57 protein-coding genes and 1 tRNA gene (1 of these 58 running past the window's edge) are annotated in these 54,032 nt (G+C 71.7%); 30 read left to right on the forward strand and 28 right to left on the reverse strand.

All coding sequences use genetic code 11. The features are described from left to right. Window positions 1-224: 224 nt before the first annotated feature. Genes rpoZ through QZV97_RS09965 form a run of 3 tightly spaced genes read right to left on the reverse strand, consistent with a single transcriptional unit; the run spans window position 225 to window position 2,033 of the window. Entirely contained in the window at window positions 225-428 is a 204-nt protein-coding gene (gene rpoZ / locus QZV97_RS09955) for a DNA-directed RNA polymerase subunit omega (RefSeq protein ID WP_295641625.1), read from the reverse strand. Window positions 429-460: 32 nt separating this feature from the next. Next, a complete protein-coding gene (gene gmk, locus QZV97_RS09960) occupies window positions 461-1,081 on the reverse strand; it encodes a guanylate kinase (RefSeq protein ID WP_295641626.1) in 621 nt (206 codons plus the stop codon). A 25-nt stretch (window positions 1,082-1,106) separates the two neighbouring features. After that, window positions 1,107-2,033 carry a YicC/YloC family endoribonuclease gene (locus QZV97_RS09965; RefSeq protein WP_295641695.1) on the reverse strand — a complete coding sequence of 309 codons (927 nt, stop codon included), beginning with the start codon at window positions 2,031-2,033 and terminating at the stop codon, window positions 1,107-1,109. 28 nt (window positions 2,034-2,061) lie between these two features. On the opposite strand from QZV97_RS09965, the gene QZV97_RS09970 reads away from it, so the two are divergent. The 5 genes from QZV97_RS09970 to hemW are packed head-to-tail and all read left to right on the forward strand — an operon-like array spanning window position 2,062 to window position 6,528. Further along, window positions 2,062-3,030, forward strand: coding sequence for a serine/threonine-protein kinase (locus QZV97_RS09970; RefSeq protein WP_295641627.1), 969 nt, complete (start codon window positions 2,062-2,064; stop codon window positions 3,028-3,030). Window positions 3,031-3,052: 22 nt separating this feature from the next. Beyond that, window positions 3,053-3,973: a PP2C family serine/threonine-protein phosphatase gene (locus QZV97_RS09975; protein WP_295641628.1), complete on the forward strand. Its 921-nt coding sequence runs from the start codon at window positions 3,053-3,055 to the stop codon at window positions 3,971-3,973. A 10-nt stretch (window positions 3,974-3,983) separates the two neighbouring features. Further along, window positions 3,984-4,712, forward strand: coding sequence for a ribonuclease PH (gene rph, locus QZV97_RS09980; RefSeq protein ID WP_295641629.1), 729 nt, complete (start codon window positions 3,984-3,986; stop codon window positions 4,710-4,712). Beyond that, a complete protein-coding gene (gene rdgB / locus QZV97_RS09985; RefSeq protein WP_295641630.1) occupies window positions 4,709-5,335 on the forward strand; it encodes an RdgB/HAM1 family non-canonical purine NTP pyrophosphatase in 627 nt (208 codons plus the stop codon). Before rph ends, rdgB begins: the two co-directional genes overlap by 4 nt. After that, the gene (hemW, locus tag QZV97_RS09990; RefSeq protein ID WP_295641631.1) at window positions 5,332-6,528 is read left to right on the forward strand and encodes a radical SAM family heme chaperone HemW; all 1,197 of its coding nucleotides are present in this window, start codon (window positions 5,332-5,334) and stop codon (window positions 6,526-6,528) included. The genes rdgB and hemW overlap by 4 nt, the downstream gene beginning before the upstream one ends. A gap of 12 nt (window positions 6,529-6,540) precedes the next feature. Here hemW and QZV97_RS09995 read toward each other — a convergent pair whose 3' ends face one another. From QZV97_RS09995 to QZV97_RS10005, 3 genes are read right to left on the reverse strand one after another with little or no spacing between them, the layout of a single operon-like run. Beyond that, window positions 6,541-7,626 (reverse strand): chemotaxis response regulator protein-glutamate methylesterase, encoded by a 1,086-nt coding sequence (locus tag QZV97_RS09995; RefSeq protein WP_295641632.1) that lies wholly within the window; start codon window positions 7,624-7,626, stop codon window positions 6,541-6,543. A gap of 29 nt (window positions 7,627-7,655) precedes the next feature. After that, window positions 7,656-8,345 (reverse strand): chemoreceptor glutamine deamidase CheD, encoded by a 690-nt coding sequence (cheD, locus tag QZV97_RS10000; RefSeq protein WP_295641633.1) that lies wholly within the window; start codon window positions 8,343-8,345, stop codon window positions 7,656-7,658. An 11-nt stretch (window positions 8,346-8,356) separates the two neighbouring features. Beyond that, the gene (locus tag QZV97_RS10005) at window positions 8,357-9,220 is read right to left on the reverse strand and encodes a CheR family methyltransferase (protein ID WP_295641634.1); all 864 of its coding nucleotides are present in this window, start codon (window positions 9,218-9,220) and stop codon (window positions 8,357-8,359) included. Between the two features lie 197 nt (window positions 9,221-9,417). On the opposite strand from QZV97_RS10005, the gene QZV97_RS10010 reads away from it, so the two are divergent. From QZV97_RS10010 to QZV97_RS10020, 3 genes are read left to right on the forward strand one after another with little or no spacing between them, the layout of a single operon-like run. Next, window positions 9,418-10,173 carry a diguanylate cyclase gene (locus QZV97_RS10010; protein WP_295641635.1) on the forward strand — a complete coding sequence of 252 codons (756 nt, stop codon included), beginning with the start codon at window positions 9,418-9,420 and terminating at the stop codon, window positions 10,171-10,173. Continuing rightward, window positions 10,170-10,976: a MinD/ParA family protein gene (locus QZV97_RS10015; RefSeq protein WP_295641636.1), complete on the forward strand. Its 807-nt coding sequence runs from the start codon at window positions 10,170-10,172 to the stop codon at window positions 10,974-10,976. Before QZV97_RS10010 ends, QZV97_RS10015 begins: the two co-directional genes overlap by 4 nt. A 46-nt stretch (window positions 10,977-11,022) precedes the next feature. Beyond that, on the forward strand, window positions 11,023-11,439 hold the full coding sequence (locus QZV97_RS10020) for a group II truncated hemoglobin (RefSeq protein ID WP_295641637.1): 417 nt from the start codon (window positions 11,023-11,025) through the stop codon (window positions 11,437-11,439). Between the two features lie 64 nt (window positions 11,440-11,503). Here QZV97_RS10020 and QZV97_RS10025 read toward each other — a convergent pair whose 3' ends face one another. From QZV97_RS10025 to QZV97_RS10035, 3 genes are read right to left on the reverse strand one after another with little or no spacing between them, the layout of a single operon-like run. Beyond that, a complete protein-coding gene (locus tag QZV97_RS10025) occupies window positions 11,504-12,124 on the reverse strand; it encodes a LysE family translocator (protein ID WP_295641638.1) in 621 nt (206 codons plus the stop codon). Beyond that, on the reverse strand, window positions 12,121-12,288 hold the full coding sequence (locus QZV97_RS10030) for a hypothetical protein (RefSeq protein WP_295641639.1): 168 nt from the start codon (window positions 12,286-12,288) through the stop codon (window positions 12,121-12,123). Before QZV97_RS10030 ends, QZV97_RS10025 begins: the two co-directional genes overlap by 4 nt. A 13-nt stretch (window positions 12,289-12,301) precedes the next feature. Further along, entirely contained in the window at window positions 12,302-13,138 is an 837-nt protein-coding gene (locus QZV97_RS10035; protein ID WP_295641640.1) for a class I SAM-dependent methyltransferase, read from the reverse strand. A gap of 147 nt (window positions 13,139-13,285) precedes the next feature. On the opposite strand from QZV97_RS10035, the gene QZV97_RS10040 reads away from it, so the two are divergent. The 3 genes from QZV97_RS10040 (at window position 13,286) to QZV97_RS10050 (ending at window position 16,088) form a co-directional block, all read left to right on the forward strand. After that, window positions 13,286-14,308, forward strand: a complete 1,023-nt coding sequence (locus QZV97_RS10040; protein WP_295641641.1) for an AraC family transcriptional regulator — start codon at window positions 13,286-13,288, stop codon at window positions 14,306-14,308. A 354-nt stretch (window positions 14,309-14,662) separates the two neighbouring features. After that, on the forward strand, window positions 14,663-15,532 hold the full coding sequence (locus tag QZV97_RS10045) for a serine protease (RefSeq protein WP_295641642.1): 870 nt from the start codon (window positions 14,663-14,665) through the stop codon (window positions 15,530-15,532). A 10-nt stretch (window positions 15,533-15,542) separates the two neighbouring features. Beyond that, window positions 15,543-16,088 carry a hypothetical protein gene (locus QZV97_RS10050; RefSeq protein ID WP_295641643.1) on the forward strand — a complete coding sequence of 182 codons (546 nt, stop codon included), beginning with the start codon at window positions 15,543-15,545 and terminating at the stop codon, window positions 16,086-16,088. A gap of 52 nt (window positions 16,089-16,140) precedes the next feature. On the opposite strand, the gene QZV97_RS10055 is transcribed toward QZV97_RS10050, so the two are convergent. Together QZV97_RS10055 and radC are read right to left on the reverse strand one after the other, a co-directional pair. Then, the gene (locus QZV97_RS10055) at window positions 16,141-16,806 is read right to left on the reverse strand and encodes a Smr/MutS family protein (RefSeq protein WP_295641644.1); all 666 of its coding nucleotides are present in this window, start codon (window positions 16,804-16,806) and stop codon (window positions 16,141-16,143) included. Next, the gene (gene radC / locus QZV97_RS10060; RefSeq protein ID WP_295641645.1) at window positions 16,803-17,471 is read right to left on the reverse strand and encodes a DNA repair protein RadC; all 669 of its coding nucleotides are present in this window, start codon (window positions 17,469-17,471) and stop codon (window positions 16,803-16,805) included. The genes QZV97_RS10055 and radC overlap by 4 nt, the downstream gene beginning before the upstream one ends. Before the next feature lie 50 nt (window positions 17,472-17,521). On the opposite strand from radC, the gene QZV97_RS10065 reads away from it, so the two are divergent. From QZV97_RS10065 to QZV97_RS10095, 7 genes are all read left to right on the forward strand, one after another. Further along, window positions 17,522-17,974, forward strand: a complete 453-nt coding sequence (locus tag QZV97_RS10065) for an FKBP-type peptidyl-prolyl cis-trans isomerase (protein ID WP_295641646.1) — start codon at window positions 17,522-17,524, stop codon at window positions 17,972-17,974. Beyond that, window positions 17,974-18,948, forward strand: a complete 975-nt coding sequence (ispH, locus tag QZV97_RS10070; protein ID WP_295641647.1) for a 4-hydroxy-3-methylbut-2-enyl diphosphate reductase — start codon at window positions 17,974-17,976, stop codon at window positions 18,946-18,948. Before QZV97_RS10065 ends, ispH begins: the two co-directional genes overlap by 1 nt. 1 nt (window position 18,949) lies before the next feature. Further along, complete coding sequence (serS, locus tag QZV97_RS10075; RefSeq protein WP_295641648.1) at window positions 18,950-20,245, forward strand: serine--tRNA ligase; 1,296 nt, start codon at window positions 18,950-18,952, stop codon at window positions 20,243-20,245. Between the two features lie 46 nt (window positions 20,246-20,291). Continuing rightward, window positions 20,292-20,382, forward strand: a tRNA-Ser gene (locus tag QZV97_RS10080). Between the two features lie 145 nt (window positions 20,383-20,527). Continuing rightward, window positions 20,528-20,902 carry a hypothetical protein gene (locus tag QZV97_RS10085; RefSeq protein ID WP_295641649.1) on the forward strand — a complete coding sequence of 125 codons (375 nt, stop codon included), beginning with the start codon at window positions 20,528-20,530 and terminating at the stop codon, window positions 20,900-20,902. Window positions 20,903-20,912: 10 nt separating this feature from the next. After that, entirely contained in the window at window positions 20,913-22,376 is a 1,464-nt protein-coding gene (locus QZV97_RS10090; RefSeq protein ID WP_295641650.1) for an amidohydrolase family protein, read from the forward strand. 106 nt (window positions 22,377-22,482) lie between these two features. Then, complete coding sequence (locus tag QZV97_RS10095) at window positions 22,483-22,800, forward strand: hypothetical protein (RefSeq protein WP_295641651.1); 318 nt, start codon at window positions 22,483-22,485, stop codon at window positions 22,798-22,800. Here the strand turns inward: QZV97_RS10095 and QZV97_RS10100 are convergent. Then, the gene (locus QZV97_RS10100; protein WP_295641652.1) at window positions 22,797-24,092 is read right to left on the reverse strand and encodes an MFS transporter; all 1,296 of its coding nucleotides are present in this window, start codon (window positions 24,090-24,092) and stop codon (window positions 22,797-22,799) included. The two genes, QZV97_RS10095 and QZV97_RS10100, sit on opposite strands and share 4 nt — an antisense overlap. 168 nt (window positions 24,093-24,260) lie before the next feature. On the opposite strand from QZV97_RS10100, the gene QZV97_RS10105 reads away from it, so the two are divergent. The 8 genes from QZV97_RS10105 to QZV97_RS10140 all read left to right on the forward strand — a co-directional run bounded on the left by QZV97_RS10105 (window position 24,261) and on the right by QZV97_RS10140 (window position 31,275). Continuing rightward, the gene (locus QZV97_RS10105; RefSeq protein WP_295641653.1) at window positions 24,261-24,782 is read left to right on the forward strand and encodes a Spy/CpxP family protein refolding chaperone; all 522 of its coding nucleotides are present in this window, start codon (window positions 24,261-24,263) and stop codon (window positions 24,780-24,782) included. A 112-nt stretch (window positions 24,783-24,894) separates the two neighbouring features. After that, on the forward strand, window positions 24,895-25,602 hold the full coding sequence (locus QZV97_RS10110; RefSeq protein ID WP_295641654.1) for a response regulator transcription factor: 708 nt from the start codon (window positions 24,895-24,897) through the stop codon (window positions 25,600-25,602). A gap of 53 nt (window positions 25,603-25,655) precedes the next feature. Beyond that, window positions 25,656-27,071: a HAMP domain-containing sensor histidine kinase gene (locus QZV97_RS10115; protein WP_295641655.1), complete on the forward strand. Its 1,416-nt coding sequence runs from the start codon at window positions 25,656-25,658 to the stop codon at window positions 27,069-27,071. A gap of 73 nt (window positions 27,072-27,144) precedes the next feature. Beyond that, complete coding sequence (locus QZV97_RS10120; RefSeq protein ID WP_295641656.1) at window positions 27,145-28,881, forward strand: AMP-binding protein; 1,737 nt, start codon at window positions 27,145-27,147, stop codon at window positions 28,879-28,881. After that, on the forward strand, window positions 28,878-29,369 hold the full coding sequence (locus tag QZV97_RS10125) for an aminoacyl-tRNA deacylase (RefSeq protein WP_295641657.1): 492 nt from the start codon (window positions 28,878-28,880) through the stop codon (window positions 29,367-29,369). Before QZV97_RS10120 ends, QZV97_RS10125 begins: the two co-directional genes overlap by 4 nt. A 310-nt stretch (window positions 29,370-29,679) precedes the next feature. Beyond that, window positions 29,680-30,246, forward strand: a complete 567-nt coding sequence (locus QZV97_RS10130; RefSeq protein ID WP_295641658.1) for a GAF domain-containing protein — start codon at window positions 29,680-29,682, stop codon at window positions 30,244-30,246. Between the two features lie 46 nt (window positions 30,247-30,292). Further along, window positions 30,293-30,931 (forward strand): glycerol-3-phosphate 1-O-acyltransferase PlsY, encoded by a 639-nt coding sequence (gene plsY / locus QZV97_RS10135; protein WP_295641659.1) that lies wholly within the window; start codon window positions 30,293-30,295, stop codon window positions 30,929-30,931. Further along, a complete protein-coding gene (locus QZV97_RS10140) occupies window positions 30,928-31,275 on the forward strand; it encodes a RidA family protein (protein WP_295641660.1) in 348 nt (115 codons plus the stop codon). Before plsY ends, QZV97_RS10140 begins: the two co-directional genes overlap by 4 nt. 10 nt (window positions 31,276-31,285) lie before the next feature. Here QZV97_RS10140 and QZV97_RS10145 read toward each other — a convergent pair whose 3' ends face one another. From QZV97_RS10145 to QZV97_RS10180, 8 genes are all read right to left on the reverse strand, one after another. Next, on the reverse strand, window positions 31,286-31,933 hold the full coding sequence (locus tag QZV97_RS10145) for an L-threonylcarbamoyladenylate synthase (RefSeq protein ID WP_295641661.1): 648 nt from the start codon (window positions 31,931-31,933) through the stop codon (window positions 31,286-31,288). A gap of 10 nt (window positions 31,934-31,943) precedes the next feature. Then, window positions 31,944-32,894: a DMT family transporter gene (locus tag QZV97_RS10150; protein WP_295641662.1), complete on the reverse strand. Its 951-nt coding sequence runs from the start codon at window positions 32,892-32,894 to the stop codon at window positions 31,944-31,946. Then, a complete protein-coding gene (locus QZV97_RS10155; RefSeq protein WP_295641663.1) occupies window positions 32,891-33,754 on the reverse strand; it encodes a 3',5'-nucleoside bisphosphate phosphatase in 864 nt (287 codons plus the stop codon). The genes QZV97_RS10150 and QZV97_RS10155 overlap by 4 nt, the downstream gene beginning before the upstream one ends. A gap of 25 nt (window positions 33,755-33,779) precedes the next feature. Further along, window positions 33,780-34,967 (reverse strand): PQQ-dependent sugar dehydrogenase, encoded by a 1,188-nt coding sequence (locus QZV97_RS10160; protein ID WP_295641664.1) that lies wholly within the window; start codon window positions 34,965-34,967, stop codon window positions 33,780-33,782. A 49-nt stretch (window positions 34,968-35,016) separates the two neighbouring features. Then, window positions 35,017-36,288 carry a PQQ-dependent sugar dehydrogenase gene (locus QZV97_RS10165; protein WP_295641665.1) on the reverse strand — a complete coding sequence of 424 codons (1,272 nt, stop codon included), beginning with the start codon at window positions 36,286-36,288 and terminating at the stop codon, window positions 35,017-35,019. Between the two features lie 100 nt (window positions 36,289-36,388). Next, complete coding sequence (gene recJ, locus QZV97_RS10170) at window positions 36,389-38,116, reverse strand: single-stranded-DNA-specific exonuclease RecJ (protein ID WP_295641666.1); 1,728 nt, start codon at window positions 38,114-38,116, stop codon at window positions 36,389-36,391. After that, window positions 38,113-39,042, reverse strand: a complete 930-nt coding sequence (locus QZV97_RS10175) for a hypothetical protein (RefSeq protein WP_295641667.1) — start codon at window positions 39,040-39,042, stop codon at window positions 38,113-38,115. Before QZV97_RS10175 ends, recJ begins: the two co-directional genes overlap by 4 nt. A 102-nt stretch (window positions 39,043-39,144) precedes the next feature. Continuing rightward, entirely contained in the window at window positions 39,145-40,128 is a 984-nt protein-coding gene (locus tag QZV97_RS10180; RefSeq protein ID WP_295641668.1) for a hypothetical protein, read from the reverse strand. A gap of 170 nt (window positions 40,129-40,298) precedes the next feature. On the opposite strand from QZV97_RS10180, the gene QZV97_RS10185 reads away from it, so the two are divergent. Both QZV97_RS10185 and QZV97_RS10190 read left to right on the forward strand, forming a co-directional pair. Beyond that, window positions 40,299-42,779 carry a PAS domain-containing protein gene (locus QZV97_RS10185; RefSeq protein ID WP_295641669.1) on the forward strand — a complete coding sequence of 827 codons (2,481 nt, stop codon included), beginning with the start codon at window positions 40,299-40,301 and terminating at the stop codon, window positions 42,777-42,779. A gap of 10 nt (window positions 42,780-42,789) precedes the next feature. Next, a complete protein-coding gene (locus QZV97_RS10190; RefSeq protein ID WP_295641670.1) occupies window positions 42,790-44,340 on the forward strand; it encodes a chemotaxis protein CheW in 1,551 nt (516 codons plus the stop codon). Between the two features lie 3 nt (window positions 44,341-44,343). On the opposite strand, the gene QZV97_RS10195 is transcribed toward QZV97_RS10190, so the two are convergent. Continuing rightward, window positions 44,344-45,897 carry a cryptochrome/photolyase family protein gene (locus QZV97_RS10195; protein ID WP_295641671.1) on the reverse strand — a complete coding sequence of 518 codons (1,554 nt, stop codon included), beginning with the start codon at window positions 45,895-45,897 and terminating at the stop codon, window positions 44,344-44,346. Beyond that, window positions 45,881-46,048, reverse strand: coding sequence for a DUF2256 domain-containing protein (locus QZV97_RS10200; RefSeq protein ID WP_295641672.1), 168 nt, complete (start codon window positions 46,046-46,048; stop codon window positions 45,881-45,883). Before QZV97_RS10200 ends, QZV97_RS10195 begins: the two co-directional genes overlap by 17 nt. A gap of 116 nt (window positions 46,049-46,164) precedes the next feature. Between QZV97_RS10200 and QZV97_RS10205 the strand changes: the two genes are divergently transcribed. Together QZV97_RS10205 and QZV97_RS10210 are read left to right on the forward strand one after the other, a co-directional pair. After that, entirely contained in the window at window positions 46,165-47,361 is a 1,197-nt protein-coding gene (locus QZV97_RS10205; RefSeq protein WP_295641673.1) for a GGDEF domain-containing protein, read from the forward strand. Next, entirely contained in the window at window positions 47,358-47,939 is a 582-nt protein-coding gene (locus QZV97_RS10210) for a YceI family protein (protein WP_295641674.1), read from the forward strand. Before QZV97_RS10205 ends, QZV97_RS10210 begins: the two co-directional genes overlap by 4 nt. Before the next feature lie 7 nt (window positions 47,940-47,946). Here QZV97_RS10210 and QZV97_RS10215 read toward each other — a convergent pair whose 3' ends face one another. The 6 genes in view from QZV97_RS10215 to QZV97_RS10240 are tightly spaced (at most 28 nt apart) and all read right to left on the reverse strand, a layout consistent with a single transcriptional unit that may run on beyond the window. Next, window positions 47,947-49,143 carry a lipid-transfer protein gene (locus QZV97_RS10215; RefSeq protein ID WP_295641675.1) on the reverse strand — a complete coding sequence of 399 codons (1,197 nt, stop codon included), beginning with the start codon at window positions 49,141-49,143 and terminating at the stop codon, window positions 47,947-47,949. A 16-nt stretch (window positions 49,144-49,159) separates the two neighbouring features. After that, window positions 49,160-49,948 carry an enoyl-CoA hydratase-related protein gene (locus QZV97_RS10220; protein ID WP_295641676.1) on the reverse strand — a complete coding sequence of 263 codons (789 nt, stop codon included), beginning with the start codon at window positions 49,946-49,948 and terminating at the stop codon, window positions 49,160-49,162. Window positions 49,949-49,968: 20 nt separating this feature from the next. After that, entirely contained in the window at window positions 49,969-50,673 is a 705-nt protein-coding gene (locus tag QZV97_RS10225; RefSeq protein ID WP_295641677.1) for a TetR/AcrR family transcriptional regulator, read from the reverse strand. Next, a complete protein-coding gene (locus QZV97_RS10230) occupies window positions 50,666-52,477 on the reverse strand; it encodes an AMP-binding protein (RefSeq protein WP_295641678.1) in 1,812 nt (603 codons plus the stop codon). Before QZV97_RS10230 ends, QZV97_RS10225 begins: the two co-directional genes overlap by 8 nt. Next, window positions 52,474-53,280 (reverse strand): ABC transporter ATP-binding protein, encoded by an 807-nt coding sequence (locus tag QZV97_RS10235; protein ID WP_295641679.1) that lies wholly within the window; start codon window positions 53,278-53,280, stop codon window positions 52,474-52,476. The genes QZV97_RS10230 and QZV97_RS10235 overlap by 4 nt, the downstream gene beginning before the upstream one ends. Before the next feature lie 28 nt (window positions 53,281-53,308). After that, window positions 53,309-54,032, reverse strand: the 3' portion of a protein-coding gene (locus QZV97_RS10240) for an ABC transporter substrate-binding protein (RefSeq protein WP_295641696.1). 452 nt of this gene lie beyond the right edge of the window; 724 of the gene's 1,176 nt are visible here — the last part of the coding sequence; the start codon falls outside the window, past its right edge; the stop codon is at window positions 53,309-53,311.

Below are 54,032 nucleotides of genomic sequence, written 5' to 3' on the forward strand. Positions count from 1 at the left end.
GCGGCTGCCTGCTCGGCCGTGGCCGAGCTGCCGAGCATGAAGGCCGGCAGGGCCTGGCTCAGCTTCTTGCGGACGGCAAGGACGGCGCGCGAGGGCATGGCTTCATGGTAGCGCGCCAGGGCAGACCGGAGCCTCCTAGGGGAAACGTCCCCTCGGGGCCTGGACCGTGGAGCCGGAAACGAAACGGCCCGCGCGAGGCGGGCCGTTCGTGGGGCGCGGGGTCCTCAGACGGGGACCTTGCGCAGCATCTCGATGCCGACATGGCCTTCGGCGATCTCGCGCAGCGCCGTGACACCGGGCTTGTTCTTGCTCTCGACCTTGGGCGCGTGGCCCTGGCTCAGCATGCGGGCCCGGTAGGTGGCGGCCAGCACCAGCTGGAAGCGGTTGGGGATCTGGGTCAGGCAGTCTTCGACGGTGATGCGGGCCATGGACGGGTCCTTCGGGGTGTTCGGGGGAGGATTCAGTCCAGGCCCAGAGCCTGGAAGACGGCCGCCTTGCTGCGGCGCTGACGCGAGTATTTTAGCCGCTGCGCGTGGACGATCGCCTTGAGGTCGAACACGGCGGTGTCGAACACGGCATTGATGACGACGAAATCGAAGTGCCGCGCCTGGGCGACCTCGAGCCGCGCGTTGGCCATGCGGGTGACGATCACGTCGGGGCCGTCCTCGCCGCGCCGCTCCAGGCGCTGGAGCAGTTCGTCCCAGCTGGGGGGCAGGATGAAGATCAGCACCGCGCCCGGGAACAGGCGCTTGATCTGCACGGCGCCCTGCCAGTCGATCTCGAGCACCACGTCCTCGCCGTCGGCCAGGCGCTTCTCGATCGCCAGCCGCGAGGTGCCGTAGAGGTTGCCGTGCACCTCGGCCCACTCGAAGAAGGCGCCGGCCATGACCATGTCGCGGAAGACCGGCTCGTCGACGAAGTGGTACTCCCGGCCGTCGACTTCCTGCCCGCGCGGCGGCCGGGTGGTGTGCGACACCGACACCGCCAGGTAGGCATCGACCTGCAGCAGGGCCCTCACGAGGCTGGACTTGCCCGCGCCGCTGGGCGCGGCGACGACGAAGAGGTTGCCCGGGGTGTCCATGAAGGCTCTCAGTGTCTCACCGGGCTCACTCGAGGTTCTGCACCTGCTCGCGCATCTGCTCGATCGCGACCTTCATCTCGACCGAGATCTGCGTCAGCTCGAGCGCGGCCGACTTCGAGCCCAGGGTATTGGCCTCGCGCTGCAGTTCCTGGATCAGGAAGTCGAGGCGCTTGCCGACCTCGCCGCCGGCCTTCAGCAGGCGTTCGATCTCGTCCAGATGGGCGCCGAGCCGGGCCAGCTCTTCGGCCACGTCGATGCGGATGGCGAAGGCCGCCGCCTCGTTCAAGGCCCGCTCCTGCAGCGCCTGCTGGGGCACCGACGACGCGGCGCCGGTGGCGTCCAGCGCTTCCTGCCAGCGCTCGAGGAAGCGCTGCTGCTGCCGGGCCACGACCTGCGGCAGCAGCGGCCGGGCCTCGTCGGCCAGGCGGCGCAGGTGGCTGACGCGCTGCAACAACACATCGACGAGCTTCTGACCTTCTCGGGCCCGTGCCTCGACGAGGCCGGCGACGGCCCGCCGGGCAACCTCCAGCGTGGCTTCGTCGTCCGGGCGTGCCGCCGTCGCGGAGCCTCGGCACCACTGCAGTACCTCGTGGACGGTCAGCGCGCCCGCCTTGGGCAGCCAGGTCTGGACGATGCCTTCGAGACGCGAAAGCGTGTGCAATTGCTCGGTTTGCGGCTGGGGCCAGCCGCTCGCGGCCTCTTCACGCGTCGTGAGCCTCAGTTCGACCTTGCCGCGACGCAGCCGGCCGGTGATCAGCTCGCGCAGCGCGGGTTCCAGTCCGCGCATCTCGTCCGGCATCCGGAAGGCCAGGTCGAGGAAGCGGCTGTTGACCGAACGCAGCTCGATGCTGACGGAAGCAAGCCCTGAAGGTGTGGAATCGGCGGCGTTTTCCCCTGCGGAGAGGGCTCCGGTCGATGCATTTGCATAACCGGTCATGCTGTAAACTGCCATCGAATTTATCGCATTGCAAAATCCGATTATGTCAAAGCCCAAACCCGCACCGCTGCCAGCAGGCACCGTGGTGGGTGGCTACCAGGTCATCAAGAAACTGGCGGCAGGCGGCTTCGGCGTCGTGTATCTCTGCGAAGACAGCGAACGCCGTCTGATCGCCCTGAAAGAGTACCTGCCGGCCTCGCTGGCCGAGCGCTCGCCGGGCGAACTGACCCCCCGGGTCAAGCCCGAGAAGCAGCCGCTGTACCGCCTGGGCCTGAAGAGCTTCTTCGAGGAAGGCCGCAGCCTCGCGCAGATCAGCCACCCGAGCGTGGTCTCGGTGCTGAACTTCTTCCGCGAGAACGAGACCGTCTACATGGTGATGAACTACCTGCAGGGCGACACCCTGCAGGACTTCATCGTCACCGCGCGCGACCTGAAGCGCGACAAGGTGTTCCGCGAGTCGACCATCCGCAGCCTCTTCGACGAGATCCTGCGCGGGCTGCGCATCGTGCACCAGCACAAGATGCTGCACCTGGACATCAAGCCGGCCAACATCTTCGTCACCAACGACAACAAGGCGGTGATGCTGGACTTCGGCGCGGCGCGCGAAGTGCTGTCCAAGGAAGGCAACTTCATCCGCCCGATGTACACGCCGGGCTTCGCGGCGCCCGAGATGTACCGCCGCGACGGCACGCTGGGCCCCTGGACCGACATCTATGCGATCGGCGCCTGCATCTACGCCTGCATGCAGGGCTACCCGCCCAACGACGCGCCGCAGCGGCTGGACAAGGACCGCCTCGGGCTGTCGCTGTCGCGGCTGCGCAATGTCTACTCGGACAACCTCATCGAGGTCACCGAGTGGTGCATGTCGCTCGATCCTCTGAGCCGGCCGCAGAGCGTGTTCGCACTGCAGAAGGAGCTGGCGCGCGAGACCGAGCGCCGCTACACCAAGCTCAGCTTCAGCGAACGGCTCAAGCTGCAGCTGGAAAACATCAAGACCGGAGCAAAGGCCTAGGGCCTTCGAAGGCGGCGGCAGTATGCGTTTCTCCGTCTACCAGGTCAGCCGCAAGGGCGGCCGCGAGAAGAACGAAGACCGCATGGGCTATTGCTACACGCGGGACTCGGGGCTGTTCGCGCTGGCCGACGGCATGGGCGGGCATCCCGAGGGCGAGGTCGCCTCGCAGCTGGCGCTGCAGACCCTGGCGGCGATGTTCCAGCGCGACGCCAAGCCGGTCCTCAAGGACCCGATGCGCTTCCTGCACGACTCCATCATCGCCGGCCACCACCAGCTGATCCGCTACGCCACCGAGAAGGCGCTGATCGACACGCCGCGCACCACCATCGTCGCCTGCGTGCTGCAGGGCAACACCGCCTACTGGGCGCATTGCGGCGACTCGCGGCTGTACCTGGTGCGCGGCGACAAGCTGGTGGCGCGCACGCGCGACCACAGCTACTCCGAGCTGCAGGAGACGATGTCGCAGGTCGTGCCGATGAACGAGCGCTTCAACCGCAACGTGCTCTTCACCTGCCTGGGCAGCCCGGGCAAGCCGGTGGTCGATACCGTCGGCCCGCTGATCCTGCAGGAGCGCGACCGCCTGCTGCTGTGTTCCGACGGCCTGTGGGGCAGCGTCGCCGACGACATCATCACCGAGCAGCTCGCCACGCGCCCCATCTCCGATGCCGTGCCCGAGCTGGTCGAGCAGGCGCTGCGCAAGGGCGGCCCCAAGAGCGACAACGTCACCGTGCTGTCGGTCGAGTGGGAAGCGGCCGAGAACACCGACGCCATCCAGGCGATTTCCACCCAGTCCCTGGGCGAGGAGGTCTTCGCCTCCACGATCCAGGCCAGTGTCGGCGCCGGCTCCGGCGAACCCGACGAACTGGACGAAGCCGAGATCGATCGCTCGATCCGCGAGATCAACGAGGCCATCCGGCGCTCGTCCGAATCCAAGAAGTCCTGAAAGGACACCGATGAGTTTCGACCGCACGCAAGGCCGTGCCGCGGACGCCTTGCGCCCGCTCACGATCACCCGTCGCTATACCAAGCACGCCGAAGGCTCGGTGCTGATCGCCTTCGGCGACACGAAGGTGCTGTGCACCGCCTCGGTCGAGGAGAAGGTGCCGCCGCACAAGCGCGGCTCCGGCGAGGGCTGGGTCACGGCCGAGTACGGCATGCTGCCGCGGTCCACCCACACGCGCAGCGACCGCGAGGCGGCGCGCGGCAAGCAGAGCGGCCGCACCCAGGAGATCCAGCGCCTGATCGGCCGCTCGCTGCGGGCGGTGTTCGACCTTCGGCTTCTCGGCGAGCGCACGATCGCGCTCGACTGCGACGTGATCCAGGCCGACGGCGGCACACGCACCGCGGCCATCACCGGCGCCTACGTGGCGGCGCAGGACGCGGTGAACTGGCTGATGGCGCAGGGCAAGCTGACCGCCTCGCCGATCCGCGAGGCCGTCGCTGCGGTCAGCGTCGGCATCGTGCAGGGCACGCCGCTGCTGGACCTGGAGTACGTCGAGGACTCGGCCTGCGACACCGACATGAACGTCGTGATGACCGGGTCCGGCCACTTCGTCGAGGTCCAGGGCACGGCCGAGGGCGCCGCGTTCAGCCGCGCCGAGATGGACCGCCTGCTGCAGCTGGCCGAGCAGGGCATCCGCACCCTGGTCGCCGCCCAGGCACGAGCTCTCCAGGAACAGTGAGGCTCGTCCTCGCGTCCAACAACGCGAAGAAGCTGGCCGAACTGCGCACGCTGTTCGGCGCGCTGCCGGTCGAGCTGGTCCCGCAGGGCTCGCTCGGCATCGCCGAGGCCGAGGAGCCGCACGCCAGCTTCGTGGAGAACGCGCTCGCCAAGGCGCGCCACGCGGCACGCGCGGCCGGCGGGGCCGCGATCGCCGACGACTCGGGCCTGTGCGTCGACGCGCTCGGCGGCGCGCCGGGCGTGGTCTCGGCGCACTACGCGGTCGTCGAGCTGCCGGCCGGCGACCGCGAGCAGCAACGCGCCGCGCAGGACGCCGCCAACAACCGCCGCCTGCTCGCCGACCTCCACGGTGTGGCCGACCGCCGCGCCGCCTTCGTCAGCACCCTGGTCGCGCTGCGCCATGCCGACGATCCGCAACCGCTGATCGCCTTCGGTCGCTGGCAGGGCACGATCCTCGAGGCGCCGCGTGGCGAGGGCGGCTTCGGCTACGACCCGCTGATGTTTATCCCCGTACTGGGCCGCAGCGTGGCCGAGCTCGGTGTCGACGAGAAGAACGCGCTCAGCCATCGCGCCATCGCCTCGCGCGAGGTGCTCGCGCTGATGCGCGCACACTGGCTGGCGTGAACACCGCCCGCATCGACGTCAGCGCGTTGCACAAGCGCGGCGGCGCGCTGAACCTCGCCGCGCTGCCGCCGCTGGCGCTCTACGTGCACCTGCCGTGGTGCCTGCAGAAGTGCCCGTACTGCGACTTCAACAGTCATGAGCTTGCGGCGCCGCCCGAAGCGCGCTACCTCGATGCCCTGCGTGCCGACCTCGAAGCCGCGCTGCCGCTGGTATGGGGCCGTCGTGTCGTCAGCGTCTTCATCGGCGGCGGCACGCCCAGCCTGTTCTCGCCGGACGGCATCGGCCGCCTGCTGGAGGACGTGCGCGCGCGCCTGCCGCTCGAGCCCGGCTGCGAGATCACGCTCGAGGCCAACCCCGGCACCTTCGAGCGCGAGCGCTTCCGCGCCTTCCGGGCCGCCGGCGTCACGCGGCTGTCGATCGGCGTGCAGAGCTTCGACGACGAGAAGCTGAAGCTGCTGGGGCGCGTGCACGACCGCACGCAGGCCGTCGCCGCGATCGAGGAGGCGCAGCGCGCCTTCGACACCTTCAACCTCGACCTGATGTACGCGCTGCCCGGCCAGGATCTCGCCGCCTGCGAGCGCGACCTGCACCAGGCGCTGGCCTTCGAGCCGCCGCACCTGAGCGTCTACCACCTGACGCTGGAGCCGAACACGCGCTTCGCGGTGCAGCCGCCAGCCGGTCTGCCCGACGACGACCTCGCCTTCGGCATGCTGGACCGCATCACCGAGCTGACGGGCGCGTCGGGCCTGCAGCGCTATGAGGTGTCGGCCTACGCGCGGCCCGGCCACCGCTGCGTGCACAACCTGAACTACTGGAACTTCGGCGACTACCTCGGCATCGGCGCCGGCGCGCACGGCAAGCTGAGCTTCGCGCACCGCATCCTGCGTCAGACCCGCTGGCGCGAGCCGCAGGCCTACATGGAGAAGGCGCTCGCGGGCGCGGCGGTGTCCAACGAGCACGAGGTCGCGGCCACGGAGCTGCCCTTCGAGTACATGCTCAACGCGCTGCGCCTGCGCGACGGCTTCGAGCTCGCGCGCTACACCGAGCGCACCGGCCTGCCGCTGACCACGATCGCGCGCGGTCTGGAAGCGGCCGAAGCCGGGGGCCTGCTGGCGCGCGACCTGCAGCGCGCCTGGCCCACCGAGCGCGGCTTCGACTTCCTCAGCGACCTGCAGTCGCTCTTTCTCGCGTAGCGCGCCGGGCGCTCAAACGCGGTTCAGCGACATCCCCGCCGTGCTGCGCAGCCGGTCCAGCAGCGCCGGCGCGATGCGCGTCAGCGGCAGCACCTCGTGCGCCGCGCCGGCCGCGATGGCCTCGCGCGGCATGCCGAAGACCACGCAGCTCGCCTCGTCCTGGCAGAAGTTGTAGCTGCCGGCGTCGCGCATCTCGCGCATCGCCCGGGCGCCGTCGGCACCCATGCCGGTCAGCATGATGCCCAGCGCGTTGGGGCCGACCACGCGCGCGGCGCTCTTGAACAGCACCTCGACGCTGGGCTTGTGCCGGTTGACCGGCTCGCCGTCCTGCACGCGGGCGATGTAGTTGGCGCCGCTGCGCTCCACGCTCAGGTGCAGGCCGCCCGGCGCGAGGTAGGCGTGGCCGGGCAGCACGCGCTCGCCGTCGCGCGCCTCGGCGACGCGGATGCGGCACAGGCCGTCGAGCCGCGCCGCATAGCTGGTCGTGAAGCCGGCCGGCATGTGCTGCGTGATCATCACCGCCGGGCAGTCCGGCGGCAGCGCCATCAGCACTTCCTTGGTGGCCTCGGTGCCGCCGGTGGACGCGCCGATGAAGACCAGCTTCTCGGTCGACAGCCGTCCCAGGCTCGCGACCGGCGCGGCGGGTCGCGCCGCGTCGGCGGCGGTCGGGGCCGGCGCGGTGACGAGCTTCCTGACCTGGGCCCTGGCTGCCGTGCGGATCTTCTCGGTGATGTCGGCGCCCAGCTGGCGCAGGCCGTCGGCCACGCCGATCTTGGGCTTGGCGACGAAGTCGATCGCGCCCAGCTCCAGCGCCTTCAGCGTGACCTCGGCGCCGCGCTCGGTCAGCGTCGAGACCATCACCACCGGCATCGGCCGCAGTCGCATCAGCTTGGAGAGGAAGTCGATGCCGTCCATGCGCGGCATCTCGACGTCCAGCGTGATCACGTCGGGGTTCAGGCTGCGGATCATCTCGCGCGCGACGATGGGATCGCTGGCCGCGCCGATGCACTGCATGTCCGGCTGGCGGTTGATGATCTCGGTCAGCAGGCTGCGCACCAGCGCCGAGTCGTCCACCACCACCACCCTGGTCTTCGCCATGTCCTGCTCCCTTCGCTTGTTCTTCGCTCTCAGAACAGGTCGATCGACCCGCCGCCGGTCGTCGCCGGCACCGCCGTCTTCGCCGCGGCGCGGTCCTGCGCCACCAGCGCCTCGGCGTTGGCCGGTGCGAGGCGCTTGACCATGGCCTTGCCGCTGGCCGGGAAGAAGCAGACCTTGCGCGGATAGACGTCGAGCACGTCCTTGCTGACGACCGGGATGCGCTCGGTCTTCAGGTAGTCCAGCACGAAGGCGGTGTTGCGCTCGCCGACGTTGATCGTGTTCATGCCGCTGATCACCGCGCCGCCGCCGAACACCTTGGCCTCCAGCGTCAGGCGGCTGGCGCCGCGCTTCATCATCTCGTTGATCAGCAGTTCCATCGCGTAGGAACCGTAGCGTCCCGAGTCGGCCGCGCCGCCGCCCTCGGGCAGCATGAAGTGGTTGAGGCCGCCGATGCGGCGCTCGCGGTCCCACAGGCAGGCGGCGATGCACGAGCCCAGCGTCGTCATGATCGCCAGGTCCTCGTCGTGCACGAAGTACTCGCCGGGCAGTACCTTGACGGCGTCGGCCTTGAAGTGCGCGTCGTAGAAGAAGAACGAGGCCTCGCCCGGCTTGCGCGGCGCGGCCTTCAGCTGGTCGATGCGCGAGCCGGCGCGTGCGCCGCCGACCGGGAAGCCGGGCGCCTGCGACAGCGGGACGGGGGTGGCGGACAGCAGGGCCATGTCGGTGGGCCTCAGGCGCGCTCGTAGACGGTCTTGCCGCGCAGGCGGAACAGCTCGCGCGCGTCGCTGAAGTTCTCGGAGTGCCCGACGAACAGCAGGCTGCCCGGCTTCATCGCCCGGTGCATGCCCTCCAGCACGCGACGCTGCGTCTTCGCGTCGAAGTAGATCATCACGTTGCGGCAGAACACGATGTCGAAGGGCTCGCCCAGCGACCACGAACCCGCCATCAGGTTGAAGCTGCGGAACTCGATCAGCTTCGCCAGCTCGGGCCGCACGCGGATCATGCCGGCGTTGGTGCCGGTGCCGCGCAGGAAGTGCGTCTTCAGCCGCTGCGGCGAGAGGCCGCGCGACTCGGCGTCGTAGACGCCGCGGCTGGCGGTCGCCAGCACCTTGGTGTCGATGTCGCTGGCCAGGATCGTGGCCTGCGGCTGCGGCCCCAGCGTCTCCAGCACCGTCATCGCCAGCGAATACGGCTCCTCGCCGGTCGACGCGGCGTTGCACCAGATGCGCGTCGCCTGGCCGCGGCGCTGCTGCAGCGCCTGCGCGAGCAGCGGGAAGTGGTGCTCTTCGCGGAAGAAGCTGGTCAGGTTGGTCGTCAGGCAGTTCACGAACTCCTGCCACTCGGCCTCGCCGGCCGGGCCGCTGCTGGACTCCAGCCACTGCAGGTAGCTGGCGAAGGAGCGGTGGGTCGTCTCGCGCAGCCGCCGCGACAGGCGGCTGTACACCATCGCCTGCTTGCCGGCCTGCAGGCTGATGCCGGCGCGCTGGTAGATCAGCGTGCGCACGCGCTCGAAGTCGCCGCTGTCGAAGCTGAACTCGCGGTCGGCGCCCGGGGACGCCGCGATGGCGTGGGCAGGGGAAAGCACGGCACTCATGGGCGGCAGGCGGGGGCGGCAGGACGGGACAGGAACGCAGCGCGTGATCGCAGGGGCCGGTCACGCTCGGTGGGTCGACGGTTGTTTATCGGCCACAGTCTGGCGCGCTTGAGCGGGCCGGCCCCGCCGAGAAGCCGCCCCTAAGCGGCGCAGTTCGTCGCTTCGGGAGGGCGGGGCGCCGCTAGACTGATTCGATCGTGAGTGCCTCCCGTCCCGACACCCAGCCTGCCGCGTCGTCGATCGACGGCCTGCGCCTGGATGCCGCGCTGCAACTGCTGCAGCGCGCCGGCCACGAATTCCCCGACGGCCCGCGCGACGCCGTCTGGCTGCAGAAGGTGCTGGACGCGCTGTGCGACCTGTCCAGCCGCGACGCCCTGACCGGCCTGGCCAACCGTCGCCAGTTCGAGCTGGCGCTCGACCGCGAGGCCGACCGCGTGGCCCGTTCCGGCGAGCCGGCCCTGGTGCTGCTGCTCGACATCGACCACTTCAAGCGCGTCAACGACACCTACGGCCACGCCGCCGGCGACCTGGTGCTGCAGGCCGTGGCCCGCACGCTGCAGGACTGCGTGCGGCCGATGGACACCGTGGCGCGCTACGGCGGCGAGGAGTTCGCCATCGTGCTGCCCAACTGCCCGCCCGCCTTCGCCCAGGCCGCGGCCGAGCGCGTGCGTCGCGCCGTCGAGGCCCAGGCGGTCAGCGTCGCCAGCGGCATCACGCTCAGCGTCACGCTCAGCGCCGGCGGGGCCTTCGCGCCGCCCTGGGTGCGCTCGTCGGCCCGCCTGTGGACCGAGCGCGCCGACAACCAGCTCTACCGCGCCAAGGCCGAAGGCCGCAACCGCACCTGCCTCGAACCGACCGCGGTGTCGCATGTCAGCGCCGAGGAGCGCGGCATGCTCTTCGGCGTCACCCAATCGGCACCGATCGACGAACCCTCCAGCACGAGTTCCGCATGAACGCGCCCGCCACCCTCGAAACGCCCGCCGCCGCTCCGCCCGGGGCGCCGCGCGCCCGCATCCTGGCCGTCACCAGCGGCAAGGGCGGCGTCGGCAAGACCTTCCTGTCGGCCAACCTGGCGGCGGCCCTGGCACTGCGCGGTCTGCGCGTGCTGGTGCTCGACGCCGACCTGGGCCTCGCCAACCTGGACGTGGTGCTGAACCTGCATCCCAAGAAGACGCTGCACGATGTCTTCACCGGCCAGGCCTCGCTGGAGCAGGCGGTGCTGCCCGCCCCGGGCGGCTTCTCGGTGCTGCTGGCCGGGTCGGGCCTGGTCGAGTACTCGCGGCTCACGCCCGACGTGCGCGACAAGCTGCTGGCGGTGATCGGCGAGGTCACGCCGCGCTTCGACATCGTGCTGCTCGACACCGGCGCCGGCATCTCCGACGTGGTGCTCTACACCGTGTCGCTGGCCGACGAGGTGCTGATCGTCGCGACGCCCGAGCCGACCTCGATGACCGACGCCTACGCCACCATCAAGGTGCTGGCCACGCAGCAGGGCCGGCGCGACGTGAAGCTGATCGTCAACCAGGTGCCGCGCAGCGGCGACGGCCGCGCGGTGGCTGGGCAGTTGAAGCAGGTCATCGACCGCTTCGTGGCGCCGCCGCTCGGCAACCCGGTGGAACTGACGCTGATCGGCGATGTCCCCATCGACGCGGGGGTGCGCGACGCGGTCAAGAAGCGCCAGCTCGTGGTGCAATCGATGCCGGGCACGCCGGCCGCACAGGCCATCGTCGCGCTGGCGGCGCGCCTGAGCCCCTGACCTCCTCGATTCCCGCGCCGGCGTCTCGCTGCCGCGCCTTGCCTGCATGTCCGACCTGACTCCCCTGGCCGAGCCGGCACCGGCCGCCACCCCCTACGACTGGATCGGCGGCGAGCCCGCGGTGCGCGGCCTCGTCGACCGCTTCTACGACCTGATGGACCTGGAGCCGCGCTATGCGGATCTGCGCGTGCTGCATCCCAGCACGCTGGACGGATCGCGCGACAAGCTGTTCTGGTTCCTCAGCGGCTGGCTCGGCGGACCCGACCTCTACCAGCAGCGCTTCGGCCACCCGCGGCTGCGCGCGCGCCACCTGCCCTATGCCATCGGCGTGCGCGAGCGCGACCAGTGGATGGCCTGCATGGAGCAGGCGATGAACGAGTGCGCGCTCGACCCGCTGCTGGTGACGCGGCTGAAGGCGTCGTTCGCCAACACCGCTGACTGGATGCGCAACCGCGGCGTGTAGGGCCGACGGGTCCTGGCCCGGGCGCCGTACCCTCGATGCCGATCCGCACCAAGGTCGGCGCTGATCAGACGCTGAGATCCCCCACCGCGCCGCCCAGACCCCACAGGGCCGTGACGGCCAGCATGCCGGCCATGCCGCGGTTCATCACCAGCTGACTGGTGGGGCTGTGCAGCCAGCGCTGCAGCGCCGCGCCGGCCACCGCCCAGGTGGCCAGGCCCGTGACCCCGGCGCCGCCGGCGAACAGCAGGAAGGCGGCCTGCTGCGTGGCCGGCGACGCAGCCGGCAGAAAGAGCCCGGCGCTCGCGACTGCCGTCATCCACGACTTGGGGTTGGAGACCTGCAGCACGAAGGCCTGCTGCCAGCTGATCGGCGCGGGCGGCGCGGCCTTGGCGCCCAGGCCGCCGCGCGAGCCCAGCATGCGCCAGCCCAGCCACAGCAGGTAGACGGTGCTGAGGACCTGCATGACGGTCTGCAGCAGCGGGTTGCCGAACACGGCCGCGCCGGTGCCCAGGGCGCCGGCCAGCAGCTGCAGCTCGTAGCCCAGCAGCGAGCCGGCCAGGTGCGGCGTGCAGCGCGCCACACCGAAGCGCGCGCCCGACGCCGCGATCAGCAGCGACGACGGGCCGGGGTTCAGCGTCAGCGCCAGCGTGTAGACGACGAGCGGGGCGTGCTCGGTGGGGCTCATGTCGTGCTCCTGACGATCGGCGGGTTGGCGGGGAGGGCGTGGGCGCTCAGCCATGCCAGGTCGGCCGGGCTGTCGAGGTTGGGGCCGGCCCAGCTGACGACGGCCGCGCCGACCAGCGCGGTGGCCAGGGCCACGGCCACGAGGCGGTGCGGGTGGTGGTTCATGGGCCGCCTCGCTTCAAGCCACGGTGATGACGATCTCGGCGTACTCGCTGGGCACGACGAGGCCCTGGCCGCCGCCGATGTCCAGCTCGTTCAACAGCGCGGTGATGTCGCGCGCCAGCGCCTCCTGGCCGGCCGCGTCGAGCGCGCCGAACGCCTTGTGCGTGGGGCCGTAGAACTCGCGGAAGACCTGCAGGAAGTGCGCGGCCGAGTGGTAGCGGAAGGCGAAGTGCTTGCGCTCCACACGCAGCTCGCGGGCACGCGGGCCGAACAGCGAGGTCAGGTGCGCCTCGCTGCCCCACAGCGCGGGCGACTTCACGCCGGCCGGCGGCGCCACGTGCGCGCCGATGATCTTGAACAGCCGGCCGATGAAGCCCTCCGGCGTCCAGTTGGCCAGGCCGATGCGGCCGCCCGGGCGCACCACGCGCAGCATCTCGCGCGCGGCAGTGGCGTGGTCGGGCGCGAACATCACGCCGAAGGTCGACAGCACGGCGTCGAAGCGGCCGGCCTCGTAGGGCAGCATCTCGGCGTCGGCGACCTCGAAGCGCACGTTCTGGCTCAGGCCTTCGGCCTCGGCGCGGCGACGGCCTTTTTCCAGCAGGGCGGCGACGTAGTCGGTGGACGTCACGTCGGCGAAGCGGCGCGCCGCGGCCAGTGTGGCGTTGCCGTTGCCGGCGGCGACGTCGAGCACGCGCTCGCCGGCGCGCAGGTCGACGGCCTCGGCGAGCGCCTCGCCGACAATCTGCAGCGTCGTGCCGACCACGGCATAGTCGCCGCTGCCCCAGGTGGCCTGCTGGCGTTGCTTGATCGCGGCATAGTCCGGCGCAGCGGCCGGAGCGGAGGAGGAAGACATGGTGGATTCCTTGGGAGTCGATGAGCGCCGACGGGTTTGTCTGCGGTGTGCTCATGATTCCGGCGAGCGCCTTCTGGCGCTTCACCTCGCGTCGCGCGGACTTGCTCGATCGTCCGGCGCGGGCGTTTCCAAACCAGGGGGCGCTCGATGACGGCTGCCGATCCGCTGTCGGACGTGCTGCGCAGCGTGCGGCTGCGCGGCTCGGTCTTCTTCCACGTGAGCTGCCGCGACGAGTGGTCGGCCTTCGCGCCGCCGTCGCAGGTGATGGGGCCGGCAGTGATGCCGGGCGCCGAGCACGTGATCGAGTACCACATGCTCATCAAGGGCGAGGGCTGGGTCGCCGTCGACGGCGAGCCGCCGCTGCGCCTGCGCGAAGGCGACATCGTGATGCTGCCGCACGGCGACGAGCACGTGGTGTCCAGCGCGCCGGGCGTGACGCCGGCCGACGAGGGCGACGGCAGCTGGCTGGTGCGCATGCGCGACGACCCCAAGCCCATCCCCATCACCTACAGCGGCGGCATGTTCGAGGCCGGCCAGGGCCTGCCGCCCGGCGATGCCACCGCGGTGATCCTGTGCGGCTTCATCGCCTGCGACCTGAAGCCCTTCAACCCGCTGATCGACGCGCTGCCGCGGCTGCTGCACCTGCCGGCCGAAGGCGTGGGCGCCTGGGTCGCACCGATGCTGGAGCACGCCGCCACCGAGACCGGCGCGCGCCGCGCCGGCAGCGCCGCGCTGCTGCAGCGGGTGAGCAAGATGGTGTTCGTCGACGGCGCGCGGCGCTATCTGGACTCGCCGCCCGAGGAGTCGCAGGGCTGGCTGGGCGCGCTGCGCGACCGCCAGGTGGGCCGCACCATCGCGCTGATGCACGGCGACCCCGCCGAACCCTGGACGCTGGAGGAGCTGGGCCGCCGCGTCGGGTTGTCGCGCTCGGCGCTGCACGAGCGCTTCGTCGCGCTGACCGGCATGCCGCCGATGCAGTACCTGACCAACTGGCGCATGCAGTGCGGCGCGCGCCTGCTGCGCGAAGGCCACGCCAACGTCGCCGCGGTGGCGCTGGAAGTCGGCTACGACTCCGAAGCCGCCTTCGCCCGCGCCTTCAAGCGCGCCACGGGTCAGCCGCCGGCGGCGTGGCGCAAGGCGCAGGGGCAGGCGGCGGCGAGCGCGGGCTGATCCCGCATCAGTCTGGTTGACGGGCTGCGGGACTCTTCGACCTGGGCACTGGCAGTCCCGTACTGGGGTCAATGGCGCTACTTGCTGTCGAGCGGACGAAGCCAGAGCGCAATGCGCGTCGCACCATGTCACGCGCCTGGATGATCTGGCGCCGGCCACCTCTTTTGCGGCGTACCTGCTCGAGCTGCCGACCTACACCGCGGTGTACGGCAGCTTCTCGGCCTTCCTGTTGTGCGTCTACTCCTCGTGGCTGGCGACGCTGGGCGTGGCATCGGACTTCTCCTCCGTTTGGAGGACGTGCGCCGGCCCCAGGCCCACCAAGATCGAGTCTCGATGATCGACAGGGAGGGCGACATGAAGACGTTCCATGGGTGGGTGCTTGCACTGCTGGCCATCCTGATCGCTACCGATGCCAGGGCGCAGCCGGCAGCGGCCGTGATGCGGGACGCCGACCCGAAGATCGTGGGGGGCTGGCCGAGCAAGCCGGGCTCTCGGCCGTTCCAGGTCGCGCTGGTTCATGCCGGCAAGCCGAACAACTTCGATGCGCAGTTCTGCGGCGGGTCGGTCATTGGCCGGAATGCGGTTCTGACGGCCGCCCACTGCGTGCAAGGCAAGACGGCGGCCGACATCGAGATCCTCTCGGGGACCGACCACCTGAAGATCGGCGGGAAACGGACAGGGGTCGTCAAGATTGCGGTCCCCGAGCGCTACGACAAGGCGACGCAGGACGGGGACATCGCGGTGATCACCACCAAGGACCCCTTGCTAGGCCGCGCGCTCGCGCTCGCTACCGAGGCCGACGAACTGGAGCACGCACCGCCTGGGGCTGCCGCGACCGTCACCGGCTGGGGCAACACGGCGCCGGCGGGTCAGAACTTCCCGGAGATGCTGCTGGAGGTGATCGTCCCGATCGTCTCGCTGGACACCTGCCACCAGCGCTACGCCGGGCTGAAGCCTCCGGCGACCGTGACCCCGCTGATGATCTGCGCGGGCTACAAGCGCGGCGGCAAGGACTCCTGCCAGGGCGACAGCGGCGGCCCGCTGTTCGTGTCGACCGGCAAGTCCTTCTTCCAGGTCGGTGTCGTCAGCTGGGGCATTGGCTGCGCCGCGCCGGAGAACTATGGGGTGTATGCCAGGGTCTCCCGATTCCGCGACTGGATCTATGCGCAGGTCGGCGAGCGGTGTACGAAGGAAGAGATCGATACGGGCAGTTGCCTGCAATGAGGAGGAAGCCATGAAGACACTGTTGTTCTGGACGTTGACGGCCGCCGGCCTGCTGTCGGGGTGCGCGTCCTCGCTCGTCGTCACGGATGCCGAGCAGAAGGCGGTTGCCGGCATCCCGGTACGGACGCCGGCGCTCGTGAAGGTCACCAAGACCACCGACTACAAGCCGCTGCCGGGCGCGGAGCACCAGAAGTTCAAGGAGTACTGCACCCCGGAAGTGAGCGAGGAGTTCCAGACGCTGCCGCTGGGGAACCTGTACTTCATCAGCTTCAAGCCCGCGGCCCTGGCCGATGCGGAATTCAAGGTGGAGTTCGCGGACTCCGGGGCTCTGAAGCACGTGTCGCTGAACTCCAAGGCCTCGAGCGGCGTCGAGCAGGTCTCCGGCTTGCTGTCGACCGTGCTGCCCTTCGTGAAGGCGCCCAAGGCAGAGGTCGAGGCACTGGGCACGAAGGCGGCGGGCGACAAGACCTCGGCCTCGCTGCGGGCCGAACACTGCGTGGCCGGCAAGACGACGGCGGAGATCTCGCCGGTCGAGCTGCCGGGCCTGAAGAAGTAGCCGGAGGATGCGCTGGGGAAACTCGCGATCACCGTCGGTGACCGCGTCCTCCTCAGCCCGCCGCCCCCGCGCTGTCCAGCAGCACCACCAGCGCGCCGGCGCCGCCCTCGGCGGCGCGCGCCTGCGCGAAGGCCATGACCTCGACCTTCTGCACCAGCCAGGCCCGGACCTTGCCCTTGAGCACCGGTTGCCGGCCGGGCGAGCTGTTGCCCTTGCCGTGGACCACGCGCACGCAGCGCAGGCCGTGGCGCGCTGCGTCGCGCAGGAAGGCGGCCAGGCGCTCGCGCGCGGCGTCGCGTTGCAGGCCGTGCAGGTCCACCTGCGCCTGGATGGCCCAGACGCCGCGCCGCAGCTTGCGGACCACGTCGGGGCCGACACCGGGCCGGCGCCAGGACAGGGCCTCGTCGGTGTCGAGCAGCGACTCGACGTCGAAGTCGTCGGACAGCGCCTCCTGCAGCGCTGCCTGCTCGTCGCGCTGGCGTTGCAGCGGCAGCGGCTCGGGCTTGGGGCGCGGCGGCGGCGTGTGCGTGCGCGCCTTGAGCGGCAGCACCGGGCCGACGCTGGTGGCGAAGAGCTCGCGCTCGCGGCGCGAGGCGGCGTCGCGGGCGCGCTGCTCGGCCTCGCGCGCGGCGGCCTCGCGGGCTGCAGCTTCGAGATCGCGCTTGATCTGCTTCAGGTCCTGGAGGCTGCCGGCACGTCTGCGAGGCGGCGCACTCACAACAGACCCCTTTCGGCGAACGACACCACCTGCCCGCGCCCGACCACGAAGTGATCCAGCACCTTCACGTCGATCAGCGCCAGCGCGGCCTTCAGCGTCTGCGTCAGCGCCTCGTCGGCACGCGAGGGCTCGGCCACGCCGGAGGGGTGGTTGTGGGCCAGGATGGCCGCCGCCGCATTGAGTGCCAGCGCGCGCTTGACCACCTCGCGCGGGTAGACGCTGGCCTGGCCCAGCGTGCCGCGGAACAGCTCCTCGAAGGCCAGCAGCCGGTGCTGGGTGTCGAGGAAGAGCACCGCGAAGACCTCGTGCGGCTTGCCGGCCAGCTGCAGCTGCAGGTAGTCCTTGACGGTCTGCGGCGCGTCGAACACCGGCGCCTCGGACAGCCGCGCCGTCAGCGTGCGGCGCGCGATCTCCAGCACCGCGGCCAGCTCGGCGCGCTTGGCCGGCCCCAGGCCCTTGACGCGCTCCAGCGCCGCCGGCTCGGCCGCCAGCAGGCCGGTGAGGCCGCCGAACTCGTCCAGCAGATGCTGCGCCAGCTGCAGCACGCCGCGGCCCTGCACGCCGGTGCGCAGCAGCAGGGCCAGCAGTTCGGCATCGGCCAGCGCCTGCGGACCGCGCGCGAGCAGCTTCTCGCGGGGTCTCAGGTCGGCGGGGAGGTCCTTCACGGTGCGGGGTGCCAAAATCCGGTCCAGTCTATCGAAGCGACGTTCACCTCGTGTCACAAGTCCAGCCCGGCTCCTTCCTGACCCTGCACTACCGCCTGACCGGCCCCGACGGCGCGGCGCTGGTCGACACCTTCGCCGAGCAGCCGGCGACGCTGTCGCTCGGCACCGGTGAACTGGCGCCCGCGATGGAGCAGCGCCTGATCGGCCTGGAGGAGGGCACGCGCACGCGCTTCGACCTGGCGCCCGGCGAGGCCTTCGGTCCGCGCAATCCCGAGCTGCTGCAACGCGTCTCGCTGGCCGTGCTGCGCCAGCACGGCGACCCCGACGAGCGCTACGCCGTCGGCGACGTGGTGCAGTTCCCCACGCCCGACGGCCGCGGCAGCTTCGCCGGCGTGCTGCGCCAGCTGGGTCCGGTGGACGAGGACTGGGCGCTGTTCGACTTCAACCACCCCCTGGCCGGCCAGGCGCTGGCCTTCGAGGTGCAACTGATCGGAGTGCTGTGATGGCGACACCGGCGAGCGACGCGTCCGACGTGCGCGATGTGGTGCTGGCCGAGCCGCGCGGCTTCTGCGCCGGCGTCGACCGCGCGATCGAGATCGTCGAGCGCGCGCTGCGCAAGTTCGGCGCGCCGATCTACGTGCGCCACGAGATCGTGCACAACACCTACGTCGTCAACGATCTCAAGTCCAAGGGCGCGATCTTCATCGAGGACCTGGCCGAGGTGCCGGCCGGCGCGACGCTGGTCTTCAGCGCCCACGGCGTGAGCCGCGCGGTGCGCGACGAGGCCGAGGCGCGCGGCTTCTCGATCTTCGACGCGACCTGCCCGCTGGTCACCAAGGTCCACGTCGAGGTGGCCAAGCTGGCGAAGGAAGGCTACGAGTTCATCATGATCGGCCACAAGGGCCACCCCGAGGTCGAGGGCACGATGGGCCAGCTGAGCGAGGGCATCCACCTGGTCGAGGACGTCGACGACGTGCAGCACGTGAAGGTCGGCCGCGACAAGCTGGCGGTGGTGACGCAGACCACGCTGTCGGTCGACGATGCCGCCGAGATCCTGGCGGCGGTCAAGCGCCGCTTCCCGCAGGTGCGCGAGCCCAAGCAGCAGGACATCTGCTACGCCACGCAGAACCGGCAGGACGCGGTCAAGCTGATGGCGCCGACCGTCGACGTGCTGATCGTCGTCGGCAGCCAGACCAGCTCCAACAGCAACCGCCTGCGCGAGCTCGCGCAGCGGCTGGGCACGCCGTCCTACATGATCGACGGCGCCGACCAGTTGCAGCCTGAATGGTTCGACGGCCGCTCGCGCGTCGGCCTCACGGCCGGCGCGTCCGCACCCGAGCTGCTGGTGCAGCAGGTCATCGAGCGCCTGCGCGCGCTGGGGGCGGTGTCGGTGCGCAAGATGGCCGGCGTCGAGGAGACCGTGCGCTTCCCGCTGCCGCTGGGCCTGGGCGACAAATCGATGAAGGACGTGGCCTGACATGCTGGACATCAACCTGCTGCGCAAGGACCTCGACGGCGTCGTCGCGCGGCTCGCGACGCGCAAGTCGCCGCAGCCCTTTCTCGACGTCGAGGGCTTTCGCAAGCTCGAGGCCGAGCGCAAGACCATCCAGACCCGCACCGAAGAACTGCAGGCGCGGCGCAACAGCCTGAGCAAGCAGATCGGGCAACTCAAGGCCAAGGGCGAGGACACCGCGGCGGTGATGGCCGAGGTGGGCGGCATCGGCGACGGGCTGAAGAGCGGCGCCGAACGGCTGGACGCGATCCAGGCCGAACTGAACGCGATGCTGATGGCCCTGCCCAACCTGCCGCAGCCCGGCGTGCCGGTCGGCGCGGACGAGCAGGGCAACGTCGAGGTGCGGCGCTGGGGCACGCCGCGCAGCCTTGGCTTCGCGCCCCGGGATCACGTCGATCTCGGCGCGCCGCTCGGGCTGGACCCCGACACCGGCGCCAGGCTGTCGGGCGCGCGCTTCACCTTCATGCGCGGCCCGGTCGCGCGGCTGCACCGGGCGCTCGCGCAGTTCATGCTGGACGTGCAGACGCAGGAGCATGGCTACACCGAGTGCTACACGCCCTACATCGTCAACCGCGAGGTGCTCGAGGGCACCGGCCAGCTGCCCAAGCTCAAGGAAGACATGTTCTGGGTCACGCGCGGCGGTGACGAGGAGCGCAGCGAGCAGTACCTGATCCCGACGTCCGAGGTGTCGCTGACCAACACCGTGCGCGAGCAGGTGCTGGTCGCCGACCAGCTGCCGATCAAGCTCACCGCCCACAGCCCCTGTTTTCGCTCCGAAGCCGGCAGCGCCGGGCGCGACACGCGCGGCATGATCCGCCAGCACCAGTTCGACAAGGTCGAGATGGTGCAGATCACCACGCCCGAGCACAGCGACGCCGCGCTCGAGCAGATGGTCGGCCACGCCGAGGCGATCTTGCAGAAGCTCGAGCTGCCCTACCGCGTCATCACGCTGTGCACCGGCGACATGGGCTTCGGGGCCGCGAAGACCTACGACCTCGAGGTCTGGCTGCCGGCGCAGGACACCTACCGCGAGATCAGCTCCTGCTCCAACTGCGAGGCCTTCCAGGCGCGCCGCATGCACGCGCGCTACAAGACCGCGCAAGGGAAGAACGAACTCGTGCACACGCTCAACGGATCGGGCCTGGCCGTGGGCCGCGCGCTGGTGGCGGTGCTCGAGAACCACCAGCAGGCCGACGGCAGCATCGCGATCCCCGCGGCATTGCGGCCTTACCTGGGCGGGCTCGAACGGCTGGCGCCGTGAGCTAGAATTCGCGCCTTCGCTCTTGCAGCGAGACCACAGCGAACCAGGAGAGGTGGCAGAGTGGTCGAATGTACCTGACTCGAAATCAGGCGTGCGGTATCCCCGCACCGTGGGTTCGAATCCCACCCTCTCCGCCAGTCCTGCAAAGCCCGCCTCGGCGGGCTTTTGCTTTTGGCGGTTCTCGCGTCACGGCGCTTCTGCTCCAATCGAATCGAGAGCCGGTCCCTCGCTTCGGCGATCCGGCGTTCGATGCTTTGCTGTTCCGCACCCGGGAGTGATCGCATGAAGTCCCCGCTCGCGTTCGTCGCCCTGGCGATGTGGCTCGGTCTCGCCCACGGCGCCGGCGAGGTCGCCGCGCTCAAGGACACCGTGGCCTCGCGGTTCAGGGCCGGCGATGTCGCGCTGATGAAGGCGAGCGTCGACCAGGCGCTGAAGTCCGACCAAGACGGCGACACGCTGGCGTGGAAGAGCGACCGGTCGCCCGCGTCGGGCACCGTGACGCCGCTGGACCGCCACACCTGGAAGGGCCTGGACTGTCGCCGGCTGCGCATCGTCAACACCCACGGTCGCCTCACCGAGCAGGGGGTCTACCGCTTCTGCGAGAAGCCGGCGGGCCGCTGGAAGCTGGTGGGCCCGGACCGTTCGGCCTTGCAGTAGGGGACGCGCCATGTGCACCGTGTGCATCGACCTCCAGGGCCTGATCGCGGCGGACATCGACCCGTGCCACTGCGGCTCGCCGATGACGGTGAAGGCCTGCCGGCGGCTCGAGGCCGACCTGAAGCGCCGCGAGTTCCTCGGCGGCGCGGCGGCGGTCGTCGGCCTGTTCGCCGGCTTCGGCCTGGCGCCCGGCGAGACGCGCGCGCAGGCGCCGTCCCGTCCGACGCTGCTGACCAACCTGCGCTACTTCGACGGCACGACGCTGCGTCTGCAGGAGGGGCGCGACATCCTGGTCGAAGGCGGTCGCATCGCGGGCCTGCCGGCGCGCGGCCAGGGGCCGAAGGACGCACAGCTCATCGACTGCGGCGGGCGCGCCGTGATCCCGGGGCTGATCGACTGCCACTGGCACTCGACGCTGATCGCCGTCAGCCAGGTGGCGGCGCTGACCCAGGATCCGGCCTTCATCCACCTGATGGCGGGGCGCGAGGCGGGCGCCACCTTGCGGCGCGGCTTCACCACGGTGCGCGATGTCGGTGGGCCGGCCTTCGGCCTGAAGCAGGCGATCGACGCCGGCGCGGTCGAAGGGCCGCGCATCTTCCCGTCGGGCGCGATGATTTCGCAGACCTCGGGCCACGGCGACTTCCGACTGCGCAGCGAGTTGCCGCGCATGCCCGGCACGCCGCCCTCGAACATCGAGCAGCAGGGCGTCGCGCTGATCGCCGACGGCGCCGACCAGGTGCTGCGCGCCGCGCGCGAACAGCTGATGAAGGGTGCGAGCCAGCTCAAGATCATGGCCGGCGGCGGCGTGGCCTCGCCCTACGACCCGATCGACACGACCCAGTACACCGAGCGCGAGATGCGCGCCGCCGTCGAGGCCGCCGCCGACTGGGGCACCTACGTCTGCGCGCATGTCTACACCAGCGGCGGCATCCGCCGGGCGGTGGCGGCGGGGGTCAGGTCGATCGAGCATGGCCAGCTTGCCGACGAAGCGACAGTCAAGCTGATGGCCGACGAGGGTGTTTGGTGGTCGATCCAGCCCTTCCTGGCCGACGAGGACGCCAACAAGTACAGCGACCCGCGCCAGCAGGCCAAACAGCGTGAGGTGTCCGAAGGCACGGTGCGTGCCTTCGAGCTGCTGCGCAAGTACAAGCTCAAGCTCGCCTTCGGCACCGACATCCTGTTCAACCCCGCCGGCGCGGCCAGCCAGGGGCGGCAGCTCGCCAAGTTCGCGCGCTACATGTCGCCGCTGGAAGCGCTGCACAAGGCGACGGGCGCGGCCGGCGAGCTGCTCGCGATGTCCGGTCCGCGCGCGCCCTACGACGGCCGGCTGGGCGTGATCGCGCCGGGCGCGCTGGCCGACCTGCTGGTCATCGACGGCGACCCGGCCAAGGACCTCGCCTGGCTGGACAGCCCGGACACCTCGCTTCGGCTCATCATGAAGGGTGGGCGCCTGGCCAAGCAGACCCTGGCCTGAGCGGGTGATCGCCCGATAAGCCGCGGCGCGACACGGCAGTTCCGGCCCAAGTCGACCGGTGCGCAGCCGATATCGAGGGATCGTTCCCACTCGCCCGGACCGCGCCATGATCCACACCGCCCTCGCGCTCTCGATGCCGCTCAAGATGCTGTCCGGCATGGAGCGGGGTCGCCTGCGCATGTTCGCCGGCGACTACCACCGCATCGCGGTCGGCATCCTCGGGCACCTCGACTCGCTCAGCACCGGCGAGTTGATCTCGGTCGCGCGCGGTGCCGAAGGGCCGCTGGCCGAGATGGCCGAGGCCGTGGTCTTCGACCGCGCCTGCTGCCTGGTCGTCGGCGAGCGCGCTGGCCGGGCCGAGACCGAGCGCCAGTTCGAGGCGCTGATGACGCGCCTGCTGGACCTGCGCCGCAAGCGCGGCTAGGGCGCCTTTGCGCGGCGCTGCCCGCGCTCGACGTCGACGCGCGCCAGCAGCAGCAGGCCTGCGACGAAGAAGACGGCGGTGCTGACGATGGCGATGCGGTGGTTGCCGCTCGACAGCCAGGTGATCAGGCCGTAGGTCAGCGGCCCGACGATGGCGGCCAGCCGCACCGCGAAGGTCCACAGCCCGAAGAACTCCGCGCGCCGGTCGGCCGGCGCGAACAGCGCCACCAGCGCGCGCCCGGCCGACTGGCTGGAACCCATGCACAGGCCGGCCACCACCGCCGCGGCCCAGAACAGCGCCGGCCCGCGCGCCAGCCCGGCCATCAGCGTCATCACGATCCAGCCCGCCAGCGTGATCGCGAGCGCGCGCTGGTGGCCGATGCGGTCCTGCCAGTAGCCGAAGCCGAAGGCACCCGCGGCCGCGGCGATGTTGACCAGGAACACCAGCATCATCGTGTCGGCCTGCTTGAAGCCCATCGCCTGCTCGGCATAGACCGCGGCCAGCGTGATCACGACCGCGATGCCGGCCTGGTAGCAGGCGCCGCACACCAGGAACCAGGCCAGGTCGCGGTAGTCGGCGACCTGCTTCAGCGTCGTCGCGAGCCGTCGCCACGACGCGCCGAAGCCGTCGCCCGCCGCCGCCGGCTGCGCGACGGCGCGCTCCTTCAGCAGCGAGAAGGTCGCGAGGCAGGCCACGGCATAGATCGCGGCCGTGATCAGCATCGTCACCGGCACGAAGGACTCGGCCGTCTGCCCCAGCGACTGCGCGTGCAGCACCCAGGCCAGGCTCGCGCCCAGGGCCAGCATGCCGCCCAGGTAGCCGAACGACCAGCCCCAGCCCGAGACGCGGCCCAGCGCGTCGTCGCGCGCCAGCTCCGGCAGGAAGGCCGCGATCAGCGCCTCGCCGCAGGCGTAGGCGATGCTCGACACGCCGACCGCGACGACCGCGAGCGCGAGGTCGCCGCGCCCGACGCCGGCCAGCGCCGCGGTGCCCAGCACGCAGGCCGCGGTCATCACGGCCAGCACGCGCTTCTTCGCGGCGCGCAGGTCGGCATACGCACCGACGGCCGGCAGCGTGAGCATCACCACCAGGCTCGATGCGGCGATGACCAGCGTCCAGGCCAGCGTGCCCCACGCGGCGCCGTCGGCGACGACGCCGACGAAGTAGGCGTTGAACACCGCCGTCAGCACCACCGTCGTGTAGCCCGAGTTGGCGAAGTCGTACATCGCCCAGCCGAAGACCTCGCGCTTGCGCACGCCGGCGTTCAGAGCGGTCTGCGGGAAGAGGGGCATCGCGTCCTCGCGCCCTCGGCGGGGCGGTGCCGCGCAGTGTGACTCAGACCGCCGGCCGGCGTGGCCGCCGAGGACACAGTTCTTTACCCCTCGCGCAAGCCCGCTTCACGACCGGCCTCGACGATGCCCTCACGCTCCAGACCGGAGCTCGTCACGAAAGGACCTCCCATGACCTCGATCGCTCTCCCCCGGCGCAGCCTCCAAGGGCTGGCGCTCGGTCTCGTCGTCGCGCTGGCCGGCACGGCCAGCCTCACCGCCTGGGCCCAGCCGCATCACGGGCCGGGGCGGCACGAAGCCGGCTTCGCGATGGGCGGTTCGCCGCGCCACCTGGAGCGCATGCTCGACGGCGTCGGCGCCACCGACGCCCAGCGCACGCAGATCCGCCAGATCGCCGAAGCCGCGGCCACCGACCTCAAGGCCCAGCGCGAGTCCGGCAAGGCGCTGCGCGAGCGCCAGATGGCGCTCTTCACCCAGCCCAACGTCGACGCCAACGCCGTCGAGGCCCTGCGCCAGCAGATGCTGGCGCAGCACGACCAGGCCAGCCGGCGCATGACGCAGGCGATGCTGGACGCGAGCCGCGTGCTGACGCCCGAACAGCGCGTCAAGCTGGCCGAGCGCATGAAGTCGCGTCGCGACCTGATGCAGCGTCAGCACCAGGAGCGCCAGCAGCTCGACAACAAGGCCGGCTGACGGCTTGTTGCTTCCGACCTTCCTCCCTGCTGGCATCATCAAGCCAGCCTTCCGCCGCAGCCTGCCCCCCGGGGCGAGCTGCGGCTCTTTTGCCGCTTCGGCGCCAGGGACGATGAGTGCACGACTCCTGCTGATCGACGACGACGCCCGCCTCACGGCGATGCTGGGCGACTACCTGCGCCAGGCCGGCTACGAGGTCGACACCGCCGGCTCGCTGGCCGAAGGCCGCGACCGCATCGAGCGCAGCCTCTACGACGCGCTGGTGCTGGACCTGATGCTGCCCGACGGCGACGGCCTGGACCTCACGCGCGACCTGCGCGCGTCGCCGCGCACGCGCAGCCTGCCGCTGCTGATGTTGACGGCGCGCGGCGAGCCGATGGACCGCATCGTCGGCCTCGAACTCGGCGCCGACGACTACCTGCCCAAACCCTTCGAGCCGCGCGAGCTGCTGGCGCGCGTCAAGGCGCTGCTGCGGCGCGCGCTGCCGCACACGACCGAAGACGACGTGCTGCGCTTCGGCCGCCTCGAGGTCGATCCCGGCGGCCGCCAGGCGCGGCTCGACAGCCGGCCCTGCGACCTGACCAGCTACCAGTTCGACCTGCTGCTGGTGCTGGCGCGCGCGCCGGGCCGCGTGCTGTCGCGCGACCAGATCATGGACGCGCTGAAGGGCCACGCGCTCGAGGCCTTCGACCGCTCGATCGACGTGCACGTCTCGCGCATCCGCGCGGCGATCGAGGACGACCCGAAGACGCCGCGGCGCATCCTGACCGTGCGCGGCGCCGGCTACGTCTTTGCCAAGAAACAAGACATGGATGGTTGACCACGTCCGTTCGGGCTGCTGGCTGGTGCCGCAGCAATGCGGGCCTTGAGATCTTGAAGACTCTGTACCTTCGCATCTACCTCACGGTCGTGGCCGTGCTGCTGCTGTTCGCGCTGGCCTCGGGCTGGCTGGTGCAGCGCAACTTCGAGGCCGAGCGCGCGCGCTTCGAGGCCGGTGCGAACGAGCGCCTGCTGGCCTGGGCCGAGCTGCTGCAGAACGCGCTGCCGTCCGCCGAGGCGGCGCCCGACGACCAGGCCGCGGCGGTGCTGGACTGGTCGTCGCGGCTGCGCATGCCGCTGGCGCTGGACGACGGCAGCGGGCAGCGCATCGTCACCTCGCCGGCCTTCGCGCGCTTCACGGGCATGGCACCGGTCGACGGCCCCGGCGGCGACCGGCCCCCGCCGCCCGATGGCGACGGACCGCCGCGTCCGCCGCCGGTGATGGAGCCGGTGGCGCCGCAGCGTGTGGCGCTGAGCGACGGTCGCACGCTGTGGATCGTGCGACCCAGCCTGATCCGCGCCGCCGAACGCGGCGGGCCGCCGCGGCACCTGGGGCCGGAGCCGCCGTTCTTCGCGCGCGGCGTCGGTCTCGTCATCACGCTCGGTGTGCTGTTCCTCGCCGTCGCCGGCGGCGCCTACCCGGTGGTGCGGCGCCTGACGCGCCGGCTCGAGTCGCTGAAGCAGGGCGTCGAGACCTTCGGCGCCGGCGCGCTGGACCACCGCGTCGACGCGAGCGGGCGCGACGAGGTCGCGGCGGTGGCGAGCAGCTTCAACGCCGCCGCCGCGCGCATCGAGTCGCTGGTGCATGCCAACCAGTCGCTGCTGGCCAACGCGAGCCACGAGTTCCGCTCGCCGCTGGCGCGGCTGAAGATGGCGCTCGCGATGCTGGACGCGACGCCGCCCGCGAAGCGCGCCGCGCTGCAGGCCGAGATCGAGACCAACATCCGCGAGCTCGACGCGCTGGTCGAGGAGGTGCTGCTGGCGAGCCGGCTCGACGCCCGCCAGGGCCGCGCCGACCGGCAGCGCGTGCGCGATCCGGTCGACATCATCGCGCTGGCGGCCGAGGAGGCCGCGCGCGTCGAGGCTGTCCTCGACCTGCCCGAACCGGGCGACGAGGCGCCGCCGGCCACGCTGCCGGGTGACGAGCGCCTGCTGCGCCGCGCGGTCCGCAACCTGCTCGAGAACGCGCGCCGCTACGGTGGCAGCGCGGCGCCCGAGCTGCAGCTGCGACGCATCGGCCGCGAGCTGCAGGTGCGCGTCTGCGATCGCGGCCCCGGCGTGCCCGAGTCGCAGCGCGAGCGCATCTTCGAGCCCTTCTACCGCATGCCCGGCCACGCCGAGCAGGCCGGCGGCGTGGGCCTCGGCCTGAGCCTCGTGCGGCAGATCGCGCGCCATCACGGCGGCGAGGTGCGCTGCGAGTCGCGCGAGGGCGGCGGCACGGTCTTCGTGCTGAGCATTTCGCTCGATTAGCGCGCGACTGGAGTCCGTCACGCGACGGGGCTAGCATCGCGGCCGGGCGCTCCCTGCCGCCCCTGCCTGCCTCGTGAACGCCACCCCCGCCTCCGCTCCCGACATCGACCGCCACGCCGAGCTGCACCAGGGCTTTCGCTGGTGCGTGCCGCCGCACTTCAACCTCGCCGAGGTCTGCTGCACCCGCTGGGCCGCCGACCCGGCGACCCGCGACCGCATCGCGCTGATCCATGCGCGCGAGGACGGCAGCGTCGCGCGCCTGAGCTACGCCGAGCTGCAGGCCGAGGCCAACCGCCTGTCGCATGCGCTCGAGCGCCTGGGCGCCGTGCGCGGCGACCGCATCGCCATCGTGCTGCCGCAGCGGCCCGAGACGGCGATCGCGCACATCGCGATCCAGCAGATCGGTGCGGTCGCGATGCCGCTGTCGACGCTGTTCGGCCCCGAGGCGCTGCAGTACCGGCTGGCCGACAGCGGCGCGCGACTGGCCATCGTCGATGCCGCCGCGGCGCCCGCCGTGCAGGCCCTGCGCGCCGAGTGCCCGGCGCTCGAACACCTGATCGCGGTCGATGCAGTGCCCGCGGACGACCAGCCGCCCGGCTGGCGCGAGGCGCTGCAGCGCGAGTCCGACGTCTACGTGCCGGCCCGCACCCACGCCGACGACGCGGCGATCCTCGTCTACACCAGCGGCACCACCGGCCCGCCGAAGGGCGCGCTGATCCCGCAGCGCGCGCTGATCGGCAACCTGCCCGGCTTCGTCTGCAGCCAGGACTGGTTCGGCTTCGACGACGGGCTCGGCGGGTCGCCCGCCGCGCCCAGCGTGTTCTGGTCCCCGGCGGACTGGTCGTGGACCGGCGGCCTGATGGACGCGCTGCTGCCGACGCTCTACTTCGGCCAGACCATCGTCGGCGCGCAGGGTCGTTTCGATCCGCTGCGCGCCTTCGAGCTGATGCAGGCGCACGCCGTCACGCACAGCTTCCTGTTCCCGACCGCGCTCAAGGCGATGATGAAGGCCTGCCCGCGGCCGCGCGAGCGCTACGCGCTGCAGCTGCGCGCCGTGATGAGCGCCGGCGAGGCGGTCGGCGACGCGGTCTTCGCCTGGTGCCGCGACGCGCTGGGCCTCACGGTCAACGAGATGTTCGGCCAGACCGAGATCAACTACATCGTCGGCAACAGCCACGGCCGCTGGCCGGCGCGGCCCGGCTCGATGGGCCGCGCCTACCCGGGTCACCGCATCGCGGTGATCGACGAGGCCAGCCGCGAAGTGCCGCGCGGCACGCCCGGCGACGTCGCGCTGCACCGGCGCGACGTGCACGGCGACCTCGACCCGATCTTCTTCCTCGGCTACTGGAAGCAGCCCGAGGCGACGCGCGCCAAGTTCACCGGCGACCCCGACGACGCCTGGTGCCGCACCGGCGACACCGCGGTGATGGATGCCGACGGCTACCTCTGGTACCAGGGCCGCAGCGACGACGTCTTCAAGGTCGCCGGCTACCGCATCGGGCCGAGCGAGATCGAGAACTGCCTCGTCAAGCACGCGGCGGTCGCCAACGCCGCGGTCGTGCCCAAGCCTGACGCCGAGCGCGGCGCGCTGGTCAAGGCCTTCGTCGTGCTGGCGCCGGGGCACACCGCCTCGCCGGCGCTGGTGGCCGAGCTGCAGCAGCACGTGAAGGGCCGCCTCGCGCCCTACGAGTACCCGAAGGAGATCGAGTTCGTCGAGGCGCTGCCGATGACCACCACCGGCAAGGTCCAGCGCCGCGTGCTGCGGCTGCTGGAGGAGGAGCGCGCGCGCCGCGCGGCACCGGCCCCATGAGCCGAAGAGAGCACGCCAGCGAGACCCCCGCGACCGCCTTCCTCAAGCGCGCGAAGCTCGCCTACACCGAGCACCTGTACGACTACGTCGACCGCGGCGGCACGGCGGAGTCGGCGCGCCAGCTCGGCGTCGACGAGCACCACGTGGTCAAGACCCTGGTGATGCAGGACGATGCGGCGCGGCCGCTGATCGTGCTGATGCACGGCGACCGCCAGGTCAGCCTCAAGGCGCTGGCGCGCGAGATCGGCGCCAGGAAGGTCGAGCCCTGCGCGCCCGAGGTGGCGCAACGCCACAGCGGCTACCGGGTCGGCGGCACCTCGCCCTTCGGCACGAAGAAGGCGATGCCGGTCTACGTCGAAGCGGGCGTGCTGGACCTGCCGCTGATCTACATCAACGGCGGCCGGCGCGGCTACCTGGTCGGCGTCGACCCGCGCGTGGCGATGCCGCTGCTGCAGGCGCGCGCGGTGAACTGCGCACTGGCCGGCTGAGCCATCGCGGTGCGACGTGTCGCGCCGGCGACGCACCGCACGCGCAGAGCGATCGACTGGGTGCCGAAGCGCATGCTTATCGGCGGCTGGCCCGGTCGAGATCTCCCTACAGTGACCCGGTCAGCTGTGGATGCGATCTCGCGTCGCTGGCGCGGCAGGGGGCCGTCGTGGCTCCCACTGGCACGGTTGCGGGGGCAACCGGTGTCGGGCCGCGGATCCAAACGGGGGGTCGGTCCGTGAAACTCAGTCTCGAACCGCCGCTGGCGACCGCCAGCGCGGCGCTCGCCAGGCTCGATGAGCCGAGGCCGCCATGCCGCTCACCGGCCTGACGCCGGAAGGCCAGCGCGCGCTGGCCTGCATGCAGCAGCTCGCCGATTGCCGCGCGCAGGGCACGCTCGACGGCCCGGACTTCGTGGCCAGGGCCTTGCGTGCGGTGGCCGAGGGCCTGGGTTGCGACCGCATGAGCCTGTGGCTGCACGGCGACCACGCGGGCGGGCGTGCACTGGTGTGCCGTGGCCTGCACGACGGCAGCGGCCGCGTCGCGCCGAGCGAGCTGCCGCCGCTCGTCGAGGCCGAACACGCGGCCTACTTCGAGGCGCTCGACCGCCACGGCATCCTGAGCGCGGCCGATGCGCAGCAGCATCCGGCGCTGGTCTCGATGCGCGAGGTCTATCTGCTACCGCAGGACATCCGCTCGCTGCTCGACGTGCCCTTCGCGGCCAACGGCCGGCGCATCGGCCTGCTGTGCGGCGAACAGGCCGGCCGGCGCATCGACTGGCAACCGGCGCAGGTGGCGCTGATGCGGCGCGCCGGCATCGTCGGCAGCCTGCTGTTCGAGCGGCAGCGCCTCCACGACGCGCGACTCGGCCCGGTCTGAGCGACGCGGGTGGAGCGGGTCACGGAGGCGGCGGCAGAATAGCCGCATGCTCCCGTTCGCTCCCCTGCTGGCCACACTGGCCGCCTACCTCGTCGGTTCGCTGTCCTTCGCGGTCATCGTCAGCCGCGCCTTCGGCCTGGCCGACCCGCGCAGCTACGGCTCCGGCAACCCCGGCGCGACCAACGTGCTGCGTTCCGGCAAGAAGGCCGCGGCGATCCTGACCCTGGTCCTCGACGCCGCCAAGGGCGCGGTGCCGGTGTGGCTGGTCGACCGCTACGGCGCGGCCTACGGCCTGGGCGAGGGCACGCAGGCGCTGGTCGGGCTGGCCGCCTTCGTCGGTCACCTGTGGCCGGTGTTCTTCGGCTTCAAGGGCGGCAAGGGCGTGGCCACTGCGGCCGGCGTGCTGCTGGCGCTGAACCCCTGGCTGGCGCTGGCGACGCTGGCCAGCTTCGCGATCATCCTGGCCTTCTTTCGCTACGTGTCGCTGGCCTCGATCGTCGCGGCCGTGTTCGCACCCTTCTACCAGCTGCTGATCTGGGGCATGGGCGAGACGGCGATGGCGATCCTCGTCATGAGCCTGTTGCTCGTCTGGCGCCACAGCGCCAACATCCAGAAGCTGCTGGCCGGCACCGAGAGCAAGTTCGGCCAGAAGGCGCAGGCGGTTCACCACAAGGGGCAGTCATGACCATTCAACGTTTCGATGTCGGCACGCGCTTGTCCGAGATGGCCGTTCACCACGGCACCGCCTACCTCGCCGGCCAGGTGGCCGCCGACGCGACGCAGGACATCCGTGGCCAGACGCAGCAGGTGCTGGCGCAGATCGACGCGCTGCTGGCGCGCGCCGGCACCGACAAGCGCAAGCTCCTGATGGTGCAGATCTTCATCGTCGACCTGGCCGACTTCCCGGCGATGAACGAGGTCTGGGAAGCCTGGGTGCCGGCCGGCCACGCACCGCCTCGCGCCACCGTTCAGGCCCGCCTCGCGAAGGCGGAGTGGAAGATTGAAATGGTTGTGACAGCAGCGCTGTAGGCGCGGTCGCTCAACTCGCGACCCGGTCTGCCAGCCCCAGCGCCGCCGGGTCGCCGCGGCCGACGCGCACCAGCACCGGCTCGTCGCCGCTCAGGTCGATCACCGTGGTCGGCTGCATCGGGCAGGCGCCGGCATCGACGACGGCCTGCAGCTGCTTCTCGTAGCGCGCGCGGATGTCGTGCGGGTCGTTCAGCGGCTCGCGTTCGCCGGGCGGGATCAGCGTCGTGGCCAGCAGCGGCTGGCCGAAGACCTCGAGCAGCGCCTGCGTCGCCGCATGCGCCGGCACGCGCAGCCCGATGGTGCGGCGCGACGGGTGCGACACGCGGCGCGGCACTTCCTTGGTCGCCTCGAGGATGAAGGTGTAGGGCCCCGGCGTGCCCAGCTTGAGCAGGCGGTACTGCTTGTTGTCGACGCGCGCGTAGCTGGCCAGTTCGCTCAGGTCGCGGCACAGCAGCGTCAGGTGGTGCTTGTCGTTGTCGTCGAAGCCGCGCAGCCGCCGCAGCCGCTCGGCGGCCGCCTTGTCGTCGAGGTGGCAGACCAGCGCGTAGCTCGAGTCGGTGGGGATCGCCGCGATGCCGCCGCCGTGCAGGATCTGCGCGGCCTGCTTCAGCAGCCGCGGCTGCGGGTTGTCGGGGTGGACCTCGAAGTATTGCGACATGCCGGCATTCTCAGTCCGCGACGGGGGCGAGTTCGCTCGGCGCCGCCTGCCGCGCTGCCTGGCTCTCGCGCAGGTTCAGCCACACCGAGGCCGCGCCGCAGGCCGCGACCACCGCCATGCCGACGAAGGCCCAGCCGTCGGGGACGTGGCGGAACGCGACCCATCCGGCCAAGCTGGCGAAGGCGATCTGGACGTAGGTGAAGGGCATCAGCAAGGCCATCGGCGCCAGGCCCAGCGCGAGGATCAGGCACAGGTGCCCGGCGGTGCCGGCCAGGCCACCCAGCAGCAGCAGCGCCCAGTGGGCCGGCGGTGCGGCAGCCAGCGCGGGCAGCACGTCGACCGGGCTCAGCAGCAGCACCGCCGACATGATGAGCGTGCCGACGAAGCCGGTGTAGAAGTGCGTCGTCAGCGGATGCTCCAGCCCCGACAGCCGGCGCGTCAGCAGCTGGAAGCTCGCATAGCACATCGCCATCGTCAGCGGCAGCAGCGCGACCCAGCCGAACAGGCCGCTGCCGGGCCGCACGACGATCAGCGCGCCGGCAAAGCCGCCCAGCACCAGCAGCGCGCGCAGCGGCGACAGCTTCTCGTGCAGGAACAGCGCGGCCAGCACCGTCACCAGCACCGGGGTCAGCATGCCGACCGCCGTGTACTCGGCCACGGGCATGTACTGGATGCCGTAGAACAGCAGCGCGCTGGTCAGCAGCAGCAGCGCACCGCGCAGGGTCTGGAAGCGCGGGTGCCCGCTGCGGAACAGGTTGCCGCCGCCACGCAGCAGGCGCAGGCCCAGCCACGCGCCCATCACCAGCGCCTGGATCGCGTAGCGCACCCACAGGATGACCAGCACCGCCAGCGTCTGGCCCAGGTACTTGGCGGTGGTGTCGAGCGTCGCGAAGCACATCCCCATCACGAGCACCAGCGCCACGCCGAGCAGCGGGCGGGCGCGGTCGGCGCCGGAGGTCACGGGCGCTGCACCCGGTCGGCCAGTGCTTCCCAGACCGGCGACAGCCTGCCCGGCAGCCAGGGCAGGGCGCCGAGGTCGGTGCGGCTCTCGCCGGGCGCGTGGAAGTCGCTGCCGCGCGAGGCGAGCAGGTCGAACTCCTGCGCCATGTCGGCGTACTTCACGTACTCGGCCGTCGTGTGGCTGCCGGTCACGACCTCGACCGCGCGCCCGCCGTGCGCGATGAACTCGGTGAAGAGCGCGTACTCCTCGGTGGGCGTGAACTTGTAGCGCCCCGGGTGCGCGATGACGGCGGTGCCGCCGGCCTGCGTGATCCAGCGCACCGCGTCGCCGAGCCCGGCCCAGCGGTGCGGCACGTAGCCGGGCTTGCCCTCGGTCAGGTAGTTGCGGAACACCTCGTTGGTGTTGCCGCACACGCCGCGCTCGACCAGGAAGCGCGCGAAGTGCGTGCGTGCGACCAGCTCCGGGTTGCCGGCGTGCTGCAGCGCGCCCTCGTAGGCGCCGGGGATGCCGACGCGCGCCAGGGCCTCGGCCATCTCGCGCGCCCGCTGGCCGCGCCCGCCGCGCGTGGCCTGCAGGCCGGCAGCGAGTTGCGCGTCCTGGGCGTCGAAGCCCAGGCCGACGATGTGCACGGTGATGCCGGCGAAGCTGACCGAGATCTCGGTGCCGGTCAGGTAGGGCAGGCCCAGCGCCAGCGCGGCGTCGCGCGCACGCGCCTGGCCGGCGATCTCGTCGTGGTCGGTCAGTGCCCACAGCTCGACGCCGTTGGCGTGGGCCCGTGCCGCCAGCGCCTCGGGCGCGAGCGTGCCGTCGGACACGCTGGAGTGGCAGTGCAGGTCGGCGTTGAGGACGGTGGCGCTCACCGACCGATTGTAGGAAGTGACGCGCTCAGCGCTCGACCCGCAGGATGCGCCCGTCGGCCTGGTCGGTCAGCAGGTAGAGCCAGCCGTCCGGGCCCTGGCGCACGTCGCGGATGCGGCCGACCTCGTTGAGCGGCAGGCGTTCTTCCTTGACGACGCGCCTGCCGTCGAGCTCGAGCCGCACCAGCAGCTGGCCGCGCAGCGCGCCGACGAAGAGGTTGCCCTTCCAGCCGGGGTAGCGGTCGCTGGTCAGGAAGGCCATGCCGCTGGGGCCGATCGACGGCACCCAGTAGGTGACCGGCTGCTCCATGCCGGGCTTGGCGCTGCCTTCGCCGATCTTGCGGCCGCTGCCGTAGTCGACGCCATAGGTGATGACCGGCCAGCCGTAGTTGAGGCCGGCCTCGTCGACGTTGATCTCGTCGCCGCCCTCGGGGCCGTGCTCGTGGGTCCACAGCACGCCGGTGGCCGGATGCAGCGCGGCGCCCTGCGGGTTGCGGTGGCCGATGCTCCAGATCTCGGGCCGCGCGCCCGGCGTGGCGACGTGCGGGTTGTCGGCCGGCACGCGGCCGTCGGCCTCGATGCGCACGACCTTGCCGACGTGGTTGTCCAGCTTCTGCGCCAGGTCGCGGTGGAACAGGCGGTCGCCGGTCGTCACGAACAGCCGACCGTCGCGCGCGAACACCAGCCGCGACCCGAAGTGCGCGGTGCTCGCGAGCTTGGGCTGCTGGCGGAAGATGACCTGCACCTCGTCGAGCCGGTCGCCGCTGAGCTTGCCGCGTGCGACGCTGGTGCCGTTGCTGCGGCCCGGGCCGGGCTCGGAGTAGCTCCAGTAGACCCAGCGGTTGTCGGCGAACTTCGGGTCCAGCACGACGTCGAGCAGGCCGCCCTGCGAGCGCGCGTCGACCTCGGGCAGGCCCTGCAGCGGCGGGCCGACCTCGCCGCTGGCCGAGACGATGCGCATGCGGCCGGCGCGCTCGGTCACGAGCAGCCGCCCATCGGGCAGGAAAGCCAGGCCCCAGGGATGGTGCAGGCCGCCGGCCACGGTGACGAGCTTCAGGCCCTGCGGCCCGGGGATCACGGCCGAGCCGTTGAGCACCGGCAGCCGGAAGCCGTTGCTCGACTGCGCGCAGGCCGCGCCGCCGGCCAGCAGTGCGGCCAGGGCGAGCCCGGTCCACAGGCGACGGCGCAACATCGGGTCGGGAGCTGGCTCTCGCATCGACCGGAGTCTAGAGGCTCGCGGCCTGGCGCGCCGCGCCTGGCGCGGCTCAGCGGTCGATGCGCACCAGCCGGCCGCTGTCGGTCAGGAGGTAGATCCAGCCGTCGGGTCCCTGCTTGACGCAGCGGATGCGCTGGCCGAGGCTGCCGAACAGGCGCTCGCGCGAGACCTCGGTGGCGCCGTTCAGCGCGATGCGCCACAGCGCCGTGCCCGCCAGCGCACCCAGCATGGCGTTGCCCTGCCATTCCGGGAAGCCGGCGCCGGTATAGAACATCAGCCCCGACGGCGCGATCGACTGCGGCGGCCAGTAGCTCACCGGCTCGACATAGCCCGGCGAGTGCACGCCGCCGCCGATGCGGCAGGCGTCGTTGGCCGGGCTCGCGCCGTAGGGACAGCCGTAGCTCACGTTCGGCCAGCCGAAGTTGCCGCCGGCGACGACGCGGTTCAGCTCGTCACCGCCCTGCGGGCCATGTTCCACCAGCCACAGGTCGCCGGTGGTCGGATGCACCGCCGCGCCCTGCGGGTTGCGGTGGCCGTAGCTCCAGATCTCGGGCCGCGCGCCGGCGCCGAGGCTGGGATTGCCGCTGGGGATGCTGCCGTCGCGGTTGATGCGCACCACCTTGCCCAGCGTGCCGGTGAGGTCCTGCGCCGGCGTCTCGCGGGTGCGCTCGCCGAGCGAGACGAACAGCGTGCGGTCGCTGCGGAAGGCCAGGCGCGAGCCGAAGTGGCCGTCGCCGTTGACCTTGGGCGTCTGGCGGTAGATGACCGCGACGTTGTCGAGCTGCGTGCCCGACAGCCGGCCGCGCGCGACCGCGGTGCCGCTGTTGTCGCCGTTCGCGTTGCCCTCGACGTAGGTCAGGTAGACCCAGGGATCGGTCGCGAAGTCGGGGTCGATGGCGACGTCGAGCAGGCCGCCCTGGCCGTTGGGCATGGTCACGACCACCGGCACATTGGCGACCGGACCCGACAGCGTCGCGGTGCTGCCGCTCAGCGTCGCGATGCGCAGCGTGCCGCCCTTCTCGGTGATCAGCAGGCGCCCGTCGGGCAGGAAGGCCATGCCCCAGGGGCTGGCGAGCGACGAGGTGAGCGTCGTCGTGCGGGCCGGGCCGGTCGGCGGCGGGCCGGAGGGAGGCGGTGGGGCGGGCGGCGGGCCGCCGGCGACCGGGGGCGATGCGGCGTCGCCGCCCCCGCCGCCGCAGGCGCTCAGCACGCCGGCGGTGCCGCCGGCCGCGGCCAGGCCGCACAGGGCGGTGAGTCTTGCAAGCGTCTGGCGTCGCCGGGCCAGCGGGGTCGTGTCTTCGGGGCGGGATTCAGTGCTCATCGTCGGGTCTCGGCTGACGGCAAGCCTACATCCTGCCTTGAACCGGTGTCGGGGCTGCTACCGAATGCAACCCGCCGCGAGGGTCTCGGGGACCGCCCGCTCAGGCGACGGCCTCCACCACCATCTGCACGCGCTCGCGGCCCTGCCAGCTGTCCACGCTCAGCCGGTAGGCGAGGCGCACGCGGTCGCCGATCGGCTGGTCGTGGCCGAACCAGATCGCCTCGCGCTGCGTGCCGCCGTGCCGCAGCGCCAGCTTCAGGTGCTGGGTCCTGGCCGGGTCGCCGACCAGGCGCTGCGACAGCACCTCGAAGTCGTCGACGAAGACCGGCGCCTCGAAGGCCTGGCCCCAGACCTCGCGGTCGAGCAGCTTCACGGTCTCGGGCGCAAACCACTGGGCGTCCAGCGGGCCGTCGGTCGGCAGCCGGCGTGCCAGCGCGGCCGCGTCCAGCCACTCGGCCGCCACGACCGACAGCGCCTGCGCGAAGCGCGCGAAATCGGCCTCGGCGACGGTCGCGCCCGCGGCCATCGCGTGCCCGCCGAAGCGCAGCAGCACGCCGGGCTCGCGCTTGCTGACGAGGTCGAGCGCGTCACGCAGGTGAAAGCCCGCGATCGACCGGCCCGAGCCCTTCAGCAGCCCGTCCTGGCCGCGCGCGAACACGAAGCTCGGGCGGTGCAGCCGGTCCTTCAGGCGCGAGGCCACGATGCCGACCACGCCCTCGTGGAAGCCGGGGTCGTAGATGGCCAGCGCCGCCGGCGGCTCGCCGGCCGGCATCAGCGCGTCGAGCATGGCCTCGGCCTGTTCGCGCATGCCGGCCTCGACGTCGCGGCGCTCGCGATTGATCGCGTCGAGCTGCGCCGCCAGCTCCGCGGCGCGGGCGGGCTCGTCGGTCAGCAGGCACTCGATGCCGAGCGTCATGTTCTCCATGCGGCCGGCGGCGTTGAGGCGCGGGCCGAGCGCGAAACCGAAGTCGAAGCCGCTGGCGCGCGCGGGCTCGCGGCCGGCGGCCGCGAACAGCGCCGCGACGCCCGCCTGCATGCGGCCGCTGCGGATGCGCTTGAGGCCCTGCGCGACCAGCCGCCGGTTGTTGGCGTCGAGCTTCACGACGTCGGCCACGGTGCCGAGCGCGACGAGGTCGAGCAGCGCGTCGAGCCGCGGCTGTGCGGCCGCATCGAAGGCGCCGCGCGCGCGCAGTTCGCTGCGCAGCGCCAGCAGGACGTAGAACATCACGCCGACGCCGGCCAGCGACTTGCTGGCGAAGCCGCAGCCCGGCTGGTTGGGGTTGACGATCACGTCGGCGGCCGGCAGCACGACCGCGTCGTCGTGCAGCGCCGGCAGGTGGTGGTCGGTCACCAGCACCGCGAGGCCGCGCGCCTTGGCGTGGGCCACGCCCTCCAGGCTGGCGATGCCGTTGTCGACCGTCACCAGCAGGTCCGGGCGCTGGCCCATCGCCAGGTCGACGATCGCCGGCGTCAGGCCGTAGCCGTGCACGCGCCGGTCGGGCACGACGTAGCCCAGCGTGTCGGGTCGCGCGCCCAGCAGCGCCAGCCCGCGCAAGGCCACCGCGCAGGCGGTCGCGCCGTCGCAGTCGTAGTCGGCGACGACGACGATGCGCCGGCCCGCGGCGATCGCATCGGCCAGCAGGCGCGCGGCCTCGGCGCTGCCGCGCAGCTGGTCCGGCGGGATCAGCCGGGCCAGGCCGTCGTCCAGCTGCTCGGCCGCGGTGATGCCGCGCGCCGCGAACAGCCGCGCCAGCAGCGGATGCACGCCGGCCTGCTCCAGCGCCCAGGCGGTGCGCGGCGGCACGTCGCGGACGGTGATCTGCGTCACAGCGCCTCCAGCGCGGTTGCGGGGTGGGCGCGCTGCCAGCGGCTGCGCAACGAGGCGACCACGCCGCGCGGCCGTGCCGTCCAGGTCTGCGCGTGCCGCTCGCCGCACAGCGTCAGCGTCAGCGGCCGTCCGCCCTGCACCGCGGCCAGCGCCTCGCGCAGCACGCCGCGGTCGAGCGCGCGCCAGGCCTCGGACCACGCGGCCCAGTCCTCGCGCAGCGCCGGAGCGCGCAGGGCGTCGAGCACGCGCGGTGCGTCGCCCTGCGCGGCCCGATGCGCGCCGCAGCCGCTGAGCCAGACGCTGTTGAGCGGCTGCAGGCCGCGTGCCTCGCGGTCGTCGTTGAGCGCGTGCGTGTACAGCAGCATCTGCAGCTCGGCCTGCAGGCGCTTGACGAGGCGCGCACGCGGGTCGTCGGGCATCCACAGGTCGGGGTTGCGGCCGATCACGCGGTCGAGCGACGCCGTCGGCAGCCCGGCCAGCGACTCGTGCGCCACGTACCAGCGGGCCGGTGCGCCCCAGGCGCAGCGCCAGCCCAGGCTTTCGAACTGCGGGCGCACCGCGTCGAGGAAGGCGCGCGACTCGTCGGCGTCGAGCGCCAGCGCCTCGGGGTCGCCCATCGTCAGGTGTTCGGCGCCGACCTGCCAGTGCACCGGGCTCAGCAGGCCCCAGGCGAGCTCGCCGGTGTCCAGGCCGTCGGCGGCCGCCGCGCGAGCGGCCCAGGGCAGGGCGCCGTCGCCGCCGTCCCAGCCCAGCGCGCGGGCCAGCACGCGCTCGTGCGGCGGCGAGAGTCGGTACTCGTCGCCCTCGTCGCGCCCGGTCGGCGTCAGGCGCGCCAGCAGGCTCTCGAGCGTGGGCAGGCTGGCCTCGCGCAGCGCGTGCTGTCCGGCCTCGGACAGCGGCGCGGCGAAGGGGATCAGCAGGTGCATGCGGGGATTATCGGGACGGGGGTCGTCGCGGGGTTCGACGAGCGCTGCGGAGACCGCGGATCGCTTGCTTCGCAACGCGCGCCGCGACCGAGCCCGCCGGCCCTACCAGTACCACCACACGAACCAGATCGCCAGCGCCAGGAAGACCGCGCGCAGCGGCGAGGTGCGGGCGCCGCCGATCCAGTCGAGCACGGAGTGGTCGGCACTGCGATCGTCGGCGCGGTTCGGGTCGCCGGCGCGCATGCGCTCGAGCCACTCGCGGTGGCGCGGCAGGTCGCCGGCATGCGCTTCGAGCCGCTTGCGCACGACCTGCGGCGAGGGCTTGCGCGCATGCGCCAGCAGCGCCGGCTCCAGCGCGGCGACCTGCCGGTGCGCGTCGGCCAGGCGGCTGACGGCGAGCGTCGCGCCGCACTGGCCGCACTGCAGCGCGTGCGCTGTCTCCAGCGCGCTGCCGCAGGCCATGCAGGCCAGCGCCGAGCGCTCGGCCGCGGCGGCGTGCACGGCCTGCGGCTCGATCGCGCCTTCGGGGTCGAGCGCGCGCGCCAGCCGGGCCACGTCGACGAGGCTGGGCACCGACCGGCAATGGCCGCACTCGGTGTCGGTCGCGCCGACGGGTGCGCCGCAGTTGACGCAGTCGATGCGGCCGTCGCGCCGCAGCAGCGCGGCGCGGTCGGCCGACGACAGCGGCCGCACCAGGCCCTTCTCGAGCAGGAACTGGGCGAAGCTCTGCCACGCGCCGTGCTGCTGCGTCAGGCATTCCAGCTGCAGCGACCGTCCCCAGCGGCTGCGGTTGTGCACGGTCTTCAGGCCGCCGCGGCAGCGCGGGCAGCGGGCGTCGTCGCGCAGCGTGCGGTGCGGCAGCGACTGCGCCTCGGCCATCGCGCCGATCAGGCCCAGCACGCCCGGGCCGCTGAGCCGGGCCGACTCGATGCGGTCGAACCACAGCAGGTGGCAGGGCGCGCACAGGTCGATCTCGATGGCCCGGTCGTAGTGACCGGCCAGCCGCAGCGACTGCATGGCGTCGCCGCAGTTGCCGCAGGCGAGCGTGCGCGACGCGGTCCCGGTTGTCGTGTCGGCGACAGGCATGGCGGGATTCTGGCGGAGGCGATGACCCGCGCGTCGCGCGAGCGACCTGACAGTCGCCTTAAATGTCTCGGAATCCTTGTCGATCTCCGGCCATCGTGCAGGCGTCGGAGCCTCTAGATTCGTCAGGTCAGATTCCCGCGACTCCGCCTTCACCGCTGCCCGAGACCCCCATGAGCAAGACCCACACTGCCGCCGACACCACGCTCGACACCCTGCCGCCCGCCGTGGCGTTGCGCCTGCTGGAACTGGAAGGTCGCACGCGGGCGATCGACCGGGCCCAGGCGGTGATCGAGTTCGACCTCGACGGCACGATCCTGCATGCCAACGAGAACTTCCTCGCGCTGGTGGGCTACTCGCTGGCCGACGTGAAGGGCAAGCACCACCGCATGTTCTGCGAGGAGTCCTACGCCGAGTCCGCCGACTACGCGGCGTTCTGGGACAAGCTGCGGACCGGCCAGTACCACGAAGGCGAGTACCGGCGCCTGGGCCGCGGCGGCCGCGAGGCCTGGATCCGCGCCAGCTACAACCCCATCCTGGGCAAGGACGGCAAGCCGATGCGCGTCGTGAAGTACGCGATGGACGTGACGGCCGCCAGGCTGGCGAATGCCGAGTACGAAGGCAAGGTCAACGCGATCTCGCGCGCCCAGGCGGTCATCGAGTTCGACCTGGAGGGCAACATCCTGGCCGCCAACAAGAACTTCCTCGACGTCACCGGCTACACGCTCGACGAGGTGAAGGGTCAGCACCACCGCCTGTTCTGCGAGCCGGAGTACGCGCGCAGCCCGGCCTACAAGCAGTTCTGGCAGAAGCTGGGCCGCGGCGAGTTCGACGCCGGCGAGTACAAGCGCCTCGGCAAGGGCGGCCGGGAGATCTGGATCCAGGCCACCTACAACCCGATCTTCGACCTGTCCGGCAATCCGGTGAAGGTGGTCAAGTTCGCCACCGACGTGACGGCCGCCAAGCTCAAGACCACCGAGACCGAGGGCAAGGTCACGGCCATCGGCCGCGCGCAGGCGGTGATCGAGTTCGACCTGCAGGGCCACATCCTGTGGGCCAACGACAACTTCCTCAAGACCGTCGACTACACGCTCGACGAGATCCGCGGCAAGCACCACCGCATCTTCTGCGCACCCGGCCACGCGCAGACCGAGACCTACGCCGAGTTCTGGCACAAGCTGGGCCGCGGCGAGTTCGACACGGGCGAGTACAAGCGCATCGCCAAGGGCGGCCGCGAGCTCTGGCTGCAGGCCACCTACAACCCGATCTTCGACATGGACGGCCGGCCGATGAAGGTGGTGAAGTTCGCCACCGAGATCACCCAGGCCAAGCTGCGCAATGCCGAGTTCGAGGGCAAGGTCAACGCCATCTCGCGCGCCCAGGCGGTGATCGAGTTCGACCTCAAGGGCCACGTGCTGAACGCCAACAGGCACTTCCTCGAGCTGATGGGCTACGCGCTGGACGACGTGCGCGGCAAGCACCACCGCATGTTCTGCGACCCGGCCTACACGCAGAGCGAGGCCTACGTCAGCTTCTGGGACAAGCTGGGCCGCGGCGAGTTCGAGTCGGGCGAGTACAAGCGCGTCGGCAAGGGCGGCAAGGAGTGCTGGATCCAGGCCACCTACAACCCCATCCTCGACATGGAGGGGCGGCCGATGAAGATCGTCAAGTTCGCGATCGACGTCACCGACTCGAAGCTGCGCAACTCCGAGTTCGAGAGCAAGGTCAAGGCGGTCGACCGCGGCCAGGCCGTGATCGAGTTCGACCTGGAGGGCACCGTGCTGTCGGCCAACGACAACTTCCTGCGCACCATGGGCTACTCGCTGCGCGAGATCGCCGACCAGCACCACAGCATGTTCTGCAGCCCCGACTACATCCTCTCCGAGGAGTACCGTGACTTCTGGCTCAAGCTGAACAAGGGCGAGTTCTTCACCGGCCGCTTCCACCGCGTCGGCAAGTTCAACCGCGACGTCTGGATCCAGGCCACCTACAGCCCGATCTTCAACCTCAAGGGCGAGCCGATCCGCGTCGTCAAGTACGCGCACGACGTGACCGACCAGGTCAAGCTCGAGCAGCAGATCCGCAGCAAGACCGACGACATGACCCGCACCGTGGCCGAGCTGGGCGCGGCGATCACCGAGATCACCCGCAACACCACGGCCGCCACGCAGCTGTCGGGCGAGACGCAGGCGAACGCCGAGACCGGCTTCGAGGCGCTGCGCAAGTCGATCGAGGCGATCGAGCTGATCCAGAAGTCGTCGACCGAGATCGCCGAGATCGTGCGCGTGATCGGCGACATCGCGGGCCAGACCAACCTGCTGGCCTTCAACGCCGCGATCGAGGCGGCGCGCGCCGGCGAGCACGGCGTGGGCTTCTCGGTGGTGGCAGGCGAGGTGCGCAAGCTGGCCGAGCGCAGCTCGCAGGCCGCGCGCGAGATCGCCAAGCTGATCGAGGAGTCGGTGAGCCGCGTCAACGTCGGCTCCGACCGCTCGCAGCACGCGAAGGCAGCCTTCGAGCGCATCGTCGGCAGCGTCGCCAAGACCGGCGAGTCGATCAAGCAGATCGCCGCGTCGACCGAGACGCAGCAGCAGGCCAGCAAGAGCGTCGAGCGCCTGATCGGCCAGCTGATGACGGCCAATGGCGCCAAGGCCTGAGGCCGCCGGCATGGATCGCTCGTCCGAAGCGCAGGCCTACGGCCTGATGCGCATCGACGCGACGCCGCTGGCGCTGCCGGTGGCGAGCCTGCGTGAGGTCATTCCCTGCCCCGAACGGCTGGCGCCGCTGCCGGTGCCGGCCGCGGGCGTCTGCGGTGCGGTGCGGCTGCGCGGCAGCATCATCCCGGTGCTGGACCTGCGCCAGGTGCTGGGCCTGCCGCCGGCGGCGGAGGGCGGCGGCTGCGTGGTCGTGCTGATGCGCCACGAAGGCCGTCTGCTCGGGCTGCGGGTGTCGGCCGTCAGCGGCATGGCGCGCGTGGCCGGCGATCGCCTGCATGCGCTGGACATCGCGACGCCGGCCGGGGCCGGCATCGCCACCCACAGTTTCGAGACCGAGGATGGCGTCGCCACGCTGCTGGACGCCGGCCGCATCGCCGGCCTGCCCGGCGTGCCGATGGTGGTGGAGCCGAGCGGCGGGTCGCGCGACGGCGCGGTCGGCGCGCGCGAGCCGCTGCTGCTGTTCCGCTGCGGCGGCCTGCCCTTCGGCATCGCCGCGATGAGCGTCGATGCCACCGTGCCGCGCATCGCGCTGCGCGACAACGCGCTGGTCGGCGAACTGTGCCGCGGCGTCATCGACCACCACGGCCACGAGGTGCCGGTGATCGACACGCTGCGCCTGCTGGGACTGGGCCAGGCCGCGAATCCGGCCGAGTCGGCCGTGGTCGTGCTGCGCTTCGCCCAGGGCCTGCTGGGGCTGATGCTCGACGAGGTGCGCGACATCGCCCAGGTCGCGGCGGCCGAGATCCTGCCGCTGCAGCCGCTGGGCCTGCGCGACGCACGCCTGTTCCGCGGCGTGCTCGGCGCGCGCGACGGGCACGAGGACGGTGGACAGGGCCATGGTGAACAGCACCTGTTGCTGGACGCCGGCGCGCTGCAGGCCGACGAGATCCTGTCGGCACTGGCGGGCCTGAGCCGGCCGAAGGCCGCAAGGGATGCCCGGGAGGCCGCGGTCCCGGGCACCGCGCAGGCCGGCGTCGCGCTCGGCGGCCGGCCCTACCTGACCTACCAGGTCGAGGTCGAGACCGCGTCGCCGCTGACGCAGGCGAGCGAGATCCTGGTCTACCCGGCCCATGCCGTGCCGCTGCACGAGCGGCGCGACGCGACGCTGGGCCTCTTCACCCACCGCGGCAGCGCGGTGCCGCTGGTCTGCCTGGGCACGCTGCTCGGCCGCCCGACGGTGCTGGACGCGTCGACCGCGCGCGTGCTGATCGTCGAGGACGGCGGTCAGCGCGTCGGCCTGGTGGTGCAGGCGCTGTGCTCGATCGAGAACGCGCGCTGGGAACAGCCGGTCGCCGAGGGCGAGGCCGCGAGCCTGGACTCGATGCGCGGCCTGCAGCCGCTGGTCGAGGTGGGTGCGGGCGAACAGCACCGCACGCTGCCGCGCCTGGACCTGGTGCAACTGGTGCGCGCGCTGCGGTGCGAGGCGGCGCACAGCGCCACGGTGCCCGAGGCCCGGCCGACCGAGCCGGCTGCACTGTCGGCGCCGCTGCCGACCGCCTGAGCCCTAAGCTGCGGCGCCGTCGCGGCCGCGGATCGCATCCGCCTGCTCGCGGATCGCGCGCAGCTCCTCGGCCGGCAGCCGCGCCAGGTTCTTGACCTGCAGCGCCATGCGCGGATGGGTGGCGAAGCGCCGCTCGTGGCGCGCCAGGAAGTCCCAGTACAGCGTCGTGAACGGGCAGGCCCGCTCGCCGTGGCGCTGCGTCGGGTCGTAGCGGCAGCCGCGGCAGTGGTCGCTCATGCGCTGGATGTACTGGCCCGTCGCCGCGTAGGGCTTGCTGGCCATGCGCCCGCCGTCGGCGTACTGGCTCATGCCCAGGGTGTTGGGCAGCTCGACCCACTCGACCGCGTCGACGTAGACCGACAGGTACCAGCCGTGCACCTGCTGCGGCTCCACGCCCAGCAGCAGCGCGTACAGGCCTGTCACCATCAGCCGCTGGATGTGGTGGGCATAGCCATGCTCGAGGGTCTGGCCGATCGCGTCGGCCAGGCAGCGCATGTCGGTGTCGCCGGTCCAGTACCAGGCCGGCAGCGGCTGCCGCGCGTCGAGCGCGTTCAGCGCCGCATAGCCGGGCATCTGCGTCCAGTAGATGCCGCGCACGTACTCGCGCCAGCCCAGCACCTGGCGGATGAAGCCCTCGGCCGACGCCAGCGGCACGCGGCCGGCGCGCCAGGCGGCCTCGGCGGCGGCGACCACCGCGCGCGGGTCCAGCAGCTTGAGGTTCATCGCTGCGGCGATCTGCGCGTGGTAGAGCCAGGGCTGGCCGCCCCACATCGCGTCCTGCCAGCGGCCGAAGTCGGCGAGGCGGTGCTCGATGAAGTCGTCCAGCGCGGCCCGCGCCTGCGCTTGAGTGACCGGCCAGCCGAAACGCTCCAGCCGGCCGGGATGCGCGCCGAAGCGTGACTTCACCAGCGCGATGACCTCGCGCGTGATCGCATCGGGCTCGAAGCGCAGCGGCGGCGGCACGAGTCCCGGTCCCTGCGGGCCGAAGGCGCCGCGGTTGTCGGCGTCGTAGTTCCACTGGCCGCCGGCGGGCTGGTCCTCGTCGGAATCGTCCATCAGCACGCGATGGCGCCGCCGCATCTCGCGGTAGAAGGTCTCCATGCGCAGCTGCTTGCGGCCGCGCGCGTGGCGCGCGAAGTCCTCGCTGCTGCACAGGAAGTGGCGATCGGGGCGGATCTCGATCGGCACGCCGGCCTCGGCCGCCGCCGCGCGCAGCGCCTCGCGCACGCGCCAGTCGCCGGGCTCGGCCAGCACGACGCGCTGTACGCGCCGCGCGGCCAGTGCCTGGTGCAGCGCAGCCCCGAGACCGCCCTCGTGCAGATCGAGGTAGGCCAGCGGCAGGCCCTCGTCGCGCAGCGCCTGCGCGAAGTGGCGCATGGCCGACAGGAAGAGCGCGATGCGCGGCTGGCTCGACCAGACGTGGGTGGCCTCCTCGCTCGCCTCGCACATCCAGACGAGGTCGTGCGCCGGGTCGAAGCCGTCGAAGGCGCTGGAGGCCCGGTCGAGCTGGTCGCCCAGCACGACGACCAGGTGGCGGACTTCAGCGCGGGCCGGCATCGGCGGGCCGCTTGTTGCGGCGGCAGGCGTCGGAGCAGTAGCGCACCGCCTCCCAGGTCCGCGCCCAGGCCTTGCGCCACACCATCGTGCGGCCGCAGGCGGCACAGCTCTTGCGGGGCAGGGACTGCTTGTTGCCCTTGAAGTCGGTCATGGGGGTACTGCGGGACCGGCCCATTGTGCCGGCGTCAACGGCCTCGCCGGCCGCCACCACCGCCCGACCTGCGTGTACCCTGCCTTCCGCACCACCCTCCACCCCGCCCGAGATCCATGCCCGACCTGAACATCCCGCCGATGCTGTGGCTCGTCGGCTTCCAGATGGGGCTGTACGCGGTGGCCTGGGGCCTGTGCGGCGCGCTGCTCGGCGAGGACCGTGCGGCCGTGGTGCACTGGGGCGCCTTCCTGCTGATGACCGGCGGCGTGATGCTGCTGGCCGGCGGGCGCGGCGAGCCGCGGCACTGGATCTTCTACAACGGCGCCAACGTGCTGTCGCTGCTGGCCTTCGCGGCGATGCGCCGCGGCACCGAGCGTTTCATGCGCCTGCCCGGCAGCGACCGCGAGCAGGCCGCGATGCTGCTGCTGGTGGCCGGGGCGATCGCAGTGGTCGGGCCGGACGAGCGCGAGGCCTCGTGGCGCGTCGTGCTGGCCTATGGCGGCCAGGCCTACATCGTGATGCGCACGATGTGGACCACGCGGCGCGCGCTGCAGGCCGAGTTCGGCCGGCGCACACTGGTGGCGATCGTCGGGCCCGGCGTGCTGATCGCCCTGATGCTGCTGGCGCTGGCGCTGCGCCAGGCGCTGGACTTCGGGCATCCGGTCGAGATGCAGCGCAACGCGGCGACCAACTACGCGCTGATGTATTACTACCTCGGCGGCACCGCGCTGTTCAATTTCGGCTTCATGGTGATGCTGACGCAGCGGCTGGTGGTGCAGCTGCGCCACGTGTCGCAGCGCGACGCGCTGACCGGCCTGTTCAACCGCCGCGCGGTCGACATCGAGGTGCAGCGCCAGTGGGAGCGCTTCCAGCGCCACCACCGGCCGTTCGCGGTGCTGCTGGTGGACATCGACCACTTCAAGCGCATCAACGACACGCGCGGCCACGCCGCCGGCGACGAGGTGCTGGCCCAGGTGGCCGCGCTGCTGGAGAGCCACGCCCGGTCGACCGACGCGGTGGGCCGCATCGGCGGCGAGGAGTTCCTGGTGCTGCTGCCCGACGTCGATGCCGCCGAGGCCCAGCGCTCGGCCGAGCGCCTGCGCGTGCTGGTCGAGGAGCGCGAGCTGCGCGCGCGCGGCGAGCCGCTGACGGTGACCGTCAGCGTCGGCATCGCGCTGGCCCGGCCCGGCGACCCGCACGCCGAGGCGATGATCGCGCGTGCCGACGAGGCGCTGTACCGTGCCAAGGCCGAGGGACGCAATCGCGTCGTCGCGGCGCCCGATCCGGTTCCCGACACAAGGAGCGTTCGATGACGAGGATGTTGAAGAGCTGCCTGCCGATCGTGGCGCTGGCGTCGGCGGCTGCCGCGTCCGCTGCGCCGGTCAATTACCGCATCGACCCGGCCCACACCTTCCCGAGCTTCGAGGCGGACCACATGGGCATCTCGGTGTGGCGTGGCAAGTTCAACCGCAGCAGCGGGCAGGTCGTGCTGGACCGCGACGCCGGCAGCGGCACGGTCACGATCGAGATCGACGCCGCCAGCATCGACTTCGGCCACGACGCGCTCAACGCCTGGGCGCGCGGCAAGGACTTCCTGGAAGCGAAGAAGTACCCGAAGGCGCGCTACACGGGCCGGCTCGAGACCTTCGTCGACGGCCGGCCGACGCAGGCCGTCGGCGAGCTGCGGCTGCACGGCGTGACGCGGCCGGTGACGCTGACGATCGGCCACTTCAAGTGCGTCCCGCACCCGCTCTCCAAGCGCGAGCTCTGCGGCGCCGACGCGACCGCGACGATCCGGCGCGACGAGTTCCGGCTCGACGCCGGCAAGGACTACGGCTTCCGGATGGACGTCGACCTGCGCATCCAGGTCGAGGCGGTGGCCGAGCGCTGAGCGCGCCTCAGCCGCCGGCCCGCTCGTACAGCGTCACCACGCAGGCGCCGCCCAGGCCCAGGTTGTGCTGCAGCGCGAGCTGCACGCCGTCGACCTGGCGGCGGTCGGCGCTGCCGCGCAGCTGCCGGGTGAGTTCGTAGCACTGCGCCAGGCCGGTCGCGCCCAGCGGGTGGCCCTTGGACAGCAGGCCGCCCGAGGGATTGGTGACGACGCGACCGCCGTAGGTGTTGTCGCCGTCCTCGACGAAGCGCTCGGCGCCGCCCTCCGGGCACAGGCCCAGGGCCTCGTAGGTGATCAGCTCGTTCTGCGCGAAGCAGTCGTGCAGCTCGCAGACGCGGATGTCCCTGGGGTCCACGCCGGCCTGCGCGTAGACGAGCTGCGCCGCCTCGCGCGTCATGTCGCTGCCGACCAGCTTCATCATCGAGCCGTCGGCGAAGCTGCCGGGCCGGTCGGTCGTCATCGCCTGCGCGGCGATGCGCACGTCGCGCCGCAGGCCGTGGCGCGCGGCGTAGGACTCGGAGACCAGCAGCGCGGCCGCCGCGCCGCAGGTCGGCGGGCAGGCCATCAGGCGCGTCATCACGCCGGGCCACAGGGCCTTGGCGTTCATCACGTCGTCCTCGCCGAGCACGTCGCGGAACAGGGCCAGCGGGTTGTTGGCCGCGTGCCGGCTGGCCTTGGCGCGGATCTTCGCGAAGGTCTCGAGGCGGGTGCCGTACTTCTGCATGTGCTCGCGCCCGGCGCCGCCGAAGTAGCGCAGCGCGAGTGGAATGGACGCCACCTCGTCGCCGGCGAGCGCCGCGCAGGTCTCGTCGAAGCGGTCGAAGGGCGAGGGCCGGTCCTCGTAGACGTTGCCCAGGGCGCCGGGGCGCATCTGCTCCATGCCGAGCGCCAGCACGCAGTCGGCGACGCCGCTTTCGATGGCCTGGCGCGCCAGGTAGAGCGCGGTCGACCCGGTCGAGCAGTTGTTGTTGACGTTGAAGATCGGCACGCCGCTCATGCCGACCTCGTAGAGCGCGCGCTGGCCGCAGGTGGAGTCGCCGTAGACGTAGCCGACGTAGGCCTGCTCGACCGCGTCGTAGCCGAGCCCGGCGTCGGCCAGCGCGGCCCGCGTGGCGGCGGCGCCCATCACCGGATAGGGATCGCTGGCGCCGGGCTTGGCGAAGGGGATCATGCCGACGCCGGCGACGAGGACGCGTTCGCTCATGGTGGATCTCCTGGGATCAGCGGCCTTCGAAGGCCGGCGGGCGCTTGGCGAAGAAGGCCTCGAGGCCTTCGTGGAAGTCGCGCGTGCGGGTGCCGGCGGCGAAGGCCTCGGCCTCGGCGTCGAGCTGGCCCGCGAAGTCGCGGTCGAGGGACTGGCGCAGCAGCCGCTTGACGCGGCCGTAGGCGAGCGTCGGCCCGGCGGCCAGGCGCCGGGCCAGGGCCATCGTCTCGGCCTCCAGCGTGGCGGCCGGCACCACGCGGTTGACGAGACCCAGGCGCAGCGCCTCGGCCGCATCGAGGCTCTCGGACAGCAGCGCGATCTCCATCGCGCGGCGCAGGCCGACGAGACGCGGCAGGGCCCACGAGCTGGAGCCGTCGCAGCTGGCGCCGACGCGCGTGTAGGCGAGGTTGAAGCTGGCGTTGTCGGCGGCGATGGCGAGGTCGCATCCGAGCGCCAGGCTCATCGAACCGCCGGCCACGGCGCCCTGCAGGCTGGCGATGACCGGCGCGTCCATCGCGGCCAGCAGCTTGAGCCCGCCGTGCAGGCCTTCGATCAGCTGCGGCGCGACCAGCGCGGCGTTGCCCCGCATCGCCGCCAGGTCGCCGCCGACGCCGAAGCTGCGGCCCGCGCCGCAGACCACGACGGCGCGCACCGAGGCGTCGGTCGCCAGTGCCATGCAGCCGGTGTGGAAGGCTTCGGCGGCGTGGGCATCGAGCGCGTTGAAGGCCGCGGGGCGGTTGAACTGCAGCACGGCGACGGCGCCGTCGCGCGTGATCTGCACGGGGGCGGGTGCGGGGGCGGTCATGGTCAGGGTCTCCGTGCGGGTCAGGCGGTGCGGCGCCGCGGTGCGCGCCGGGGGGCCGGCAGTGGGCGCGGCGCGGGCTCTGGCACGGCCACCGACTCGCGGCTCAGGCCCCGCATCAGCACGCCGATGCAGTGGTCGGCGATCTCGGTCGGGTCCAGGCCGCCGTCGGGCCGGTACCAGCGGCCGATCCAGCTCAGCGCGCCGGCCAGCGTGAACGCGGCGAGCCGCGGGTCGCAGGGCACGATCGAGCCTTCGGCGATGCCCTGGCGGATCAGTTCGCGGAACTCCATGTCCAGCCCGGCCTTCATGCGGCGCACCTTCTGGCGCGCGTCCGCCGGCAGCGACTCCTCGCCGACCCGGATGATCAGCATGCCGAAGTCCTGGGTCACGATGTCGACGTAGGCGCGCATCGCGGCATCGAGCTTGTCGATGGCGCGGCCGCCGCGGGCGTCGACCTCGCGGATCGCGCGCTGCAGCATCTCGAGCCCGGCGCGCACGCACTCGAGCAGGATCGCGTCCTTGCTGTCGACGTAGTAGTAGACGGTGGGCTTGCTGACGCCCAGGCGCTCGGCCACCTCGTCCAGCGTGCTGGCGGCATAGCCCTTCTCGTTGAAGAGCTGGGCGGCGGTGCGCAGCACCGCCTCGCGCTTGAGCGCGCGTTGCTGGGCGCGACCGCGCACGGGACCCCAGGGCGACGCGATGGGCGCGGCCTTGGTCTCAGGCATACAAGGCCTCGATCTCGCTGGCGTAGGACTTGTAGACGCTGGCGCGCCGCACCTTCATCGTCGCGGTGACCTCGCCGTCGTCGTGGTCCAGCTCCTTGGTCAACAGGTGGAACCTGCGGATCTGCGCCACCGGCGCCAGCTTCGCGTTGCCGGCGTCGACCTCGCCCTGCACCAGCGTGCGCACCTCGGGGTGCTCGGCCAGCGAGCGGAAGTGCGTGAACACCACGCCCTGCATCCGGGCCCACTGCGACACCGTCTCGAAGTCGATCTGCACCAGCGCGCCGACGAAGCGCCGCGCGTCGGCGACGATCACGCACTCCTTGATGTAGGGGCTGGCCTTCATGGCGTTCTCGACCTCGGACGGCGTCAGGTTCTTGCCGCCGGCGGTGATCATGATGTCCTTCAGGCGGTCGACGATGCGCAGCGAGCCCCGCACCTCCTGCACCACGTCGCCGGTGTGCAGCCAGCCGTCGACGATGGCGCCGGCGGTCGCCTCCGGGCTCTTGTAGTAGCCCTGGAAGACCACCGGCCCGCGCACCTGCAGCTCGCCGACGTCCGACAGGCGATGCTCGACGCCGAGCGTCGGCGTGCCCACCGTGGCCGGCACGATCGCGGCGGGGTCCTGGCCCAGCACCATGCCGCTGGTCTCGGTCATGCCGTAGACCTCGACCAGCGGCACGCCCAGCACGCGGAAGTACTGGACGATGGCCTCCGAGATCGGCGCCGCGCCGGTCAGCGCGACGCGCGCGCGGCGCAGGCCGATGAAGTTCTGCAGCGCGCGCAGCACCAGCAGGTACCAGAAGCCGAACACCAGCTTCTCCTGGAGGCTGCGCTGGGGCGCGGCCTTGAAGGCGAAGGGCGTGCAGGCGGCGAGCGCGCGCGCATAGAGCCAGCGGCGCAGGTGTCCGGTCTCGGTCATCTTGATGCTGATGGCCGAGTGCAGCTTCTCCCAGATGCGCGGCACGCCGAGGAACATCGTCGGCGCGACCTCGCGCAGGTCCTCCTGCACGGTGCGGATCGATTCGCCGAAGTCGACGCGCGAGCCGAGGTAGAGCGGCACGAAGACCGTCAGCATCTGCTCGGCGACGTGGCACAGCGGCAGGTAGGACAAGTGGCTGGTGTCGGGCCGCAGGCCCAGGCGGTCGACCACGCCCGGCGCCATCGCGGCGACGTTGCCGTAGCTGATCATCGCGCCCTTGGGCTTGCCGGTGGACCCCGAGGTGTAGATGATCAGCGCGGTGTCCTGCAGCGTCTGGCGGGCGAGCACGGCGTCGATGAAGCCCGCGCCCGCCGGCTCGGCCTGCGCGCCCAGCGCTTCCAGTTCCTCGAAGCCGATCACCAGGTCCGGTGCGAGCGCGCGGGTGTCCGCGAGGCCTTTCCTCTCCATCACGACGATCTTCTTCAGCCGCGGCAACTGGGCGCGGGCCTCGAGGATCTTGTCGCTCTGCTCCTGGTCCTCGCAGACGACGATCTCGGCGTCGGCGTGCGCCAGCACGTAGGCCACCTCGGGCGTCGGGCTGGTCGGGTAGACGCCGACCGTGACCGCGCCGACGAGTCCCGCGCCGAGTTGCGACAGCACCCACTCGATGCGGTTCTCGGACAGCACGCCGACATGGGCGCCGTCGCCCAGGCCGAGTGCGCGCAGGCCCAGGCCGACGTGCATCGCGCGCCGGTGGTAGTCGGCCCAGACTATCGGCTGCCAGATGCCGTACTCCTTCTGGCGCAGCGCCAGGCCCTGCGGGCGCGCCTGAGCGTGCGCGCGCAGCGCCTGCGGCAGCGTCAGGTGGGTGGGCAGGCCGTTCATGACAACCAGCGCTTGCGGCGCTTGTAGTGCTTCAGGTCCTTGAAGCTGCGGGCCCCGCCCTCCTGGCCGAGGCCGAGGTAGAACTCGCGCACGTCCGGGTCGCTGGCCAGCCGGGCGGCGGTGTTGTCGATCACCACCTTGCCGGTCTCCATGATGTAGCCGTAGTGCGCGACGGCCAGCGCGACCGAGGCGTTCTGCTCGACCAGCAGCATCGAGGTGCCGCGCTCGGCGTTGATGCGGGCGATGATCTCGAAGATGGTCTCGACCAGCACCGGCGACAGGCCCAGCGAGGGCTCGTCCAGCAGCATCAGCTGCGGCTCGGCGATCAGCGCACGGCCGATCGCCAGCATCTGCTGCTCGCCGCCCGACAGGTAGCCGGCGAGGCCCTTGCGGCGCTCGTGCAGGCGCGGGAAGTACTCGTAGACCTTGTCGAAGTCGGCGCCGCGCGCGCGCCGGCCGGTCAGCGCGTAGGTCGCCGCGACCAGGTTCTCCTCGACGCTGAGGTCCTCGAAGACATGCCGGCCCTCCATCACGTGGAAGACGCCGGCTCGCACCAGCGCGTGCGGCGCGAAGCCGCGCGTGTCCTGCCCGCCGAAGCGCACGTGGCCGCCGGTCATCGCGCCGTTCTGCAGCTCCAGCAGGTTGGAGATCGCCTTCAGCGTGGTGCTCTTGCCGGCCCCGTTGCTGCCGAGCAGTGCGACGATCTGGCCTCGCGGCACGGACAGCGACAGGCCGCGCAGCACCTGCACCGCCTTGTTGTAGACGACCTCGATGTTGCTGACGTCGAGGATCACGTCGCTCACGCTGCTGCTCCGTCGGCCAGGGGTGTCATCACTTGTTGAGGTCGATCCAGTCCGACGCCGGCAGCATCTTCTGGGCCTTGAAGTCGGCCTTGTAGATGCGCCCGATCGGGATGGAGTTGCCCTTGATCGACAGCGGCACGCCGATGATCCCGCCGGTGTCGAAGTTGCGGATCGAGCTGAGGGCGATCTTCATGTTCTTGCCGTTGAGCTCGTTGCCGGCGTCGAGCGTGCGGCGCGCGGCCTCGGTCAGCAGCATCGCGGCCAGGAAGCCCTGCATGTAGCCGGTCTGCTGGTAGTCGGGGCGCATCTTGCGGATGCGCTCGAGCATCGGCGACTTGCCCTCGGTGTCGTAGTAGTAGCGGTAGGGCATCACGCCCATGAAGCCGTCGGCCGCCGGACCCATCTTCATGACGGTGGTGTTGTCCATCGTCCAGAAGGTGCCCATGAACTGCGACTTCAGGCCGAGCGACTTGGCCTGGTTGATGAACTCGGGGATCGGCGCCGACACGTAGCCGTGGAAGATGGTGAAGTCCGGGTCGGCGCGACGCAGCTTGACGATCTCGGCCGACACGTCGACGCTGCCCGGCGCGGTGACGATCTCGGTGGCGAGCTCGAGCTTCAGCGCCTTGATCGCGGTGCGCGCGGCGTCGACCGGGTCGCGGCCGAACTCGGTGTCGGAATAGACCAGCGCGACCTTGGCGCCCGGCTTGGTCTGGGCGATGTAGCGCAGCAGGATCGCGACCATCTCGCTG

Source organism: uncultured Methylibium sp. (genome assembly GCF_902826655.1).
Lineage (GTDB): Bacteria > Pseudomonadota > Gammaproteobacteria > Burkholderiales > Burkholderiaceae_C > Methylibium.

Coding starts and splice junctions, on each gene's coding strand:
- QZV97_RS10175 (WP_295641667.1), bottom strand. CDS start 39,042: ATGCACCTGCTGATCCCCTTCGCCGCGCCGCTGTCCGAGGCCGGACAG.
- QZV97_RS10100 (WP_295641652.1), bottom strand. CDS start 24,092: ATGCCCCTCTTCCCGCAGACCGCTCTGAACGCCGGCGTGCGCAAGCGC.
- QZV97_RS10020 (WP_295641637.1), top strand. CDS start 11,023: ATGTCCGACCTGACTCCCCTGGCCGAGCCGGCACCGGCCGCCACCCCC.
- QZV97_RS10030 (WP_295641639.1), bottom strand. CDS start 12,288: ATGAACCACCACCCGCACCGCCTCGTGGCCGTGGCCCTGGCCACCGCG.
- rpoZ (WP_295641625.1), bottom strand. CDS start 428: ATGGCCCGCATCACCGTCGAAGACTGCCTGACCCAGATCCCCAACCGC.
- QZV97_RS10005 (WP_295641634.1), bottom strand. CDS start 9,220: ATGAGTGCCGTGCTTTCCCCTGCCCACGCCATCGCGGCGTCCCCGGGC.
- plsY (WP_295641659.1), top strand. CDS start 30,293: ATGCTCCCGTTCGCTCCCCTGCTGGCCACACTGGCCGCCTACCTCGTC.
- QZV97_RS10125 (WP_295641657.1), top strand. CDS start 28,878: ATGAGCCGAAGAGAGCACGCCAGCGAGACCCCCGCGACCGCCTTCCTC.
- QZV97_RS09970 (WP_295641627.1), top strand. CDS start 2,062: ATGTCAAAGCCCAAACCCGCACCGCTGCCAGCAGGCACCGTGGTGGGT.
- QZV97_RS10225 (WP_295641677.1), bottom strand. CDS start 50,673: ATGCCTGAGACCAAGGCCGCGCCCATCGCGTCGCCCTGGGGTCCCGTG.
- QZV97_RS10130 (WP_295641658.1), top strand. CDS start 29,680: ATGCCGCTCACCGGCCTGACGCCGGAAGGCCAGCGCGCGCTGGCCTGC.
- QZV97_RS10200 (WP_295641672.1), bottom strand. CDS start 46,048: ATGACCGACTTCAAGGGCAACAAGCAGTCCCTGCCCCGCAAGAGCTGT.
- QZV97_RS10180 (WP_295641668.1), bottom strand. CDS start 40,128: ATGCCTGTCGCCGACACGACAACCGGGACCGCGTCGCGCACGCTCGCC.
- QZV97_RS10145 (WP_295641661.1), bottom strand. CDS start 31,933: ATGTCGCAATACTTCGAGGTCCACCCCGACAACCCGCAGCCGCGGCTG.
- QZV97_RS10025 (WP_295641638.1), bottom strand. CDS start 12,124: ATGAGCCCCACCGAGCACGCCCCGCTCGTCGTCTACACGCTGGCGCTG.
- QZV97_RS10085 (WP_295641649.1), top strand. CDS start 20,528: ATGAAGTCCCCGCTCGCGTTCGTCGCCCTGGCGATGTGGCTCGGTCTC.
- QZV97_RS10105 (WP_295641653.1), top strand. CDS start 24,261: ATGACCTCGATCGCTCTCCCCCGGCGCAGCCTCCAAGGGCTGGCGCTC.
- QZV97_RS10040 (WP_295641641.1), top strand. CDS start 13,286: ATGACGGCTGCCGATCCGCTGTCGGACGTGCTGCGCAGCGTGCGGCTG.
- serS (WP_295641648.1), top strand. CDS start 18,950: ATGCTGGACATCAACCTGCTGCGCAAGGACCTCGACGGCGTCGTCGCG.
- QZV97_RS10140 (WP_295641660.1), top strand. CDS start 30,928: ATGACCATTCAACGTTTCGATGTCGGCACGCGCTTGTCCGAGATGGCC.
- QZV97_RS10190 (WP_295641670.1), top strand. CDS start 42,790: ATGGATCGCTCGTCCGAAGCGCAGGCCTACGGCCTGATGCGCATCGAC.
- cheD (WP_295641633.1), bottom strand. CDS start 8,345: ATGGCCCTGCTGTCCGCCACCCCCGTCCCGCTGTCGCAGGCGCCCGGC.
- gmk (WP_295641626.1), bottom strand. CDS start 1,081: ATGGACACCCCGGGCAACCTCTTCGTCGTCGCCGCGCCCAGCGGCGCG.
- QZV97_RS10015 (WP_295641636.1), top strand. CDS start 10,170: ATGAACGCGCCCGCCACCCTCGAAACGCCCGCCGCCGCTCCGCCCGGG.
- rph (WP_295641629.1), top strand. CDS start 3,984: ATGAGTTTCGACCGCACGCAAGGCCGTGCCGCGGACGCCTTGCGCCCG.
- QZV97_RS10195 (WP_295641671.1), bottom strand. CDS start 45,897: ATGCCGGCCCGCGCTGAAGTCCGCCACCTGGTCGTCGTGCTGGGCGAC.
- QZV97_RS10095 (WP_295641651.1), top strand. CDS start 22,483: ATGATCCACACCGCCCTCGCGCTCTCGATGCCGCTCAAGATGCTGTCC.
- QZV97_RS09995 (WP_295641632.1), bottom strand. CDS start 7,626: ATGGCGAAGACCAGGGTGGTGGTGGTGGACGACTCGGCGCTGGTGCGC.
- QZV97_RS10110 (WP_295641654.1), top strand. CDS start 24,895: ATGAGTGCACGACTCCTGCTGATCGACGACGACGCCCGCCTCACGGCG.
- QZV97_RS10220 (WP_295641676.1), bottom strand. CDS start 49,948: ATGACCGCCCCCGCACCCGCCCCCGTGCAGATCACGCGCGACGGCGCC.
- QZV97_RS10090 (WP_295641650.1), top strand. CDS start 20,913: ATGTGCACCGTGTGCATCGACCTCCAGGGCCTGATCGCGGCGGACATC.
- QZV97_RS10210 (WP_295641674.1), top strand. CDS start 47,358: ATGACGAGGATGTTGAAGAGCTGCCTGCCGATCGTGGCGCTGGCGTCG.
- QZV97_RS10050 (WP_295641643.1), top strand. CDS start 15,543: ATGAAGACACTGTTGTTCTGGACGTTGACGGCCGCCGGCCTGCTGTCG.
- QZV97_RS10045 (WP_295641642.1), top strand. CDS start 14,663: ATGAAGACGTTCCATGGGTGGGTGCTTGCACTGCTGGCCATCCTGATC.
- QZV97_RS10215 (WP_295641675.1), bottom strand. CDS start 49,143: ATGAGCGAACGCGTCCTCGTCGCCGGCGTCGGCATGATCCCCTTCGCC.
- QZV97_RS10205 (WP_295641673.1), top strand. CDS start 46,165: ATGCCCGACCTGAACATCCCGCCGATGCTGTGGCTCGTCGGCTTCCAG.
- QZV97_RS10035 (WP_295641640.1), bottom strand. CDS start 13,138: ATGTCTTCCTCCTCCGCTCCGGCCGCTGCGCCGGACTATGCCGCGATC.
- QZV97_RS10230 (WP_295641678.1), bottom strand. CDS start 52,477: ATGAACGGCCTGCCCACCCACCTGACGCTGCCGCAGGCGCTGCGCGCG.
- QZV97_RS10160 (WP_295641664.1), bottom strand. CDS start 34,967: ATGCGAGAGCCAGCTCCCGACCCGATGTTGCGCCGTCGCCTGTGGACC.
- ispH (WP_295641647.1), top strand. CDS start 17,974: ATGGCGACACCGGCGAGCGACGCGTCCGACGTGCGCGATGTGGTGCTG.
- QZV97_RS09975 (WP_295641628.1), top strand. CDS start 3,053: ATGCGTTTCTCCGTCTACCAGGTCAGCCGCAAGGGCGGCCGCGAGAAG.
- QZV97_RS10165 (WP_295641665.1), bottom strand. CDS start 36,288: ATGAGCACTGAATCCCGCCCCGAAGACACGACCCCGCTGGCCCGGCGA.
- QZV97_RS10185 (WP_295641669.1), top strand. CDS start 40,299: ATGAGCAAGACCCACACTGCCGCCGACACCACGCTCGACACCCTGCCG.
- QZV97_RS09965 (WP_295641695.1), bottom strand. CDS start 2,033: ATGGCAGTTTACAGCATGACCGGTTATGCAAATGCATCGACCGGAGCC.